Below are 44,521 nucleotides of genomic sequence, written 5' to 3'. Positions count from 1 at the left end.
CAGGGGGGACCCTGTGGGAGAGTAGGACGCCGCCGAACAATTTTTCCGGGAAAGCCCCGCACCTTATGGTGCGGGGCTTTTCTGCGTTCCGGACCCGTGCCGCGAGGAATGCGGCCGCCGCGCCCTACCAATCGGTGGGGTAGCTCTTGAGGCTGCTCGTGTCGAGGGTCCAGCGGCCGGCGGTGACGGTGTCCCCGAAGGCGTACGGAACCTTCTTGCGGTAGCGGATGCCGTCGGGGCCCTCCGAGCGGTCGCTGTGGTTGACCACCTTCGGGGTGTCGTCGGTGTCCTCTTCCGCGATGACCATGAGGTCGGGGACCTTGGTGAGGCCGGTCACCGGATCGCCCATGTTGGTGTCGTTGAGCGCGACGACCTCAGGTGTCTGGGCCTCGATCTGGCGGCGCAGCCGGACCACGTTGAGCCCGTGCGGAGCCGTGCGGCTCACCATGGTGAGGAAGATCTGACCGTCGGTGGTCTGCACCTTCCAGCTGTCTTCCTGCTGTTCGGCCAGCTCCGCGAGCTGCTCCGCGAAATCGTGCATGCGGCGCACCTGCTCGGGGGTGAGGTCGGCCACGTGTCCTCCCGGTGGGTGCCCCGCCAGCCTATCCAGCGGGACACCCGCTAGAGGCGGCCCGCGGCCTTCAGGGCGAGGTAGGCGTCGGCGAGGGCCGGGGCCAGGGTGTCGGGGGTGGCGTCGACGACATGGACGCCGTGCCGGGAGAGCTGGTCGGCGGTGCGGCGGCGCTGGGCGCGGGTCTGGGTGCCCGCGGCGGCCTCGTAGACCGCGTCGACCGTGCCGCGGGCGGTGGCCATCCGGGCGATGTGCGGATCCGCGACGGAGGCGAGCAGGACGGTGTGCCGCTGGGTGAGGGTGGGCAGCAGCGGGAGCAGGCCCTCCTCGATCGGAGCGGCGTCCAGGCTGGTCAGCAGCACGACCAGGGAGCGGCGCGGGGCGCCGCGCAGGATGCTGGAGACCAGGCCGCGCGAGTCCGTCTCGACGAGTTCGGGCTCCAGCGGGGCCATCGCGTTGACGAAGGCGGGCATGACGTCGCCGGGCGGGCGGCCCTGGACCTGGGCGCGGGTGCGCCGGTCGTGGGCCAGCAGGTCCACGCGGTCGCCCGCGCGGGTGGCCAGGGCCGCCAGCAGCAGGGCCGCGTCCATGGCGGAGTCCAGGCGCGGGGCGTCGCCGACGCGGCCGGCCGACGTACGGCCCGTGTCGAGGCAGATCAGGATGTGCCGGTCGCGTTCGGGACGCCAGGTGCGGACGGCGACCTTGTTCTGCCGGGCGGTGGCCCGCCAGTCGATGGAGCGGGTGTCGTCGCCGGGCACGTAGTCCCGCAGGCTGTCGAACTCGGTTCCCTCACCGCGCGTCAGCACGCTGGTGCGGCCGTCGAGTTCGCGCAGCCGGGCGAGCCGGGACGGCAGGTGCTTGCGGCTGGTGAAGGGGGGCAGGACGCGGACCGTCCAGGGGACGACGTGGGTGCCCTGGCGGGCCATCAGCCCGAGCGGGCCGTACGAGCGGACGGTGACGCGGTCGGCGCGGCGGTCCCCGCGGCGGGAGGGCCGCAGCCGGGTGGTGACCCGGCGGCGTTCGCCCGCGGGGACGGTCAGGGCGTGCCGCGAGGCGGCCGCCTCGGCGTCCGGGACCCAGCTGCTCGGGGGCCACGCGTCGCGGATGCGGGCGCGCAGGATCCGGCCGCCCGGGTTGGTGACGCTGAGGTGGACCTCGGCGCCCTCGCCCAGGCGCACCGCGGTGTCGCCGGAGCGGGCGAGCCGCAGGGTGCGCACCGGCGCGGCGAGGGCGTAGTCGACGGCGCAGGCCAGGGCCAGGGGTCCGTTGACGGCGAGGATCCCCGTCCAGCTCGGTTCGAGCAGGCCGACGGGGAGCGCGCCGAGGGCCGCGACCAGGGCGGCGCGTCCGGTGAGGGCCATCAGCGCGGGACGGGGACGTGGGAGAGGATCGCGGTGATGACCGCGTCCGCGGTGACGCCTTCCATCTCGGCCTCGGGGCGCAGCTGGACGCGGTGGCGCAGCGTGGGCAGGGCGAGGGCCTTGACGTCGTCGGGGGTGACGTAGTCGCGGCCGGTCAGCCAGGCCCAGGCGCGGGCGGTGGAGAGCAGGGCGGTGGCGCCGCGGGGGGAGACACCGAGGGTGAGCGACGGCGATTCGCGGGTGGCGCGGCAGATGTCGACGACGTAACCGGCGATCTCGGGGGAGACCGTGGTGGCGGCGACGGCGCGGCGGGCGGCTTCGAGGTCGGCGGGGCCGGCGACGGGGCGCACTCCGGCGGCGTCGAGGTCGCGGGGGTCGAAGCCGGCGGCGTGCCGGGACAGGACGGCGATCTCGTCCGTGCGGGAGGGCAGCGGCACGGTGAGCTTGAGCAGGAAGCGGTCGAGCTGGGCCTCGGGCAGCGGGTAGGTGCCCTCGTACTCGACGGGGTTCTGCGTCGCGGCGACGAGGAAGGGGTCGGGGAGCGGGCGCGGCGTGCCGTCGACGGTGACCTGGCGCTCCTCCATCGCTTCGAGCAGGGACGCCTGGGTCTTGGGGGGCGTCCGGTTGATCTCGTCCGCGAGGAGGAGGTTGGTGAAGACCGGGCCCTCCTGGAAGGAGAACTCGGCGGAGCGGGCGTCGTAGACCAGCGAGCCGGTGATGTCGCTCGGCATCAGGTCGGGGGTGAACTGGACGCGCTTGGTGCCGATGTCGAGGGAGGCGGCCAGGGCGCGGACCAGCAGGGTCTTGGCGACGCCGGGGACGCCTTCGAGCAGGACGTGGCCGCGGCACAGCAGGGCGACGACGAGGCCGGTGACGGCGGCGTCCTGGCCGACGACGGCCTTGCCGATCTCGGTGCGCAGCGCTTCGAGGGAGGCGCGTGCGCGGTCCGCGTCGGGGTGGGCGGGAGCGGCCTGGTAGGCGTCGGCGGGCGTGGCCGTCATGAGGTACGGACCTCTCTTTCGAGGGCGTCGAGGTGATCGACGAGCGCGACGAGTGCCGCGTCGTCGGAGGGAGCGGGGCCGAAGAGCAGCCCGGGGAGGTCGCCTTCGGCGTCGGTCAGCCGGTCGGCGACCGCGGGCAGCAGGGCGGCGGGGTCCTGGGCGTGCGCGGGCGGTACGCCGACCAGCGCGGCCAGGCGCTCACGGGTGGCTTCCCGCAGCACGGTGGCGGCCCGGTCGCGGGCCGCGGCCTTGCGGTAGAGGCGGGCGCGGCCTTCGGTGGCCTCGGAGGCGCGGACGACGACCGGGAGCCGCTCGGTGACCAGCGGGCCGAGACGCCGGGCCCGCCAGAGCGCGGCGAGCACGGCGGCGACGGTGAGTTGGAGCAGGGCCCAGCCCCAGCCGGCGGGGACGAGGTCGAAGAAGCTCTTGTCCTGCTCCCGCACGCCGTCGGCGCTGTCGGCGGGCGAGGGGATGAACCAGACGAGGTTCGGCCGGGAGCCGAGGAGTTGCAGGGCGAGGGCCGCGTTGCCCTCGTCGGCCAGGGTCTCGTTCTGGAGGATCAGCCCGGAGCCGAGGACGACGGTGTCCGCGCCGCCCGCTCCGGGGAGCCGGAGCACGGTGGCGGTGGCGCCGCTGGGGTAGCAGGACTGCGCGAGCGGGAGGTCGGTGGTGTAGCGCAGGCCGTCGCCGGTCGAGGCGCGCCCGGCCGCGGTGGCCGCGGGCAGGGTGCACCCGGGGGCGAGGTTCGTGTCGTGGGCGGTGCCCTTGACGCGGACGCCGGGGGTGAGCCCGGCCACGGCGCGGCCGGTGGGCGCGAGCAGGACCGTACGGCCGCCGGAGAGGTCCATCGCGGTGCGCAGGACCGCGCGGCGTTCCTCGCCGAGCAGGTCGGGTTCGGTGACCAGGAGGGTGGTGCCGGGGCCGGCGGCCGCGGTGGCTTCGGCGGTGGTGGTCACGACGCGGGTGGTGACGCCGCGCTGCTTCAGGAGCTCGGCGAGGGCCCGGCTGCCGGTGGGGTCGGCGGAGCGCGGGTCGAACTGGCCGTGGTGGCTGCCGGAGTGCAGGGAGGCCAGGGCTATGCCGGCGACGAGCAGGGCGGCGACGACGATGAGGAAGCCGCGGGCCCGGCGCCAGATCCTGGTGGGGCTCATGGCGGTGGAGGTGGCGGCGCGGGCGGCCGGGGTGGCCGGTGCGGGGGGCGGGGCGGTGCTCATGCGGCCGGTCCTCCCGCGGTGGTCAGGACGGGCTTGGCGCGTTCCAGGGCGAGGTCGAGGTCGCGCAGGCGGGCGTACGTACCGGAGTCGGCGGGGCGACCGCCGTAGGTCACGTCGTCGAACGTCCGGGCGGCGGCGTGCAGTTCCGCGCCGTGGGCGGGGAGGGAGCGCGCCGCTTCGGCGGCGGCCTCGTCGGCGGTGCGGCCGGGGCGCGGGTCGAGCAGGGTGCGCTCCTCCAGGGAGCGCACGACGGCGCGCATGCGTTCCTGGACGGCCTCGGTCCAGTGTCCGGCGGCGGCGTGGGCCTCGGCGCTCGTGCGGTGGTCGGCGGCGCTGCGGACGCCCTCGTCGAAGAGGAGCCCGGTGCTGGTGGCGGCCCGGCGGGGGGAGCCGAGCCGCCACCACAGGGCGCCGATGAGCAGGGCGACCACGACGACGATCACGAGGATCCCCACCAGGCCGCCGGGTGTGGCGTCGGACGCGGAGTTCATGAGGTCGCCGAGCCACTCCCAGAGGCGGTCGATGGCCCGCTGGATCGGGCTCGGGTCGTTCTGGTGGTAGAGCGGCTTGGACAGCTCGCGTTCGGCGGCTTCGCGGGCCGCGTCGCGCGGAGTCGTCAGCGGCGGTACTTCGTCGGTCTGCGGCAGCAGGGCTGCCGTGGTGCGCGTGATCGGTCCCCCCGTGGTGATCACCGCATCAGCCGCCGGCGCCGGGGTGCGGGGTGCCGTTGGCGCCGTAGTTCTCGACGCCGGCCGCGCGGGCCAGTTCCAGGTCGAGGGCCTCGCGCCGGATGCGCTGGTCGATGTAGAGCAGGACGGTGACGCCGGACTGCATCGGCATGGTGATGGCCATGGCGATGACCCCACCGATCGCCGAGATCAGCAGGTACGCCCAGCTGTCAGGGGTGTCACCGGCGATCATGGCGTCGAATCCGCCGCCGAAGACGATGGCGAGGACGGTGAACGGCACGGCGATGATCATCGAGATGACGCCGACGATGAGGCCGGTCAGGATCGAGATCCCGAAGATCCGCCACCAGGCGCCCTGGACCAGCTTGGCCGAGCGGGCCAGCGACTTCATGACGGTCGCCTTCTCCAGCATCAGCGCGGGCGAGGCCAGGCTGAAGCGGACCCACAGCCAGGCCAGCAGCACGAGGCCGCCGAGCCCGCCGAGGACGGTGAGGGCGGCGCTGTCCGCGAAGATGCCCGGGAGCATCAGGACGAGGAGCAGGACGGCGGAGGCGACGGTCAGCAGGAGCGTCAGCCCGGCGAGGCGCAGCAGCTGGGGGCGCGCGTCGCCCCAGGCGCCGGCGACCGTGGAGGACTGACCGAGCACCGCCCGGCTGAAGATCATGGTGAGCAGGGCGGTGGCGAGGATCCCGCCGATGACCTGGATGAAGATGGTCACCATCGAGAGGGTGAGGCTGCCGCCCATGGCGTCGAGGACCTCGCGGGGTCCGGCGATGGTGTCCGGGTCGGCCGTGAGGCGGTCCAGCGCGTAGCGCTGGAAGACCACGGTGGCGAGCTGGATGATCACGGCGACGACGGCGGTGACGGACAGCACCGAGCGCCAGTGGGTGCGCATGGTGGTGACCGCGCCGTCGAGGATCTCGCCGAGGCCCAGGGGCCGCAGCGGGATCACGCCGGGCTTGGCCGCCGGGGGCTTGCCCCAGCCGCCGGGAACGCCGGGGTAGCCGTACTGGCCACCGCCGCCGTGGGGGGCGCCGTACTGGCCGCCCTGGCCACCGCCGTACGAGCCCCAGCCGGCGCCGGGCTGCGGCTGCTGGGGGGCGCCGTCGGAGGGCGCGGAGGGGGCGCCGGCGGCCGGGGGCGCGCCGGGGCTGGACCACTGGCCGGGCGGCGGCTGCTGGGCGGACCATTTGGAGTCGGCCGGGGGCTGCGCGGGCTGTCCGGGCTGCTCGTTCGGGGCCGGGTTCTGGGGTGAAGGTGGTGAGGATGGCGGCTGCGCCCCCGTACCGTTCGCGTCGGGAGCGCCGTTGCGCTCACCTTCGGACGGAGAGGGTCCGGGCGTAGCCCAGCCCGGAGAGTCGTTCATCGTCGCTCCTTCACGTGTACCGCGCTGCCGGTGGCGCTGGATCGCTGCCATCGTGTCACGTGGGAACTCCGGACGGACCGGCTCCCTCCCCCCGGATATCGGGGTGGCCCGCACCTTCAATTGTCGTCCGGATCCGAGGCAGACTGGACGACTGGATCACGACGCAGGTCAGAGGGGCGATTTCCAGCCCTTTTGGCTGTGGGACAGCTCACCGCCAGGTAACGATTAGCTAATGGGATGATGTCAACCATGAAGGGACGCGTCCTTGTCGTCGACGACGACACCGCGCTGGCCGAGATGCTCGGCATTGTGCTGCGTGGAGAAGGTTTTGAGCCGTCGTTCGTAGCGGACGGCGACAAGGCACTTGCTGCTTTCCGGGAGGCCAAGCCTGACCTGGTACTGCTGGACCTCATGCTGCCCGGACGGGACGGCATAGAGGTCTGTCGGCTGATCCGCGCCGAATCAGGCGTGCCGATCGTGATGCTCACAGCGAAGAGCGACACGGTCGATGTGGTCGTGGGGCTGGAGTCCGGCGCCGACGACTACATGGTCAAGCCGTTCAAACCCAAGGAGCTGGTGGCCCGCATCCGGGCCCGCCTGCGCCGCTCGGAGGAGCCCGCGCCCGAGCAGCTCACCATCGGTGACCTGGTCATCGACGTGGCCGGGCACTCCGTGAAGCGGGACGGCGGCTCCATCGCGCTGACCCCGCTCGAATTCGACCTGCTGGTCGCCCTCGCCCGCAAGCCCTGGCAGGTCTTCACCCGTGAGGTGCTGCTGGAGCAGGTCTGGGGCTACCGGCACGCGGCGGACACCCGCCTGGTCAACGTGCATGTTCAGCGACTGCGCTCCAAGGTCGAGAAGGACCCGGAGCGCCCGGAGATCGTGGTGACCGTACGTGGCGTCGGCTACAAGGCCGGACCGAGCTGACATGAAGCCCGGCAAGCCGCTCCGCGGCCCCCGTCGGGGGGCCCTGCGGGGCGGTCGGCAGCTCCGTCAGATGACTGACGGGGCGGCCGGCGGTCCCGTGCTGCGGCTGTTCGTACGGCTCGTACGCAGGCCGCTGCTCCCGGCTGTCCGCCTCTGGCGGCGCAACCTCCAGCTCAGGGTGGTCGCCGGCACCCTGCTCATGTCGCTGGCCGTGGTCCTCAGCCTCGGCTTCGTCGTGATCGCCCAGGTCAGCAAGGGGCTGCTCGACGCCAAGGAAGAGGCTGCCCAGAGCCAGGCGGCGGGCGGCTTCGCGGTCGCACAGGAGAAGGCCAACGCGCCCTCCACGACCGACGGGCCGGATCCCACCGCGGTCGACACCAAGGTCGGCCGGGACGCCAGCACCTGGATGAGTTCCCTGGTCAAGCAGCTGGCCAGTGGCGGCCAGACCGCCTTCGAGGTGGTCGCGCTCGGCGCCGGAACCGGTGAGCTGGGGCCCGGGGTGCGCGGAGCGCGCGCTTCCGGAGACGTGGACCCGACCGCCAGCGTCCCGCTGTCGCTGCGCAAGGCCGTCAACCACGCGACCGGCACCTTCCTGACCTTCTCCAGCATCCGCTACAGCACGCCGGGCACCGACTCCGAGGCGGCGCTGGTCATCGGCAAGCGGCTCACCGACATCAACGGCGAGCCCTACGACCTGTACTACCTCTTCCCGCTCACCCAGGAGCAGGAGTCCCTGAACCTGGTCAAGACGACCATCGCCACGGCCGGGCTGTTCGTGGTCGTGCTGCTCGGCGCCATCGCGTGGTTCGTCGTGCGCCAGGTGGTCACGCCGGTCCGGATGGCGGCCGGCATCGCCGAGCGGCTCTCGGCCGGCCGGCTCCAGGAACGGATGAAGGTCACCGGCGAGGACGACATCGCCCGATTGGGCGAAGCCTTCAACAAGATGGCCCAGAACCTCTCGCACAAGATCCAGCAGCTGGAAGAGCTGTCCCGGATGCAGCGCCGCTTCGTCTCCGACGTCTCCCACGAGCTGCGCACCCCGCTGACCACCGTCCGGATGGCCGCCGACGTCATCCACGACGCCCGGGTCGACTTCGATCCGATCACCGCGCGCGCCGCGGAACTGCTCGCGGGCCAGCTCGACCGCTTCGAGTCGCTCCTCGCGGACCTGCTGGAGATCAGCCGGTTCGACGCGGGCGCCGCCGCGCTGGAGGCGGAGCCGATCGATCTGCGCGACGTCGTCCACCGGGTCATCGACGCCGCCGAGCCGCTGTCCGAGCGCAAGGGCAGCCGGGTGCGGGTGCTCGGGGACTCCCAGCCCGTCATCGCCGAGGCCGACGCACGGCGGGTGGAGCGGGTGCTGCGCAACCTCGTCGTCAACGCCGTCGAGCACGGCGAGGGCCGCGACGTGGTGGTCCGGCTCGCCTCCGCGGGCGGGGCCGTGGCCGTGGCCGTACGGGACTACGGGGTGGGCCTCAAGCCGGGCGAGGCCACCCGGGTCTTCAACCGCTTCTGGCGCGCCGACCCGGCGCGCGCCCGTACCACCGGCGGGACCGGCCTCGGCCTGTCCATCGCGGTGGAGGACGCCCGGCTGCACGGCGGCTGGCTCCAGGCCTGGGGCGAACCGGGCGGTGGCTCCCAGTTCCGCCTCACGCTGCCGCGGACCGCGGACGAACCGCTGCGCGGCTCCCCGATCCCCCTGGAGCCGGAGGACTCGCGCGGGAACCGGGCGCGGGCCGCGGCCGAGGGACGGCTCGCCGGTGCGGACGCCGCGCAGCCGCCCCCGACGGACCGGTCGCCGATCCCGCCGCGCTCGGCGGTCGCCGGGGCGGTGCCCGTACCCGCGGACCCGACGGCGCTGCCGGGGTCCGGGGCGCGGGTGGTGTCCCGCAGCCCGGAGCCGGGCGGCGGGGGCGCGGGCGGCAGCGCCGGGGCCGGTGGCGCTGCCGGGGCCGGTGGGGTGGCCGGTACGGATGGTGGAGCTGTGGATCACGCGCAGGAGGACGTAACCGGTGGACGCTGAGCCCGATCCCACGACACCCCCCGCCCGCGACGACCGGGGCGCGCGGCGGCTGACGGTCGCCCTCGGCAGCGCCCTGTGCGGCGCGCTGCTGGCGTCGGGCTGCGCCTCCATGCCCGACCACGGTGAGATCACCGAGGTGCAGGCGTCCCAGGGCGTCGACTCGCAGGTGCGGGTGTTCGGCGTACCGCCCTCGGACAAGGCCACCCCGCCCGAGATCGTCGACGGCTTCCTCGAAGCGATGACCAGCGACGACCCGCAGCTGGAGACCGCCCGCAAGTACCTCACGGAGGACGCGGCGAAGAGCTGGAAGCCCAGCTCGGCCACCACCGTGCTCTCCGGTGGCATCACGCGCATCTCGGTCCAGGGCGAGAAGGACCCCGAGGGGCCCCGGTTCAAGGTCACCGGCAAGCGCCTCGCGACGGTGGACGAGCGCAGCGCGTACCAGCCGGACGCCGGTGGCGGGCGCTACGAGGAGTTCATCCAGCTCGTCCAGGACAAGAACAAGCAGTGGCGGATCGCCGCGCCGCCCGGGGGCCTGGTCCTCAGCGAGTCCGACTTCCAGCGGATCTTCCGGCCCGTCAACAAGTACTACTTCGCGGACGGGACGCTCGTCGCCGACCCGGTGTACGTGCGCCAGCGCACCGATCCGGACACGCGCATGGACCCGATGACCCAGACTGTACGGTCCCTGCTGGCCGGCCCCTCCAAGTGGCTCGGCCCGGTCGTCGCCTCCAACTTCCCCACCGGCACGGAACTGCGCGAAGGCACCAAGTCCCTCTCGTACGACGGCCAGAACACGCTGCGGGTGCCGCTCAACGAGAAGGCGGACAACGTCGCGCACCCGCAGTGCCAGAAGATGGCGACCCAACTCTTCTACACCGTGCGGGACATGACGACCTCCCGGCTCGACCGGGTCGAACTGCTGCGCTCCGACGGCTCGTCGCTGTGCGCGGTGACCGAGGGCGCGGCGTCCACCATCGCCAACCGGGTGCCGTCGTCGCGCTTCCAGTACTACGTGGACAAGGACCGCCGACTGGTCCGGATGAGCCTGGCGGTCGAGAAGGAGGACCAGCAGGATCCGGCCGAACCGGTGCCGGGCCCGCTGTCCACCGCGGGGGCCGGTACCGCGTTCCGGGTGGGCTCGGCGGCCGTCACCTACGACGAGCGGCGCGCCGCGGTCGTCTCCGAGGACGGGCACGCCCTGCACGTCGTCTCGCTGACCACGGCCGGACCGATGCCGGCGGCGTTGCTGACCAGCAAGGCGAACAAGCTGACCGCCCCGAGCTGGGACGCGCGCGGTGACCTGTGGATCGCGGACCAGGACCCGCAGAACCCGGGGCTGTACCGGGTGCCGGGCGGGACCGGGACGCCCGCGCGGGTGGATGTCGCGGGGCTCGACAACGGGCAGATCAGCCAGCTGCGGGTGTCCTCCGACGGGGTCCGGATCGCGCTGCTGGTGACGAAGGACGGCCGCAAGAACCTGTACATCGGCCGGATCGAACGGCCCGAGGACAAGGCGGACGCGGCGACCGTCTCCGTGCGCGAACTGCGGCCGGCGGCGCCGCAGATGGCGAGCGTGACGGCGATGAGCTGGGCCCCGCGCGGGCGGTTGTTGGTCATCGGGCGCGAGAACGGCGGGGTGGTGCAGGCGCGCTACGTGCTGGCCGACGGGTCGATGGTCGCGGCGAGCCTGCCGGGGGCGACCGGGCTGACGGAGGTCGCGGCGTCGGAGGACGAGAAGAAGCCGGTGGTCGGGCGCTCCGAGGAGGACGGCATCGTGTGGCTGCCACCGGGGGCGCAGTGGCGCACGGCGGCGGCCGGGGGGAAGGGCCCGGTGTACCCGGGCTGAGGTCGGCCGGGTTGTCCACAGGGGGTGCGGGGTGGGCCGGGGGTGCGCGATGGTGGCGGGATGGGGTGGTGGGGGGAGGTCGCGGGGCTCGTCCTGCCCGCGCGGTGTGCGGGGTGCGGGGTGGCGCGCGAGGTGGTGTGCGCGGGGTGTCGGGAAGGGCTGAGCGGGGCCGGGGCGGGGGTCGTGCGGCCGCGTCCGGGGCCGCCGGGACTGCCCGTGGTGCACGCCGGCGCCGGGTACGCGGACGGCGTACGGGCGGTGCTGCTCGCGCACAAGGAGCGCGGGGCGCTCCAGCTGGCCGGGGTGCTCGGCGGGGCGCTGGCCGCGGCCGTCCGGTCGGGTGGTGGGGACGGGGACCGGGCGGGCCTGGTCCTGGTGCCGGCGCCCTCCTCCCGGTGGCAGGTGCGGGCGCGCGGGCACGATCCGGCGCGCAGGATCGCGCTGGCCGCTTCGGCCCGACTGCGCCGGGGCGGGATCCCGGCGCGCGTGGCGCCCGTACTGCGCCAGCGGCGGCCGGTGGCGGACCAGGCGGGCCTGGGGGCCCGGCAGCGGCGGGAGAACCTGGCCGGGGCCCTGGAGGTGCGGCCCGGCGGCGCGCGGCTGCTGGAGGGGGCACGGATCGTGCTGGTGGACGACCTGATCACCACCGGAGCCACCCTCGCGGAGGCGGCCCGCGCGCTGCGCGCGGTCGGCGGGTGTCCCGCGGGGCTGCGCGCGGCCGTGGTGGCCGCCCCGGTGGGGTCTTTCGACTCGAACAGAGCAAAAAATCGGTGAATAGATTTGGAACTGAGTGGGAAGGCGCATCGTTGCAGGTAGTACGAGGGAATGGCCACCTGAACGGAGGTACGTTCCGGTAGCGGGTGCCGTCAACCGGCGAACAGGGATATGTTCGGTTGAAGAGGAACTCGCGCTTCGGAGCTTCTCCGCATCGGGCAGGCGTGCCCCTCGACTCCGACGTCGGTGGGGTGGTGATCTTGCCGATGGGGGAGGAGGAGGTGAAAGTCGCCAAGTCCGAGGCTCCGGTGAACATCGGGGCCTGGTGCAAAAGGGAGACGCTTCGCCGCTGAGGCGGAGCTATCCGGGAACGGAGTTCTGCGTGGACATCGTCGTCAAGGGCCGCAAGACCGAAGTGCCCGAGCGGTTCCGCAAGCACGTGGCCGAGAAGCTGAATCCGGAGCGGATCCAGAGGCTCGACGCCAAGGTGATCAGCTTGGACGTCGAGGTGTCCAAGGAACACAACCCGCGTCAGGCCGACCGTTCCGACCGCGTGGAGATCACCCTTCGCTCGCGGGGTCCCGTGATCCGCGCCGAGGCGGCCGCCGCAGACCCCTACGCGGCGCTGGACCTGGCCCAGGACAAGCTCGAGGCCCGACTGCGCAAGCAGCACGACAAGCGCCACAACCGCCGCGGCAGCGGTCGACTCTCGGCGGCCGAGGTCGCCGATGTCGTACCGGGCGTCGCGCAGCTGAACGGGAACGGCGAGCCGGTCACCGAGGAGAAGGCGGACGCGGTTCCGACCACTCGGATCGGATCGCTCGAAGTACAGGGCGAAGGCCCGCTGATCGTGCGCGAGAAGACGCACTCGGCCTCGCCCATGTCGCTCGACCAGGCTCTGTACGAAATGGAACTGGTCGGCCACGACTTCTATCTGTTCGTCGACTCCGAAACGAAGTTGCCCAGTGTTGTCTACCGACGTCACGCATACGACTACGGCGTCATTCACGTGAACCCCGACGGTGCCTCCAGCTCGGAGGAATCGCCTGGTGGAGCGGGTGGAGCGCTCGGCGGCTGACGGTCCTTCGAGGTGCCCCCGGTGATGCTCGTTCGTCACCGGGGGCACCCGTATGCACCTGGGCAACCCCCGCCCGCAGGCCCGGGCATGGAATCATGTCGGGCAGTCAGCCGGCGTCCGACTGCGCCGGGTTGACGCCGGGCGCTGCGTGCGGCAGCGCCACACATGAATTCGGGCCACGGCCTTGCAGGGGGAGGAACGATGGCGGACAGCTTCGGACCGGCACGCGCTGACGACGGTGCGGACTGCCGGACCGGCCCGGGCGGTGAACCGATCCGTGTGCTCGTGGTCGACGACCACGCCCTCTTCCGGCGCGGGCTGGAGATCGTCCTCGCGCAGGAGGAGGACATCCAGGTCGTCGGCGAGGCCGGGGACGGCGCGGAGGCGGTGGACAAGGCCGCGGACCTGCTGCCGGACATCGTGCTGATGGACGTGCGGATGCCCCGGCGCGGCGGTATCGAGGCGTGCACCTCGATCAAGGAGGTGGCCCCCTCCACGAAGATCATCATGCTGACGATCAGCGACGAGGAGGCCGACCTCTACGACGCGATCAAGGCCGGGGCGACCGGCTACCTGCTCAAGGAGATCTCCACGGACGAGGTCGCCACCGCGATCCGCGCCGTGGCCGACGGGCAGTCGCAGATCAGCCCCTCCATGGCGTCGAAGCTGCTGACCGAGTTCAAGTCGATGATCCAGCGCACCGACGAGCGGCGGCTGGTGCCCGCGCCGCGGCTGACGGACCGCGAGCTGGAGGTGCTCAAGCTGGTGGCGACCGGGATGAACAACCGGGACATCGCCAAGGAGTTGTTCATCTCCGAGAACACCGTGAAGAACCACGTCCGCAACATCCTGGAGAAGCTCCAGCTGCACTCCCGGATGGAAGCCGTGGTCTACGCGATGCGCGAGAAGATCCTCGAAATCCGCTGATCGGCCGGTCCGCTCGTCGGCCTGCTGATCCGGGGTCTGCTGATCCGGTCGCCCCGGGTCACAGGGCGGCCAGCTCCGCCGTGACGGCGGCCGCCTCCGCGGGGCTCTGCGCCCGGTCCACCCGGACCTCGTCGCAGCCCACCCAGGACGCCGCCTCGCGCAGCGCCTCGGCCATCGGGCGGGCCGCGGCGGGGGTGGTCAGGGAGAGCTGGCGGGCCACCAGGGTCCCGCCCTCGCGGCCCGGGTCCACCCGGCCCTGGAGCAGGCCGCCGGCCAGCAGCGGCATGGCGAAGTACCCGTGGATCCGCCGGGGCTTGGGCACGTAGGCCTCCAGCCGGTGGGTGAAGCCGAAGATCCGCTCCGTCCGGGGACGCTCCCAGATCAGCGAGTCGAAGGGCGAGAGCAGCGTCGTGCGGTGGCGCCCGCGGGGGGTGGTGGCCAGGGCGGCCGGGTCGGCCCAGGCCGGCTTGTCCCAGCCCTCGACCGCGACCGGGACCAGTCCGGAGTCCGCGACCACCGCGTCGAACTGGTCGTTCTTGAGGCGGTGGTAGTCGGCGATGTCGCTGCGGGTGCCCACGCCCAGGGACTGCCCCGCGAGCGCGACCAGGCGGCGCAGGCACTCGGTGTCGTCCAAGTCGTCGTGGAGCAGGGCGTCCGGGACGGCCCGCTCGGGCAGGTCGTAGACCCGCTTCCAGCCGCGGCGCTCGGTGCAGACCACCTCGCCGATGTCGAGCAGCCACTCCACCGCGATCTTGCTCTCGGACCATTCGAACCACTCGCCGCCGTTCTTGGCGCCGCCCAGCTCGGTCGAGGTGAGCGGGCCGTCGGCGCGCAGCCGGTCCAGGACCGCCTTCGTCGAACGCTCCTTCTCCGCCAGGACGTGCCAGCGGTGGCCCCGGGCCCGGCGCGCCCGGCGGCGGAAGGCGAAGTGCGGCCACTCCTCGATCGGCAGGATGCAGGCCGCGTGGGACCAGTACTCGAAGGCGTGGTTCCCAGACCAGTACGCGGCCTCCACCGCGGACCGGTCCACCGCGCCCAGGCGCGCGTACGGGATCAGCTCATGCGAGCGGGCCAGCACCGAGATGGTGTCCAGCTGTACGGCGCCCAGGTGCCGCAGGACGCCGCGCACCCCGCCCCGGCGGTCGGGGGCGCCGAGGAACCCCTGCGCGCGCAGGGCGATCCGGCGGGCCTCGGCGGCGGACAGGGACACGGTGGCGGAGGTCATGCCTCGCAGCCTAGGGGGCACCACCGACAGGCCGGCCCGGTCGGCCGGTCGTGGGCCGCGGTCAGGCGTCGCGCCGGGGGTCGGGGAGGTACGGCAGGCGCGAGGGGAGACCCAGGTCGGAGGGGAGGAGCGCGCCGGTCCAGCAGTCCCGCAGGGTCTCGCGGTGCTCCATGCCCGCGCGCTGCACGCCCTCGACCACGAAGCCGCACTTCTCGGCGACGGCGCGGGAGGCGGCGTTGGCGATCCCGGCGCGCCAGATCAGGCGCACGCAGCCCGCCTCGGTGAAGGCCCAGCGGGCGACGGCGGTGACGGCTTCGGTCATGTAGCCGAGGCCGCGGTGCTCGGCCACCGACCAGTAGCCGATCTCGTGCGCGAAGGCGCCCCGGGCGTGGACGCCCAGGGTGGCGACGAGCGGGCCGTCCGCGCCGAGCCGGACGGCGAAGTTGTACTCGGTGTCCTCGCGCCAGCCGCGCGGCACGATCTCCGTCACGAAGGTCTCGGCGTCCTTGACCTCGTAGGGCACGGGCACCGGTATCCACTGCTGGATGGCGGGGTCCTGGCAGGCGGCGTACACCTCCGCGACGTCGGCGGGCAGGTGCGGGCGCAGCACAAGGCGCTCGGTGATCAGCGTGCTCGGTTCCATCCGGCGATTCTGTGCGGTCCGCCGTGCGCGGGCGAACAGTTTTCACCCCACACCGGCACCTTCCAGGCCCCCCGTCCGTTGTCCCTGCGGGTGCCAGCCGCCCTGCGGATACGGCGGACCTCCCGGCGTGACCACGTCCTCGCTTACGATGGCCGTTGCGGTGGGGTCCACCTGCCGTGCCCGTGTACGAACAGTGCCCAGGCCCGACCGGCAAGGAGACAAACCTCGGTGTCCGTCTTCAACAAGCTCATGCGTGCAGGCGAAGGCAAGATCCTGCGCAAACTGCACCGCATCGCGGACCAGGTCAACTCCATCGAAGAGGACTTCGTCAACCTCTCCGACGCCGAGTTGCGGGCGCTCACGGATGAGTACAAGCAGCGCTTCCAGGACGGCGAGAGCCTGGACGACCTGCTGCCCGAGGCCTTCGCGACGGTGCGCGAGGCCGCCAAGCGCGTCCTCGGCCAGCGGCACTACGACGTCCAGATCATGGGCGGTGCCGCACTCCACCTCGGCTACGTGGCGGAGATGAAGACCGGTGAGGGCAAGACCCTCGTCGGCACCCTGCCCGCGTACCTGAACGCGATGTCCGGCAAGGGCGTCCACCTGATCACGGTGAACGACTACCTGGCCGAGCGCGACTCCGAGATGATGGGCCGGGTCCACAAGTTCCTCGGCCTGGAGGTCGGCTGCATCCTGGCGAACATGTCGCCGGCGCAGCGCCGCGAACAGTACAGCTCGGACATCACCTACGGCACGAACAACGAGTTCGGCTTCGACTACCTGCGCGACAACATGGCGTGGTCGAAGGACGAGCTGGTCCAGCGCGGCCACAACTTCGCCGTGGTCGACGAGGTCGACTCGATCCTGGTCGACGAGGCCCGTACGCCGCTGATCATCTCCGGCCCCGCCGACCAGGCCACCAAGTGGTACGGCGACTTCGCGAAGCTGGTGACCCGCCTGAAGAAGGGCGAGCCCGGCCAGCCGCTGAAGGGCATCGAGGAGACCGGCGACTACGAGGTCGACGAGAAGAAGCGCACGGTCGCCATCCACGAGGCCGGTGTCGCCAAGGTCGAGGACTGGCTCGGCATCGACAACCTCTACGAGTCGGTGAACACCCCGCTCGTCGGGTACCTGAACAACGCCCTGAAGGCCAAGGAGCTGTTCAAGAACGACAAGGACTACGTCGTCATCGACGGCGAAGTCATGATCGTCGACGAGCACACCGGCCGCATCCTCGCGGGTCGCCGCTACAACGAGGGCATGCACCAGGCGATCGAGGCGAAGGAAGGGGTGGACATCAAGGACGAGAACCAGACCCTCGCCACGATCACCCTGCAGAACTTCTTCCGCCTGTACTCGAAGCTCTCGGGCATGACCGGTACGGCCATGACCGAGGCCGCCGAGTTCCACCAGATCTACAAGCTCGGCGTCGTCCCGATCCCGACCAACCGGGACATGGTCCGCAAGGACCAGGCCGACCTGATCTACCGCACCGAGGTCGCCAAGTTCGCCGCCGTCGTCGACGACATCGCGGAGAAGCACGAGAAGGGCCAGCCGATCCTGGTCGGCACCACCTCGGTCGAGAAGTCCGAGTACCTCTCGCAGCAGCTCTCCAAGCGCGGCATCCCGCACGAGGTGCTGAACGCGAAGCAGCACGAGCGCGAGGCCTCGATCGTCGCCCAGGCCGGCCGCCGCGGCGCCGTCACGGTCGCCACGAACATGGCCGGCCGCGGTACCGACATCAAGCTCGGCGGCAACCCGGACGACCTCGCCGAGGCCGAGCTGCGCCAGCAGGGCCTGGACCCGGAGGAGCACATCGAGGAGTGGGCGCACGCCCTGCCCTCGGCGCTCACCAAGGCGGAGGCGGCCGTCAAGGCCGAGTTCGAAGAGGTCAAGGAGCTCGGCGGGCTCTACGTCCTGGGCACCGAGCGGCACGAGTCGCGCCGCATCGACAACCAGCTGCGCGGCCGCTCCGGCCGTCAGGGCGACCCGGGCGAGTCCCGCTTCTACCTGTCGCTGGGCGATGACCTGATGCGCCTGTTCAAGGCGCAGATGGTCGAGCGCGTCATGGCGATGGCGAACGTGCCGGACGACGTGCCGATCGAGAACAAGATGGTGACCCGGGCGATCGCGTCCGCGCAGTCGCAGGTCGAGACCCAGAACTTCGAGACGCGCAAGAACGTCCTGAAGTACGACGAGGTCCTCAACAACCAGCGCGAGGTCATCTACCGCGAGCGCCGCCGCGTCCTGGAGGGCGAGGACCTCCAGGAGCAGGTCCGTCACATGATGGACGACACCATCGACGCCTACATCACGGCCGAGACGGTCGAGGGCTTCGCGGAGGAGTGGGACCTGGAGCGCCTGTGGGGCGCCTTCAAGCAGCTCTACCCGATCAAGGTGACGGTCGAGGAGCTGGAAGAGGCGGCGGGCGACCGGGCCGGGATCACGGCCGAGTTCATCGCGGAGTCCGTCAAGGACGACATCCACGAGCAGTACGAGGCGCGCGAGACGCAGCTCGGCTCCGACATCATGCGCGAGCTGGAGCGCCGCGTGGTGCTGTCGGTGCTGGACCGCAAGTGGCGCGAGCACCTGTACGAGATGGACTACCTGCAGGAGGGCATCGGCCTGCGGGCGATGGCCCAGAAGGACCCGCTGGTCGAGTACCAGCGCGAGGGCTTCGACATGTACAACGCCATGCAGGACGGCATCAAGGAAGAGTCCGTCGGCTACCTGTTCAACCTGGAGGTCCAGGTCGAGCAGCAGGTCGAGGAGGTTCCGGTGCAGGACGCGGGTCCGTCGCTGGCGAAGCCGGAGATCCGGGCCAAGGGTCTGGACGCGCCGCAGCGGCCCGACCGGCTGCACTTCTCCGCTCCCACGGTGGACGGGGAGGGTGGCGTGGTCGAGGGTGACTTCGACGCCGACGGGGCCGATGGTTCCGGCGACGGGATGACCCGGGCGGAGCGCCGCAAGGCGCAGAAGGCGTCCGGCGGGCGTCGGCGCAAGAAGTGACCCCGCTCCCCGTGTGAGCCACGGGGGCCCTGTCCGGGGCCGGACGACCGCATGCGGCGGCTGTCCGGCCCCGGACGCGTTTCCGCGCAGCGTGGCCCGGGGGGGTCACCTCCGGCCCCGGTCCGTGGGGTTCCCCTCCTCCCTTGGCCCGGCGGTCCCCACTCCGGCCTCGGTTCGTGGGGTTCAGCCCCGGTCTGGGGGCCCGGCTCCAGCCTCGGTCTGGGGCCCACTCCAGCCTCGCCGGCGTTTGAGGCGCCGCCGGAGGCACCGGTGGCTCTGTCTCCCGGCCCTGGGTGCGCCCCTCCTGCCTTGGCCCGGGGGGTCCCCCTCCCGCCTCGGTCCGGGGCCCTACTCCAGCCTCGGTTCGTGGGGTCCCCCCCCAGCCCCGGTCTGGGGGCCATTCCAGCCTCGCCGGCGTTTGAGGCGCGGGTCCGGGCGGAGCCCGGTCGGTTCGGGACGAGGCCCGGTGGGGTGGTGCGCCCCCGTGGCCCCTGGGTGCCTCCGGCGGCGCCTCAAACGCCGGCGGGGCTGGATGTGGCGGGGGCCGGGCCTGGCTGGGGCCCCCGTGGGCCCTGGGTGCCTCCGGCGGCGCCTCAAACGCCGGCGGGGCTGGGTTTGGCGGGGCCGAGCCTGGCTGGGGGTCCTGGGGGGTTCACGGGGCTTCGTGTGTCGGCGGGGCGGCGGCTTCATGGGCGGGGGCCGGTGATTTCTACTGCGGCGCAGCGCCAGCGGAGGTCGGGGCCCTGTTCCAGGCGGAAGGCCATGGCCGTGATGCGGTCGCCGGTGGCGATGCGGGCGAAGGCTTCGATCACGCCCGGGCCGGGGTGGAAGCGCCCGCACTGGCGCAGCACCGGGCGCAGCCGGCCCGGGAAGGGGCCCGCCGGGGCGGTCAGGGTGACCAGTTGTTCGTACGCCGGGCCGACGGTGTGCCCGAGCAGGCAGTGGACCGGCCGTTGGCCGCTGAGGACGGCCAGGAGCCGCTCCGCGAACCAGTGGTGGGGACCGGGCCGCGCCCCGCGGGGAGGGCTCGGCGGGCGGCGCTGGTCGTGGCGTCCCGCAGGGCGGGTGGTGCTCCGCGTGCTGGTCATGGCGCGTCCCCGATGAGGCCGGGCCCGGCGGTACCGGGCGGTAACTTGTCGGGTGACCTTCTACGGGCGCCCGCCCGGCTCCGCAACGGGCCCCCGCCCCGGGCCCCGCGGCGGCCCGGGTTCGCCTATCAGGGGCGCCGCGCCGCCGCCCGGTCCCGCGGGGCGCGCGGGCGCCCGTACCGCCGTGGACGCGGGGGCCGGCGCGGGCGGCACCCCGAAAGGGGACCGGGCGCTGGGCCGGACGCGGCCGTCGGGAACGGGCCGGGCGGTCGTATCCTGAGGGCGTTCCCGACTACCGAAAGCAGCCGGCCATGCGCGTGTACGTCCCCCTGACCCTCCCCGGGCTCGCCGAGGCGCACAAGGCGGGCGAGCTGGGCCCCGCTCCGCTGCGCGCGTACGCGGTCACGCCCGGCCTGCGCGAGTGGTACGTCTCGGACGACATCGAGGAGCTGGAGTACGCCGCCCTGAACCGGGCCGCGATCGCCTCCCTGCGCCTGCTCGCCGAGGACCCGACCGCCCCGCGCAAGCGGGTCGTCGTCGCCCTCGACGTCGACGACAAGGCCGCCACCGCGATCCCCGGCGCGGACGAGGCGAGCCTCGGTCAGGTGGCCCTGGCCGCCGCGGTGCGTCTGAAGGTGGCCGCCGCCGTGCACGTGGACGCCGAGGACGCGAAGGACGACGTGAGCGCCGCCGCGGCCGCCGTGGGCGCCGCCGATGCCGGTGACGGCGACGCGCAGGTCACGGTGGACGGCGCCGAGGACCACGACCTGCTGTGGTTCGGGGTGCAGGAGATCCCGGGGCTGCTCACGTGACCGGCGCGGGCGCGGGCGCGACCACGAGCGCGGGCGCCCACCTGGTGTGGGACTGGAACGGGACCCTGCTCCACGACATCGACGCCGTGATGGCCGCGACGAACGCCTCCTTCGCCGAGCTGGGCTTCGCGCCGATCACCCTGGAGCGCTACCGCGAGCTGTACGTCGTCCCCGTGCCGAAGTTCTACGAGCGGCTGATGGGGCGGCTGCCCACGGACGACGAGTGGCTGGTCATGGACGACACCTTCCACCGGCACTACTGGGCCGTGGCCGAGGACGCGGGGCTCGCCGAGGGCGCGCGCGAGCTGCTGGAGGGCTGGCGGACGGCCGGGCTCACCCAGTCCCTGCTGTCCCTCGCGCCCCACGACAAACTCGTGCCCCTGGTCCGGCGGCACGGGATCCACGACCACTTCCTGCGCGTCGACGGGCGCGTCGGGCCCTCGCACACCTCGAAGGCCGGCCACCTCGTACGCCATATGGCCGCCATGGAGGGGACGGGTGTGAGCGCCACCCGTACGGTCCTCATCGGGGACGCCGTCGACGACGCCCTGGCCGCCGCCCACGTGGGCGCGCTCGCGGTGCTCTACACCGGCGGTTCGCACAGTCGCCGCAGTCTGGAATCAGCCGGAGTCCCGGTCGTGGACAGCCTGGCGGAGGCGGTCCGGACAGCTCACGAATTGGCCGGATAACGGCGTTTAGATCCCCTGGAGCGGCCCCCCGCACGCCCAGGGGGCCCGCGTCGCTGTCCAGAGTGTCAAAGTTCCACCCCCGGATTTGTACACATACAGCTCATGACGGGTCGGGGGTGGGGCGAGATAGCCTTGTCCCGTGATCAGCGCGATAGTCCTCGGGGGCACTGAAGCCTCCGACCAGCGCCCGGCGCACCACCGTGCCCGGGCCATCGCTGATCCCCGCCTCCGGGGCCCCTGGCCGAGAATGGTCCATTCCGCCCCGGCCGGCTCATACGACGGCATAGCGTCGATTCCGAACGGACATCCCGCCTCGCGGCGCTATGTCATTCCTTCCTTCACCTACGTCACGCAATGGCGCGCGACAGGAGTCAGAGGACATGCAGACCAAGCTGGACGAAGCAAAGGCCGAGCTGCTCGCACGGGCGGCCCGGGTAGCTGAGAACAGCCCGGCCGGGGGGCTACTTCCGACTGGGTCCGAGCAAGGAGGGCGTCCGGATCCGGACACGATGCTCTCTTACCTCCAGCGCTACTACCTGCACACCGCACCCGAGGACCTCACCGACCGAGACCCGGTCGACGTCTTCGGCGCCGCGCTCTCCCACTACCGGCTCGCCGAGAACCGGCCGCAGGGCACGGCCCGCGTGCGCGTCCACACCCCCACGGTCGAGGAGAACGGCTGGACCTCCAGCCACTCGGTCGTCGAGGTGGTCACCGACGACATGCCCTTCCTCGTCGACAGCGTCACCAACGAACTGTCCCGCCAGGGCCGCGGCATCCACGTCGTGATCCACCCGCAGGTCGTCGTCCGCCGTGACGTCACCGGCAAGCTGATCGAGATCCTCGGTCCCGACTGCGACGCGCACGGCCCCGCCACCGCGCGCCCCCACGACTCCCTCGTCGAGTCCTGGATCCACGTCGAGATCGACCGCGAAACCGACCGCGACGACCTCACCCAGATCACCGCCGACCTGCTCCGCGTCCTGTCCGACGTCCGCGAGGCCGTCGAGGACTGGGAGAAGATGCGGGACGCCGCCCGCCGCATCGCCGAGGAGCTCCCCGCCGAGCACACCGCGAGCGACCTGCGCGAACACGAGCTGGACGAGGCCCGCGAGCTGCTGCGCTGGCTGGCCGGGGACAACTTCACCTTCCTCGGGTACCGCGAGTACAACCTGGTCGACGGGGACGCGCTGGCCGCCGTGCCCGGCACGGGCCTGGGCATCCTGCGCTCCGACCCGCACCACAGCGGCAAGGACGACGGCCACCCGGTCTCGCCGTCCTTCAACCGACTGCCCGCCGACGCCCGCGCCAAGGCGCGCGAGCACAAGCTGCTGGTGCTGACCAAGGCCAACAGCCGCTCCACCGTGCACCGCCCCTCCTACCTGGACTACGTCGGCGTCAAGAAGTTCGACGCCGAGGGCAACGTCATCGGTGAGCGCCGCTTCCTCGGCCTGTTCTCCTCGGCCGCCTACACCGAGTCCGTGCGCCGCGTCCCGGTGATCCGCCGCAAGGTCGTCGAGGTCCTCGAAGGCGCCGGTTTCGCACCGAGCAGCCACGACGGCCGCGACCTGCTCCAGATCCTGGAGACCTACCCGCGCGACGAGCTGTTCCAGACCCCGGTCGACCAGCTCCGCGCCATCGCCACCTCCGTCCTGTACCTCCAGGAACGCCGCCGGCTGCGGCTGTACCTGCGCCAGGACGAGTACGGGCGCTACTACTCGGCCCTCGTCTACCTGCCCCGCGACCGCTACACCACGGGCGTCCGGCTGCGGCTGATCGACATCCTCAAGGAGGAGCTCGGCGGCACCAGCGTCGACTTCACCGCCTGGAACACCGAGTCGATCCTCTCCCGCATCCACTTCGTCATCCGCGTCCCGCAGGGCACCGAGCTGCCCGCGCTCACCGACGCCGACGCCGAGCGCATCGAGGCCCGCCTGGTCGAGGCCGCCCGCTCCTGGGCCGACGGCTTCGCCGAGGCCCTGACCGCCGAATGCGGCGAGGAGCGCGCGGCCGAGCTGCTGCGCCGCTACGGCGGCTCCTTCCCCGAGGGCTACAAGGCCGACCACTCGCCGCGCGCCGCCGTCGCCGACCTGGTCCGGCTGGAGCGGCTGAGCGCGAGCGCCAGCGACTTCGACCTCTCGCTGTACGAGCCGGTCGGCGCGGGCCCCGGCGAGCGCCGCTTCAAGATCTACCGCCAGGGCGAGCAGGTCTCCCTGTCCGCCGTGCTCCCGGTCCTGCAGCGCCTCGGCGTCGAGGTCACCGACGAGCGGCCCTACGAGCTGCGCTGCGCCGACCGCACGCACGCCTGGGTCTACGACTTCGGCCTGCGGCTGCCCGCGTCCTCGGGCGCCGCCGAGCACCTCGGCGGCGACGCCCGCGAGCGCTTCCAGAACGCCTTCGCCGCGGTCTGGCAGGGCGACGCGGAGAACGACAACTTCAACACCCTGGTGCTGAGCGCCGGGCTCACCTGGCGCCAGGCCGTCGTGCTGCGCGCGTACGCGAAGTACATGCGCCAGGCCGGGTCCACCTTCAGCCAGGACTACATGGAGGACACCCTCCGCAACAACGTCCACACCACCCGGCTGCTGGTCTCGCTCTTCGAGGCACGGATGTCGCCCAGCCGCCAGGCCGCGGGCACCGAGCTGATCGACGCGATGCTGGAGGAGCTGGAAGGCGCCCTGGACCAGGTCGCCTCGCTGGACGAGGACCGCATCCTGCGGGCGTTCCTGACGCTCATCAAGGCCACCCTGCGGACCAACTTCTTCCAGGTCACCAAGACCGGCGAGCCGCACTCCTACGTGTCGGTCAAGTTCGACCCGCAGGCCATCCCGGACCTCCCCGCGCCCCGCCCGGCGTACGAGATCTGGGTCTACTCGCCCCGCGTCGAGGGCGTTCACCTGCGCTTCGGCAAGGTCGCCCGAGGCGGCCTGCGCTGGTCCGACCGGCGCGAGGACTTCCGTACGGAGATCCTCGGCCTGGTCAAGGCGCAGATGGTGAAGAACACCGTCATCGTGCCGGTCGGCGCCAAGGGCGGCTTCGTCGCCAAGAACCTGCCCGACCCGTCGGTGGACCGCGACGCGTGGCTCGCCGAGGGCATCGCCTCGTACAAGATCTTCATCTCGGCGCTGCTCGACATCACCGACAACCTCGTCGGCGGCGAGGTCGTGCCCCCCAAGGACGTGGTCCGCCACGACGAGGACGACACCTACCTCGTCGTCGCCGCCGACAAGGGCACCGCGACCTTCTCCGACATCGCCAACGCCGTCGCCGAGTCCTACGGCTTCTGGCTCGGCGACGCCTTCGCCTCGGGCGGCTCCGCCGGCTACGACCACAAGGGCATGGGCATCACCGCCCGTGGCGCGTGGGAGTCCGTCAAGCGGCACTTCCGCGAGCTGGGCCACGACACCCAGACCGAGGACTTCACCACGGTCGGCGTCGGCGACATGTCCGGTGACGTCTTCGGCAACGGCATGCTGCTCTCCGAGCATATCCGCCTGGTCGCCGCATTCGACCACCGGCACATCTTCATCGACCCGAACCCGGACGCGGCCACCTCGTACGCCGAGCGCCGCCGCCTGTTCGACCTGCCGCGCTCCTCCTGGGCCGACTACGACACCTCGCTGCTCTCCGCGGGCGGCGGCATCCACCCCCGCACGGCGAAGGCCATCGCGGTCACCCCGCAGATGCGCGCGGCCCTCGGCATCGAGGCCGGGACCGCCAAGATGACCCCGGCCGAGCTGATGCAGGCCGTCCTCAAGGCCCCGGTCGACCTGCTGTGGAACGGCGGCATCGGTACGTACGTCAAGGCGACGGCCGAGACGCACGCCCACGTCGGCGACAAGGCGAACGACGCCATCCGCGTCGACGGCCAGGACGTGCGCGCCCGGGTCATCGGCGAGGGCGGCAACCTCGGCCTGACCCAGCTGGGCCGGATCGAGTTCGCCCGCCTCGGCGCGGGCGGCGAGGGCGGCAAGATCAACACCGACGCCATCGACAACAGCGCGGGCGTGGACACCTCCGACCACGAGGTGAACATCAAGATCCTGCTGAACGCGGTCGTCTCCGACGGGGACATGACCGTCAAGCAGCGCAACACGCTCCTCGCCACGATGACCGACGAGGTCGGCCACCTGGTGCTGCGCAACAACTACGCGCAGAACGTGGCGCTCGCCAACGGCGCCGCCCAGGCGCCCAGCCTGCTCCACGCCCAGCAGCGCTTCATGCGGCGCCTGGGCCGCGACGGACGGCTCGACCGCAAGCTGGAGTTCCTGCCCGACGACCGGCAGATCCGCGAGCTGCTCAACAGCGGCAAGGGCCTGACCCAGCCGGAGCTGGCCGTCCTGTTCGCCTACACCAAGATCACGGTGGCGGACGAGCTGATCGGCACCGGGCTGCCGGACGACGCCTACCTGAACCGCCTGCTGCACGAGTACTTCCCGGGCGCCCTGCGCGAGAAGTTCCCCGAGCAGATCGAGGCGCACGCGCTGCGCCGCGAGATCATCACGACGATCCTGGTCAACGACACCGTCAACAGCGGTGGCTCGACCTTCCTGCACCGGCTCCGCGAGGAGACCGGCGCCTCCCTGGAGGAGATCGTCCGGGCGCAGCTCTCGGCCCGCGAGATCTTCGGCCTGGCCGAGGTGTGGGACGCGGTCGAGGCGCTGGACAACAAGGTCGCGGCCGACGTGCAGACCCGGATCCGGCTGCACTCGCGCCGGCTCGTCGAGCGCGGCACCCGCTGGCTGCTCAACAACCGGCCGCAGCCGCTCCAGATCAGCGAGACCATCGCCTTCTTCTCGGAGCGGGTCACCCAGGTCTGGTCCGAGCTGCCCAAGCTGGTGCGCGGCGCCGACCTGGAGTGGTACGGCTCGATCGTGGACGAGCTGACCGAGGCGGGCGTCCCGGCGGAACTGGCGGCCAAGGTCGCCGGGTTCTCCTCCGCCTTCCCGACGCTCGACGTCGTCGCGATCGCGGACCGCACCGGTGTCGACCCGCTGGGCGTGGCCGAGGTCTACTACGACCTCGCCGACCGCCTGGACATCACCCAGCTGATGGACCGGATCATCGAACTGCCGCGGTCCGACCGCTGGCAGTCCATGGCCCGCGCCTCCATCCGCGAGGACCTGTTCGCCGCGCACGCGGCGATGACCGCCGACGTGCTGGCGGTCGGCAACGGTTCCTCCACTCCCGAGGAGCGCTTCACGGCGTGGGAGGAGAAGAACGCGGCGATCATCGGGCGCGCCCGGACGACCCTGGACGAGATCAAGGGCTCGGACGCCTTCGACCTGGCGAACCTGTCGGTGGCGATGCGGACGATGCGCTCGCTGCTGCGGACGCACAGCTGAGCGGGGCGGGGCGCTCGTAACGCGCCCAGGAGCACGGGGAGGGCCCCGGGACCGGAATCCGGTCCCGGGGCCCTCCCCGTGCTGGTCGCGCGCGGCCGCTACTGCTTGCCGAACTCCTCGTACGCGTCGCAGACCTCCTGCGTCGGCCCGTCCATCCGCAGCACGCCGTGCTCCAGCCACAGGACGCGGTCGCAGGTCTCGCGGATGGTGCCGATGCCGTGGCTGACCAGGAAGACCGTGCCCGCCGTCTGGCGCAGCTCCTCGATCCGCTTCTGGCTGCGGCGCTGGAAGGAGGCGTCGCCGGTGGCGAGGGCCTCGTCGATCATCAGGACGTCGTGGTCCTTGGCGGCGGCGATGGAGAACCGCAGGCGCGCCCCCATGCCGGAGGAGTAGGTGCGCATCGGGAGCGAGATGAAGTCGCCCTTCTCGTTGATCCCGGAGAAGTCGACGATGCCCTGGTAGCGCTCCTGGACCTGCTGCTTGGACATGCCCATGGCCAGGCCGCCGAGGATGACGTTGCGCTCGCCGGTCAGGTCGTTCATCAGGGCGGCGTTCACGCCGAGCAGCGAGGGCTGGCCGTGCGAGAAGATCCGGCCGCGCTCCACCGGCTGCAGGCCCGCGATGGCCTGGAGCAAGGTGGACTTGCCGGAGCCGTTGGTGCCGATCAGGCCGATGGCCTCGCCCTTGTAGGCGATGAAGGACACCCCGCGCACGGCGCGCACCTCGCGGATGCCGGGCTTGGGCTTCTTGCGGTTGAAGATCCGGCTGAGCGCGGCGGTGGCGCTGCCGCGGCCGGCGCCGGTGCCGACGATCCGGTAGGTGATGTGGACGTCGTCCGCGATGACGGTGGGCACGCGGGTGTCGGCGGGGGTGCCGGCGCCCGCGGTGGTGCTGGTGGCGCTGTCGGCGCTGCTGGTCGTCGTCGTGTCAGCCACGTCCGTACTCCTCCTCGGCCTTCCAGAAGTAGATGAAGCCGCCGACGCCGGCGACGAGGGCCCAGCCGATGGCGATCAGCCAGACGTGGTGCGGGAGGGACGAGATCTTGGTGCTGTCGATCAGCGCGTACCGCATCAGGTCGATGTAGACGGCGGCCGGGTTCGTCTGGAGCACCGTGGTCACCCAGTGCGGCAGGTGATCCTTCTTGAGCATGTCGCTGATGCTCCACATGACGCCCGAGGAGTACATCCAGGTGCGCAGGACGAACGGCATCAGCTGGCTGACGTCCGGGTTCTTGCTGCCGAGCCGGGCCATGATCATGGCGCAGCCCGCGCAGAAGACGGCCATCAGGAAGAGCGTGGGGAAGACCAGGAACCAGTTCAAGGTGGGCAGCTGGCCGAAGCAGACCAGCAGGACGACCAGGGCGCCCATGGTGACGAGCAGCTGCTGGAAGAGCTGGATCACGCTCGACAGGGGCAGGCTCGCGCGGGGGAAGTGCAGGGCCCGGACCAGGCCGAGGTTGCTGTGGACGGCGCGGGTGCCGGCGTTGATGGAGCTGCCGATGAAGTCCCAGACGAAGACGCCCGTGATCAGGAACGGGAGGTAGTTCGGGACGCCATGGCTGGCCTTCATGATGATGCCGAAGATGAAGTAGTACACGGCCGCGTTCAGCAGCGGGGTGACCAGGTGCCAGACCTGGCCGAGCTTCGCGGTGCTGTACGTCGATGCCATCCGCGCCGTCGCGTACGACATCACGAAGTGGCGGCGCTGCCAGAGCTGGCCGATGTACGAGGGCAGGGAGGGACGGGCGCCGCTGAGGGTCAGGCCGTGGGCGGCCGCCAGTTCCTCGATGTCCGGCCGGGGGGCCGGGGACTTGGCCAGGGTGGTGGTCACGAAGGTCGCTTTCGACGGGGGCGGGACGTCGCTGGCGATGGGACGGGTCCGTATCGTCGCTACGGCGAGGTTAGGGCGGGACGCGTCGGAACGCAACCGTATCGTCGTGACGGGTGTGGGGCGGCGTCCGCGGTTATGCTCCCTGTATGACCCCGGACCCTGCCGCTCCCGCCGCCCCTGCCGCGCCCGCCCTTGCCGCGCCCGCCCCTGCCGCCGCTCGGCCCGAGCCCGCCGCCGCGCCCGCCGCGGCCGCCGCGGCCCGGCGCCGGGCGCCTGCCGGGGCCGCGGTGCTGCGCGAGGACGTGACCGAGGCGATCCGGGCGGCGGTGGTCGAGGAACTGGCCGCGGTCGGGTTCGCGCGGATGTCGATCGAGGGGATCGCGCGGCGGGCGGGCGTCGGCAAGACGGCCGTCTACCGGCGCTGGAAGTCCAAGCTGCACCTGGTGCTGGACCTGGTGGCCGCCTTCGCGGTGGACGGGCTGCCGGTGCCGGCCACGGGGTCGCTGTACGGGGACGTACGGGCCCTGCTGGAGGTCATGTCCCACGTCCTGCGGCACCCGGTGGCCTCGGCCGTCATCCCCGACCTGCTGGTCGAGGCGGCGCGGAACCCGGAGATCGCGGCGGCGGTGCGGGGGGCGCTGCTGGACGGGCAGCGGAGGCTCGCCGAGGGGATCGTGTCGGAAGCGATCGGGCGGGGGGAGTTGGCGGAGGGGGCCGATCCGGAGCGGGCGCTCGATCTGGCGATCGGGCCGTTGTACTGGCGGGTGGTGGTCGTCAGCGATGCCGTTTCGCGGGGGGACCTGGATGCGTTGGCCGCGTCTGTGGTGGCGGGGCTCAAGGTCTGACCCCGGCGGGTCCTCCGGGGCCCGGCCCGGTCCCGGGGCCTGGCCCCGGGACGCCCCCCCCGGTGGGGTGGCTGGTGCGGTGCGTCCCTGCGGGTGCGTTTGCCCTCCGGGGGCGCCTCAAACGCCGGCGGGGCTTGATTGGGCTGGGCCGGGTCGGGTTAGGGCCAGAGGGGGGTTGTCAGGGTGGGGGGTGGGGTCGGGAGGGACGGGGTGGGGTGGCGGTCTTCCAGGGGGGTGACCGGGGGGACGGGGGTGGTCTGGCCCAGGAAGACGTGGCGGACGACGCGCTCCGCCGCGTAGCCGTCGTCGTACGAGCAGAAGCGGGAGCGGAACGAGGCGCGCAGCTGGGCCGAGCGCGAGCCCTGCCAGTGGCCGGTGGCGAAGATGTCCACCAGCTCGTCCTCGGTCCGGGCGATCGCCCCCGGGGGGAAGGCGCGCAGGTCGAAGTACGTGCCGCGGGACGCCTCGTAGGCCTCCCAGTCGTCCGCGTGGATCACGATCGGCCGGTCCAGCGCCGCGTAGTCGAACATCAGGGACGAGTAGTCCGTCACCAGCGCGTCCGACGCCAGGCAGAGCTCCTCCACCGACGGGTGCCCGGTGACGTCCAGCAGCCGCGGGTGCCGGTCCCAGGACGGCGGGGTGTCCGCGTACGTCAGGTGCGTGCGCGCCAGGATCGTGAAGCGCGGGCCGAGATCGCGCAGTACCCGCTCGAAGTCGAGGTGTTCGGGACGGCTGCGCCGGTAGTCGCGGTGCGTGGGCGCGTACAGGATCACGGTCGAGCCCGCCGGGATGCCCAGGCGCTCGCGCAGCTCCAGCACGTCGCTCGGCGCGGCCCGGTGGAAGACGTCGTTGCGCGGGTAGCCGTACTCCAGCGTCGTGTAGGAGGACGGCAGCGCCTTCTCCCACACCAGCGTGGAGTGCCGGTTCCCGGACAGCAGGTAGTCCCACTGGTCGGCGCCCCGCAGCAGGCCCGCGAAATCGGTGGTCGGGGTCGCCGCCGGGCGGTCCTGGAGGTCCAGGCCGACGCGCTTGAGCGGAGTGCCGTGCTGGGTCTGGAGCAGGACCTGCCCGGGCCGCTTGACCAGCGCGCGCTCGAAGTTCACGTTCGTGACCAGGTACGTGGCCCGGGCCAGCGCGGTCCAGTAGGCCGGCGAGCCGGGCCGCAGCGCGGCCGTCTCCTTCGGCAGGGTCGCGGCGTGCGCCGGGTCGCAGATCCAGGCCGTGCGCGTGCCGGGCGCGAGCTCCCGCAGCTTCGCCTCGATCGCGGCCGGGTTGCAGGCGTACCCGCCGTGCCAGTACGCGCTGAAGACCGCCAGGTCGGGGCGGAGCGGCAGCAGCCGCTGGATCCGGTAGTGGCAGCGCAGCGCGGCTTCGCGCAGGCCCCGCAGGACGGCCCGCGCGCTGCGGCCCAGGCGGACGACGAGCGCCCGCAGCCCTGACAGCAGCCCGTACGTGCGCCGGAGGCCGAAGCGCATCAGGGTGTGCCGCAACCGGTCGGTGCGCGACAGGGACAGCGGCTGCGCGTCGGAGCGCACCGCGACCCGGTAGCGGCGCAGCGAGAGCGCCGCCCGCCGGAAGAACTCCGGCCGGGCGGCGCGCGGGAGGCGCTGCGGGTGGGAGTACACGGCGCAGAAGTGCTCGGCCATCCGCCGGTGCAGGACCGGCCGCCACCGGTCGAGTTCGGGGCGGGAGGCGAGGTGGGCGAACACCCGGTCGTACTGCTCGAAGACGTCGAGATGGGCCCGGCTGGGGGTGGTCCGGATCGAGCCGGTGCGGCGCTGGCGGTAGTGCACGCAGACCCGGTCCAGGACGGCGACGGACTCGGCGGCCAGCAGCGCCGGATAGGCCCAGGGGATGTCCTCGTAGAGCCCGGGCGGGAAGGCGAGGCCCTCGCGCTCCACGAACTCGCGCCGGTACGCCTTGTTCCACACCGCCATCAGCATGCCCAGCAGCGCGGGGCGGTCGGCGATCCGGAAGCTGGCCGGGCCGTCCTCGCAGAGGCGGTGCGCGAGCCGGTTGCGGGTGCTCTCGCCGGTCCAGAAGGTGCGCGCGTAGTCGTAGACCAGCACGTCGGGGGAGCCGGTCGCCTTCAGCCGGTCCGCGACGGCCTGCAGGGCGCCCGGTGCGAGGACGTCGTCGCCGTCCAGGAAGATCAGGTAGTCGCCCGTGGCCCGGGACAGGCCCGCGTTGCGCGCCGGACCCAGGCCCGCGTTGTGCGCCAGGTGCACCGGGGTGACCCGGGGGTCCCGGGCCGCGTACTCGTCGATGATCTGACCGCAGGCGTCCGGGGAGGCGTCGTCCACCACGATCAGTTCCAGATCCGGGTGCGACTGGCACAGGACCGAATCCAGCGCCTCCTGGAGGTACGCCTGGACCTTGTACGCGGGCACGATGACGCTGAACCGGGGCACGGCACATCCAGGGGTCGGCGCGGGCATATGGCCCAGCAACCCCCGGGGTGGCGATCGGGTTACGCGACCCGTGGCATTCGGGTTACTCAGCGTCAACACGGCACGTCAACGCGGCGGTTCGCCCTACGGAACGAGCCCCGGTGGTCCGGCGCTACTTGATCGCGCCCGCCATCACCCCCGACACGAACTGGCGCTGGAAGGCGAAGAACACGGCCAGCGGGATCACCATCGACAGGAACGCGCCGGGGGCCAGGACGTCGATGTTGTTGCCGAACTGCCGCACCTGCTGCTGGAGCGCCACCGTGATGGGCGGGTGCGCCGAGTCCGCGAAGACCAGCGCCACCAACATGTCGTTCCACACCCACAGGAACTGGAAGATGCCCAGCGAGGCGATCGCCGGACCGCCCAGCGGCAGCACCACCCGGGCGAACAGCCGCAGTTCGCCCGCCCCGTCCAGGCGCGCCGCCTCCAGCAGCTCCCGCGGGATCTCCGCGAAGAAGTTGCGCAGCAGGAACACCGCGAAGGGCAGCCCGAAGGCGGCGTGGAAGAGCACCACCCCGGCCGTGGTCTCGAACAGGCCGATGGAGCCGAAGAGTTCGGAGACCGGAATCAGCGCCACCTGCACGGGGACCACCAGCAGCGCGACCACCACCAGGAACAGCGCGTCGCGGCCCGGGAACTCCAGCCAGGCGAAGGCGTATCCGGCGAAGGCGCCCAGGACGAGCACCAGCAGGGTGGCCGGCACGGTGATCGCCATCGTGCTCAGCAGCGAGCCGGTGATGGTGTCGTTGGACAGCAGCCGCTCGTAGTTGGCGGTGGTCAGCCGGGACGGCGCGGTCAGCACCTGCCACCAGCCCGCCTTGTTCAGATCGGCGGGCGCCAGGAGCGAGGAGACCAGCAGCCCGAGGGTGGGCAGCAGCCAGAACGCGGCCGCGAGGACCAGGAGCACGCGCACGGCGCCGCCCGCGGCGCGCGCCGCGAGCCTGCTCGTGAGGGTCGGCGTCGGGGGCGTGGTCATCGGCGGGCCTCCCGGCGCATCCGGTGGATGTTGTAGAGCATGACCGGGAGGACGAGCACCAGCAGCAGCACCGCGATGGCACTGCCGAGGCCCGGGTTCGCGTCCGTGCCGAAGGAGGTCCGGTAGAGCTGGAGGGCGAGCACGTTCGCGTCGTCCTGCACCGAGCCCGGCGCGATCACGAAGACCAGGTCGAAGATCTTCATGACGTTGATGACCAGGGTGACCAGCACCACGCCCAGCACCGGCGCCAGCAGCGGCACGGTGATCCGCCGGAAGACCTGCCACTCGTTCGCCCCGTCCACCCGGGCCGCCTCCAGCAGCTCCCGCGGTACGGACGCCAGCCCGGCCCCGATCAGGACCATCGCGAAGCCGGCCCACATCCACACGTACGCGCCGATGACGGCCGGGGTGACCAGCGTCGGCCCCAGCCACTGCACGCCCGCGTACGGCGCCGCGAAGTTCGAGGCGGGCAACCGCAGCAGCGCCCCGTCGGCCTTCACGGACAGGGAGAAGGTGCCGTCGCCCGCCGCCGTGGTCGACTCCACCACCTTGCCGTCCTTGACCGCCTCGATCCGCATGCCCGCGTACCCCGACTCGGCCGGGTCGAGCGCGTTGGTGCGACCGCCTCCGCCGGGGCGGAAGTCCTGCCAGGCGGTCCCGGTCACCCGGCCCGGCACGGCCGCGGCCGCCCTGGCCGGACGGGTGCCCTTCGGGAGGTCGTCCGGCGCCACCCCGACCAGCGGGAGCAGTGCCGTCGTGCCCGCCCGTACCGGTTCGCGGGTGACGAGCGCGCCGCCGCCCGCGTCCACCAGCGGCGAGTCCCGGCCCGGCCGGGCCTTGGGGAAGGCCGAGGCGGGCGCGAAGGTGTCGTGGACCCCGACCCACACCGCGTTCGCCACCCCGCGGTCCGGGTCCGCCTCGTACACCAGCCGGAAGATGATGCCCGCCGCCAGCATCGAGATGGCCATCGGCATGAAGACCAGCAGCTTGAACGCCGTGCCCCAGCGCACCCGTTCGGTCAGCACCGCGAAGATCAGGCCGAGCACGGTCGCCGTCGTCGGCGCCAGCACCACCCACAGCGCGGTGTTGCCCAGCGCCGTGCGGATGGTGTCGTCGTGCAGGATCTCCCGGAAGTTCGCGGCGCCCACGAAGGAGTCGCCGGTGCGGTCGAAGAGGCTGCGGTAGAGCGAATAGCCGATCGGGTGCACGACGAGCGCGCCGAGCAGCACCAGGGCGGGCAGCAGGAACGCCCCCGCCACCAGCCGGTGCCGCCGGGCCGCGCGGGTGCGCGCCCCGGCGGGAGCAGCGGGGGGAGCCGTCTTGGGGGCCACCGGGATCAGTTCCCGAAGGCCTTGGCCGCGTCGGCCTCCAGTTTGGCCTGTGCGCCCGCGACGTCGGCCGGGTTCGCCAGGAAGTCCTGGAGGTCCTTCCACTCGCCCGCCCCCGGAGTCCCGCCGAAGGACGCCGGAGCCTGGTCGGACATGTCGAAGCGGAAGTCGTCGCCCGCCGCGAGCAGGTTCTTGGCGATGTCCCGCTGGATCTCGTTGGGGTAGGCACCCGGGTTCACCCCGCGGTTGGGCGAGACGAAGCCGCCCAGCTTCGCCTGGATCTCCGCCGCGTCCGCGGACGCCAGGAAGGTCAGCAGGGCCTGCGCGCCCTTCGAGGGCTTCAGCGCCACCGCCACGTCACCGCCCGAGACCACCGGGGCCTTCGCGCCGACCGCGGGGAAGGGGAACACCAGGGCGTCCGTGCCCACCTTGGCCTCCGTCTGCGCGATGTTCACCGCCACGAAGTCGCCCTCGAAGACCATCGCCGCGCCCGGCCGGTCCCCGCCGGTGAAGGTCTGGGTGACGGACTTGGGGAACTCGGTGGCCAGCGCGCCGGTCTGACCGCCCGCCAGGAAGTCCTTGCGGCCGAAGAGCTGGCCCAGGGTGGTCAGCGCCTGCTTGACGCTGTCGTCCGTCCACTTGATCTCGTGCTTGGCGAGCTGGTCGTACTTCTGCGGACCGGCCTGCGAGAGGTAGATGTTCTCGAACCAGTCGGTGAGGGTCCAGCCGTCCGCGCCGCCCACCGAGACCGCCGGGACGCCCGAGGCCGACAAGGTGTCCGCGGTCTCCAGGAACTGCGCCCAGGTCGTGGGGGGCTGCACGCCCGCCGCCTTGAACGCCTTCGCGTTGTACCAGACCAGCGACTTGTTGGCCGCCTTGTAGTAGACGCCGTACTGGGTCCCGCCGACCGCGCCCAGCGCCTTCCAGCCCGCCGAGTAGTTCTGGTCGAGCTGCTTCTGCGCCTCCGGGCCCACCGGCTGCGCCCACTTGTTCGTCACGGCCGAGACCAGCGCCCCCACCTGGGGCAGCAGGGCCACGTCCGGCGGCTGGCCGCCGGCGACCTTCGTACCGAGGAAGGTGACGATCGGGTCCTGCGCCGGAACGAAGGTGACGGTGGCGCCCGTCCGCTTCTCGAACTCCTTGAGGACCTTGGTGAAGTTCTCCTGCTCCGGACCCGTCCAGACCGCCGCGACCTCCAGCTTCTCCCCGGCCAGGGAGGGTAACTGGACCCGCGGACCGCTCTGCGTGCTCCCGCCGTCCGGACTCGCGGCCGTGTCCTTCTTCCCGTCGCCCCCGCCGCCGCAGGCGGTCAGTGCCAGCGCGCACCCGGCGGCCAGCGCCGTCCAGGTGCGCGTGCGTGTGGTGCGGCCCGTTCCGTGCGTGCGCATGGCTCTGCCCCCGATGTCCATGGTGTGTCCCGGACCACAAGGTCTACGCCGAGCCGTGCCACCCCGCAATACCGCGTCGGGCGCCCGTGCCCCGGCCCGCACCCGGGCCGGGCCCGGGGCAGGCGGGGCCTCAGGGGGCGGCCGGGAACAGCACGGGCACGGCCGAGACCAGGTGGGAGGCCCGGTCCAGGGCGCTGGCCAGCAGGGCGAGGTCGGTCGGGCCGTTGCCCAGCTCGCGCACCGGACGGCGGGCCGGAGGATCCCCCATCCGCTCCCACTCGACCGGAACCACAGTGGGTCTCTGGGTCGCGGTCCGCGGGATCCGACCGGTCACCCGGCCCGCCTGGAAGGGCAGCGTCCGTCCGTCGGCCCCCCGCAGCGACCCGCGGCCGGGGCCCGGCTGGTCGGGCGCGTCCAGCTCCACCCGCAGGGTCGAGGACCGGGCCAGCTCGGTGTCGGCCGTACGGTCGGGGCGCGCGCTGGTCGCCACGAGGTGGACGCCGAGCCGGGCGCCCTCCCGGGCCACCGCCTCCAGGGCCCGCACCACCGAACCGGCGGACGGGCGGCCCGTACTGCCCAGGGCGGGCGCGACGAGCGCGTCGAAGTCGTCCACCAGCACCACCAGGCGGGGCAGCGGAGCGGGTCCCGCGTCCGCGCGCGGACCGGCCGCCCGCAGCCGCAGGGTGCCCGAACGCTGCGGGTCCAGATCGCCGCGCAGCTCGCTGGGGCTGGGCCGGCGCGGCGCGACCAGCCGGTCGGCGACCTCGCGCCGGGCGTGCCACTCGGCGAACGGAACCCCCTCCAACAGCTCGTGCCGGCGCTTGAGTTCGGCGCCGAGGGCTTGGGCGAACTCGCGCATGCGCAGCGGATCGGAGGCCACCAGGTGCGCGGAGATGTGCGGCAGCTCGGTACAGGGCAGCAGCCCGTCCCCGCGCTCGCCGCCCGCCCCGTCGAGCAGTACCAGGCCGAGCCGGTCCGGGCGGGCGGCGGCCGCCAGGGAGGCGGCGACGGAACGGAGCAGCTCCGTGCGTCCGCTGCCCGCCGGCCCCTCGATCAGCAGGTGCGGGCCGTCGGTGACCAGCTCGGCCCCGACCGGACCGCCACGGCCGCTGCCCAGGACGACCTCCAGCTGCCCGCCGACGCCCTGCCCCTGGTCGGTGGCGGCCGCCCAACGGGCCATCAGGGAAGCCGGGGTGGCCCGGGCCAGCCCCAGCTCGTCGAGCAGTCGGGCGGTCGCGGGCAGGGCGGCGCTGGCCGGGCGCACCGGCTCGCCGCCGGCGCCCTCGGTGCGCAGCGGGGCCAGGGCGCGGGCGAACCGCTCGGCCCACGCGGCGGAGACGGCATCGGCGACGGAGCTCTCCCCGGGCGCCACCGGGCGGCCCCCGAGGACGCGGAAGCTGCGCACGACCGTGGCCACGTCACCGCTGAGCAGGGCGACGGCGCCGCAGTCCCGGAAGGCCGGGGCGCTCGCGCAGGCCTCCCGGTACGTCTCGTCGACGGGGGAGGCCGCGGTGGCGGCCGGCGCGTCGGCGAGGGCGAGGACGTGGATGCCGGCGGCCGGGCCGTGCGAGGCGAGCCGCCCGGTCACGTCGCGGAGCTGGCCGGGACCGGGATCGCCGTCGAGCAGGACGAGGGTGAGCGGGCCGTCGTACGCGCGGGCGGCGTCGGCCACGGCCTGGCGGTCGGCGGCGGCCCAGCTGGTCCCGAGCGGGGAGTCGTCGAGCCGCCGGGTCAGCTCGCCGGTCCGCGCGGTCGCCTGGTCCCGGTCGTAGGCGAGCAGCAGGCGGCAGTCCTGGCCGTGCGCGGGACGGGTGTGCGGGAGCCAGCCGAGCCAGCCCCAGTCCGCGCGCCGCTCGGTCAGCGGGCGGGCCCGGTCGGCGGCGATCAGCACGATCTCCAGCGCGGTGGGGGAGTGCAGGGCGGCGAGCTGGGCGACCACGGAGCGGGCCAGCCCGGTCAGCCGGGCGCGCGGACCGGCCAGGCCGAGCGCCCCGGCGGTGCGCAGCGGGACGCGGGCGCCCGCGCCGAGGTTGACGACGAGCCGTTCGGGGTGGCCCTGGCCGCGGCCCCAGAGTCGTTCGGTGGGCCCGAGCGCGGCCAGCAGCAGCGAGGCGGGGTCGTCCGCCGCCGGCTCCGCGCCGACCGCGACGGCGGCCACGGGGATCTCGACGGGGACCTCGACCTCCTCGTCCCGCCCGACCCACTTGCGGGCCCAGGCCCCGATCCCGCGCCGCCGGGCGGCCGCGGGGACGCCGGATCCCGTGCCCGCGGCGGTGCCGTCAGCGGCGCGGGCGCCGGGGCCGCTGTCGGTGTCGGAGCCGCCGGCGGGGGGCCAGGCCGTGGCCGGGTGGCCGGAGCGCGTGCCACCGGCCGGGGTGTCGGACCGGGAGTGCGGGGCGTGCTGCGCGTGCGGGGGGCGTCCGGCGCCGGTGGTGTCCTGGTGCCCGCCGGTCCTCCCGGGGGCGCCGTCGGGGGCGGGGTACGGGCCCGCGCCCGCGGTGGCGCTCCGCGGGCCGGCCGCGGGGGGCCGGGTCGGGGCGGGGGCGTACGCGGGGGCCGGGGCGTGTTCCGGGTGGTGCGCGGCGCCCGGGCCGTCGGGGCCGGTGTGCGGGTCGCCCGCGCCGGAGCCGGGGGCGGCCGGGGCCGGGAGGGCCAGGTGGCCCTGGAGGTCAGGGGTCAGCGGGAGCGGGGGCGCGGCCGGCCCCGCCAGCCGCAGGGTGGACTCGCCGACCCGCAGCAGCGCTCCCGGCGCCAGCCGGACCGGGGCGCCCGCCACCGGGATCCCGTCCAGGGCGGTGCCGTTCGTCGAGTCGAGGTCGGCGACGCTCACCCGGCCGTCCTCCGTGACCGTCACCGCGCAGTGCAGTCGGGACACGTCGGGGTCGTCGAGCGGTACGTCCGCGTCCGCGGAGCGGCCGATCCGCAGCGAGCCGGGGTGCAGCAGGTGCACGCCGCCCGCGTCCGGTCCCGCCACCACGTGCAGCTGGGGCGCGCCGAGGCCCTCGTCCGGACCGGGCAGCGCCTCCGCGACCGGGGTGTGCAGGGCCAGTACGGCCCCGTCGACCAGGGGCGGCTCGCCCAGCACCCGGCGCTGCGGATCGAGCCGCTCCGCGCCGGCGTAGAGGACCACCGTGCCCCCCGTGTCCGGGCCCGCCACGGTCGCCGCCAGCCCGGAGGCCACCGCGGCCAGCGGGGTGCCCACGGGCGCGGTGACGAGCACGTCACACGTCGAGGGCGCGATCTGGTGGCCGCTGCGCGGCCCGAGGACGGTCAGCCGGATCTGCATCGCCGTCAGCGGTCCCTTCTGCGCGGTGCGCGCTGCGTGCGCCCGGCAGGGGAACGGCGGGACATGACTGCCCGTTGGCCCCCCACCCGGCGCGGACGCGTCGTCCGGTCAGGTCATCCGGAGAGGAAGGCTCCCGACCCCCCACTCCGTACGGGTGCATCCTCGCACCTGTCACCGACAACACGCCCGACACCCACCCACAAGTGATCTTGATCGATCGGGAGTGCGTCCACACCCCGAACGGATACGGACAGCAACCCGCGGAAAATCGCCACGGGCATACCCCGCAAATGTCACTCTTCGTATATATGTACGGCAACCATCTCTGGACGCCCCGCGTCTTCCCTCGGGACACCGCCTAGAGTGGGTCGGAAAAACTCTGGGAATTGCACCAGTCGGAAGACGACAGCAGGACGACAGCAGGGGAGCGCGAGACGTGCGGCCAGTCGGCAGCAAATACCTGCTCGAGGAGCCGCTCGGACGCGGCGCCACGGGTACCGTCTGGCGCGCCCGCCAGCGCGAGGCCGCGGGCGCCGAGGCGGCGGTCGCCGGGCAGCCCGGCGAGACCGTGGCCATCAAGGTCCTCAAGGAGGAGCTGGCCCACGACCCGGACGTCGTCATGCGCTTCCTGCGCGAGCGCTCCGTCCTGCTGAGGCTGACCCATCCCAACATCGTCCGTACCCGCGACCTCGTCGTCGAGGGCGACCTGCTCGCGCTCGTCATGGACCTCATCGACGGCCCCGACCTGCACAAGTACCTGCGGGAGAACGGGCCGTTCACCCCGGTCGCCGCGAGCCTGCTGACCGCCCAGATCGCGGACGCGCTCGCCGCCAGCCACGCCGACGGGGTCGTGCACCGCGACCTCAAGCCCGCGAACGTCCTGGTCGACGAGCGCGACGGCCAGATGCGCCCGATGCTCACCGACTTCGGCATCGCGCGCCTGGCCGACTCCCCGGGCCTCACCCGCACCCACGAGTTCGTCGGCACGCCCGCCTACGTCGCCCCCGAGTCCGCCGAGGGCCGCCCGCAGACCTCCGCCGTCGACATCTACGGCGCGGGCATCTTGATGTACGAGCTGGTCACCGGCCGTCCGCCGTTCGCGGGCGGCACCGCGCTGGAGGTGCTGCACCGCCACCTCAGCGAGGACCCGCAGCGCCCCTCGACCCTGCCCGAGCCGCTGTGGACGGTCATCGAGCGCTGCCTGAGCAAGGAGCCGGACCTGCGGCCCAGCGCCGTCAGCCTGGCCCGCGCCCTGCGCGTGGTCGCCGCGGGCATCGGCGTGCACTCCTCCGCGGCCGAGGTCGAGGCCGCGCTCGGCGTCGGCGCGCTGCTCGCGCCCGACCCGGCGCCCGCGCCGGTCCCGCAGACCCCCGGCGCCGCCGACCCGACCCAGGTACTGCCGCCCGTCAACGGACCCATGGGCGCCTACGACCCGAACGCGGCCACCAGCGTCATGCAGTCGATGCCGCCGGCCCCGCAGCACGCGCCCGGGGCCGACCCGACCGCGGTGCTGCCGCCCGTACAGGCGCCGGACCAGCCGCACCCGTGGCAGTCGCAGATGCGGGCCGCCCGGGACCGCAACGAGCAGACCCAGATGCAGTACCTCGACCCGGCCGACGACCCGCTGCGCCGCAGGCCGCAGCGCCAGGCTCCGCCGCAGCAGCAGTACCAGCAGCCGCAGCAGCCCCAGCAGTACCAGCAGGGACCGCCGCAGCAGTACCAGCAGCCGCAGCAGCGCCAGCCCCAGCCCCAGCCCCAGCAGTACCGGCAGCAGCCGCCGCAGCAGCAGTACCAGCAGCCGCAGCAGCCCCAGTACCAGCAGCGGCCGCAACAGCCCCAGCAGCCGCAGTACCAGCAGCAGCCGCGCCAGCAGCAGCCGCAGCACCAGCCCCAGCCGTACGCCGGGGCGCCCGCTCAGCAGCCGCGCCGGCCCCAGCAGCCCGCCCCGCGCGAGCCCCGCGAGCCGCGTGAGCCGCGCCGGCGCGGTGCCAACCCGATGCGGATCCCCGGGCTCGGCTGCCTCAAGGGCTGCCTGTTCACCCTGGTCCTGCTCTTCGTCGCGGGCTGGCTGGTCTGGGAGTTGACCCCCCTCCAGGAATGGGTGGGCACCGGCAAGGGCTGGTGGGACCAGGTCTGGTCCTGGGGCACCGAGGTGAAGCACTGGGTCGGCGACCTCGGCGGCGGCGGCGGAGGCTCCACCGGCTGACGCCAGGACTGCTCCTTAGCGGTGAGTTCGTGGATTTGTCGACTTCCAGGACACGATTTCGCCCACAGAAGTGAAGGTCGTCGCGAATCGGGCCCCCTGCTGGCCTCCAACCCCCACGCGGCCGCGTAGCTTTGGTGTGTACGCCAGCCGCTGAGGGAGCAGTCGTGGCACGGAAGATCGGCAGCCGGTACACCGCGCACCAGATCCTTGGGCGCGGCAGCGCGGGCACGGTATGGCTCGGCGAGGGGCCCGAGGGCCCCGTCGCCGTCAAGCTGCTCCGTGAGGACCTCGCGTCCGACCAGGAGCTGGTGGGGCGGTTCGTCCAGGAGCGCAGCGCGCTGCTCGGCCTGGAGCATCCGCATGTCGTCTCGGTCCGCGACCTCGTCGTGGACGGCAACGACCTCGCGCTCGTGATGGACCTGGTCCGCGGTACGGACCTGCGGACCCGGCTCGACCGCGAACGGCGGCTCGCCCCCGAGGCGGCGGTCGCGATCGTGGCCGACGTCGCGGACGCGCTCGCCGCCGCGCACGCGGCCGGGGTGGTGCACCGCGACGTCAAGCCCGAGAACGTGCTGCTCGACATGCAGGGTCCGATCGGCCCGGGCGGGGCGCACCCGGCGCTGCTCACCGACTTCGGCGTCGCCAAGCTGATCGACTCCCCGCGCCGGGCCGCGCCGCCGCCGGGCGGCAGCCGGGCCGTGGCGCCGACCACCCGGATCATCGGGACGCCCGACTACCTCGCCCCCGAGATCGTCGAGGGCCTGCCGCCGCGCGCCGCGGTGGACATATACGCGCTCGCGACCGTCCTGTACGAACTGCTCGCCGGGTTCACGCCCTTCGGCGGCGGGCACCCGGGGGCGGTGCTGCGGCGGCACGTCACCGAGACGGTGGTGCCGCTGCCGGGGATCCCCGACGAGCTGTGGCAGCTGATGGTCCAGTGCCTGGCCAAGGCCCCCGCCTCGCGGCTCAGGGCCTCCGAGCTGTCCGCCCGGCTGCGGGACCTGCTGCCCCTGCTGAGCGGGATGCCGCCGCTGGACGTCGACGAGCCGGACGACCTGGAGGAGGAGCCCGAGGAGGCCGCGCCGGCCCCCGCCGATCCGGTGCGCAGGCGGGGCGTGGTGCCGCTGGTCCCCGGGTCGGCGACGGACTCGAACCGGGACACGCACACGTCGATGCGGGTGCCGGGGCCGGAGGAGTTGGCCGGGGGTGCGCTGGGGACGGCCCGGGTGCCGCGGCCCGCCGGCGGGCACCGGCCGGGGTCCGCGCGACACCGGGCCGACACCGTGCGCAAGCGGCGGCTGATGCTGTCCCTGGCGGGGGTGGTGCTGGTGGTGGCCGTGTCCGTCGGCGGCTGGCTCGCCGCGTCCGGTGAGGACCCGCCGCCCGCCCAGGACAGCAAACAGTCCGTCCCGTCCCGGCCTTAGTCCGTGGAGGGCCGTGCAAGCCGCACCCGGGCCCGATGGCAGTGCACGCGCACGCGCCCGGGTGCTGGCCCTCCTGGTCACGGCCCTGAAGAGTGCATTCGTCTTCCGCCCAGGCGTACGGAAGTGCCCCGCACCGGAGACCCGGGCACTTTCCTTCACCCGCTGTCAGGTGGCGGGTACCGTCCCAAGTAGGCAACTACACAGGACGGAGCACAGAAAGCATGCCCCAGACTGCCGCCGTCGGCACGGGTGCGCGCATCGCCGCCTACCGCCGACTTCACCGCCTGACACAGCAGCAGCTCGCCGCGAAAGCCGCCGTCTCTTACAGCCTCCTCGTCAAGGTCGAGCAGGGCCGACGCCCTGCCTCGGGCGCGCTGATCGCCGCGGTGGCCCGCGCAATGGGTGTAAGCGTCACGACATTCACCGGCCAGCCCTACTCCGCCGACCACGCCTACGACCGCCTCGACGGCCCCTTGGCCGACCTGCGCGCCTCCCTCGACAACTTCGATCTCCCGTTGGACGAACTCCCCGTACGGGTCCTCTCGGAGATCGCCACAGACGTGCACGCCGTCCTTGCCGCCCGGCGCGCATCCGGTTATGCCCACATCGCCACCATGGCACCGCCGCTCATCGACGAGCTGGTGCAGGTCTCACAGACGGCGACCGGCCACGCAGCCGAGCGCGCCCACGCCATGCTCGTGCACGTCTACCGGTCGGCGTACGACGTGGCCTACAACCTGGGCTTGTCCGACCTGGTGGCACTGCTGCTGTCCCGCATGGACTACGCCGCGACCCGGTCCGGAGACCCGTACCTGATGGCCCTGTACGGCTATATGCGGGCGTACAGCACGTTCACGACCGGCCGCCTGGAGGTGGGGCAGGCGATCATCAGCCGGGCCCGCGAGACGGTGGAGGCCGGCGTACGGGCCGGAGAAGTCCCCGCGCTCTGTTCGGCAGGAAACCTGCACCTCAGAGCCGCGATGCTGGCCACCCGGCAAGGGGACGGTGACGCAGCCCGCATCCAGCTCGCCGAGGCGCGCCGCCTGGCCGGTGATCTGGGGCGCGAGGTGACCGGCGCGGGCGGGGACGGGCCGCACGTCCAGTCATTCGGCCCGACCAACGTCGCAATTCACGCGGCGGCGATCGAGATGGAACTCGGCCACCACAGCCGCTCCCTCCAACTCGCCCGAGAAGTGCGTCCCCCCGTCGGCTACTTCCCTGACCGGCTCGGGCATTTCCACATCGACACAGCACGTGCACAGTTGTGGACCGGCCGCACGGATGCCGCGCTGGCCTCTCTCCTCAAAGCCCGCTCCGTCGCCCCCCAACAGGCCAAATACCACCCGTCTGTACGGGAGACGGTGGCTGGTCTCGTTCACACCGCCCGCCGTACCCCGGAAACGCTGATCGGCTACGCGACATGGTGCGGTGCCGAAATCTGACCCGCCGCCCCGGCCGTCACACAGAGCCCCCCGACTGTCACACACTGTGCCAGTTGGGGGGGCTCTCTCACGCGTTGACTAGTCATCAGCAGCGCAGCCGGCCCCGTCGACCGCTGTCAGTCAGGCACCCGTACGGCTCCGTACCCGGCACGCCACCATCCCCGGGACAGAGCACACGACCCGCGAGGTGACGATGACCAGCACTCAGGGCACCCCACAGCAGCTGCTCCCCCGGTGCACCCCCGGCAGCACCCGGTGATCCCGGCCTCCGAAGCCAATGTCACGATCGCCGAGGACATTGGACACCGGCTCCTCGGCCGGGACGTCGCGCACCCGGAGACGGGCCGCCGCGGAACTGTTGGCGTGGTCTTCGTCTACACGTCGAAGACCACCGGCCGGATCATCGGGCGGGTCGCGCACATGCGGCCCGCGGACACCTCGGGCCGGGAGTGGACCGCCGATCCCCGCAGCCTCCAGCCGCTGATACCGCTCGGGCACATCAGCCCGGCGGGTACGCGGTGAGCGGGGCGCGGGCGTGGATCGGTGACTGGGTGCAGGACGAAGACCTCCAAGAGGCGATCGTCACCGATGTGATCCGCGGGACAGTGTGGGTTCTGCGTCTGCCGGACGGCGTCCTGTCCGACCAGTGGATCACCACTGATCCGGACAGTCTGACCGTGATCCGGCGCCGCGCCGACGGGTTCACGACCCTATGAGTGCCCTGCGGCGGGGAACCCGGCGCCCGCCCCGGCTTCTCCCCGCTCCATCCCGTTCAAGCGAGAGGGGCACCATCATGACATCCCGGCTCATCC

At 72.9% G+C, this 44,521-nt stretch carries 33 protein-coding genes (1 of these 33 only partly in view); 17 read left to right on the top strand and 16 right to left on the bottom strand.

The window, feature by feature from the left end; all coding sequences use genetic code 11:
* Nucleotides 1-124: 124 nt before the first annotated feature.
* From ACIBEA_RS37365 to ACIBEA_RS37340, 6 genes are read right to left on the bottom strand one after another with little or no spacing between them, the layout of a single operon-like run.
* Entirely contained in the window at nucleotides 125-574 is a 450-nt protein-coding gene (locus ACIBEA_RS37365) for a hypothetical protein (protein ID WP_399267659.1), read from the bottom strand.
* Nucleotides 575-621: 47 nt separating this feature from the next.
* Nucleotides 622-1,932 carry a DUF58 domain-containing protein gene (locus ACIBEA_RS37360; RefSeq protein WP_399267658.1) on the bottom strand — a complete coding sequence of 437 codons (1,311 nt, stop codon included), beginning with the start codon at nucleotides 1,930-1,932 and terminating at the stop codon, nucleotides 622-624.
* Nucleotides 1,932-2,933, bottom strand: a complete 1,002-nt coding sequence (locus tag ACIBEA_RS37355; protein WP_399267657.1) for an AAA family ATPase — start codon at nucleotides 2,931-2,933, stop codon at nucleotides 1,932-1,934. The genes ACIBEA_RS37360 and ACIBEA_RS37355 overlap by 1 nt, the downstream gene beginning before the upstream one ends.
* Nucleotides 2,930-4,147, bottom strand: a complete 1,218-nt coding sequence (locus tag ACIBEA_RS37350; protein WP_399267656.1) for a DUF4350 domain-containing protein — start codon at nucleotides 4,145-4,147, stop codon at nucleotides 2,930-2,932. The genes ACIBEA_RS37355 and ACIBEA_RS37350 overlap by 4 nt, the downstream gene beginning before the upstream one ends.
* Nucleotides 4,144-4,839, bottom strand: coding sequence for a DUF4129 domain-containing protein (locus tag ACIBEA_RS37345; protein WP_399267655.1), 696 nt, complete (start codon nucleotides 4,837-4,839; stop codon nucleotides 4,144-4,146). The genes ACIBEA_RS37350 and ACIBEA_RS37345 overlap by 4 nt, the downstream gene beginning before the upstream one ends.
* 4 nt (nucleotides 4,840-4,843) lie before the next feature.
* Nucleotides 4,844-6,202, bottom strand: coding sequence for a hypothetical protein (locus tag ACIBEA_RS37340; RefSeq protein ID WP_399267654.1), 1,359 nt, complete (start codon nucleotides 6,200-6,202; stop codon nucleotides 4,844-4,846).
* Nucleotides 6,203-6,439: 237 nt separating this feature from the next.
* On the opposite strand from ACIBEA_RS37340, the gene mtrA reads away from it, so the two are divergent.
* The 6 genes from mtrA to ACIBEA_RS37310 all read left to right on the top strand — a co-directional run bounded on the left by mtrA (nucleotide 6,440) and on the right by ACIBEA_RS37310 (nucleotide 13,720).
* Nucleotides 6,440-7,129: a two-component system response regulator MtrA gene (gene mtrA / locus ACIBEA_RS37335; protein WP_354383973.1), complete on the top strand. Its 690-nt coding sequence runs from the start codon at nucleotides 6,440-6,442 to the stop codon at nucleotides 7,127-7,129.
* A gap of 70 nt (nucleotides 7,130-7,199) precedes the next feature.
* Nucleotides 7,200-9,152: an MtrAB system histidine kinase MtrB gene (gene mtrB / locus ACIBEA_RS37330; RefSeq protein ID WP_399267653.1), complete on the top strand. Its 1,953-nt coding sequence runs from the start codon at nucleotides 7,200-7,202 to the stop codon at nucleotides 9,150-9,152.
* A complete protein-coding gene (locus tag ACIBEA_RS37325) occupies nucleotides 9,142-11,001 on the top strand; it encodes an LpqB family beta-propeller domain-containing protein (RefSeq protein ID WP_399267652.1) in 1,860 nt (619 codons plus the stop codon). Before mtrB ends, ACIBEA_RS37325 begins: the two co-directional genes overlap by 11 nt.
* A 60-nt stretch (nucleotides 11,002-11,061) precedes the next feature.
* The gene (locus ACIBEA_RS37320) at nucleotides 11,062-11,775 is read left to right on the top strand and encodes a ComF family protein (protein ID WP_399267651.1); all 714 of its coding nucleotides are present in this window, start codon (nucleotides 11,062-11,064) and stop codon (nucleotides 11,773-11,775) included.
* Nucleotides 11,776-12,097: 322 nt separating this feature from the next.
* On the top strand, nucleotides 12,098-12,793 hold the full coding sequence (hpf, locus tag ACIBEA_RS37315) for a ribosome hibernation-promoting factor, HPF/YfiA family (RefSeq protein ID WP_399267650.1): 696 nt from the start codon (nucleotides 12,098-12,100) through the stop codon (nucleotides 12,791-12,793).
* Between the two features lie 201 nt (nucleotides 12,794-12,994).
* Nucleotides 12,995-13,720, top strand: coding sequence for a response regulator transcription factor (locus ACIBEA_RS37310; RefSeq protein ID WP_354383978.1), 726 nt, complete (start codon nucleotides 12,995-12,997; stop codon nucleotides 13,718-13,720).
* A 58-nt stretch (nucleotides 13,721-13,778) separates the two neighbouring features.
* On the opposite strand, the gene ACIBEA_RS37305 is transcribed toward ACIBEA_RS37310, so the two are convergent.
* Together ACIBEA_RS37305 and ACIBEA_RS37300 are read right to left on the bottom strand one after the other, a co-directional pair.
* On the bottom strand, nucleotides 13,779-14,945 hold the full coding sequence (locus ACIBEA_RS37305; RefSeq protein WP_399267649.1) for a winged helix-turn-helix domain-containing protein: 1,167 nt from the start codon (nucleotides 14,943-14,945) through the stop codon (nucleotides 13,779-13,781).
* A 61-nt stretch (nucleotides 14,946-15,006) separates the two neighbouring features.
* On the bottom strand, nucleotides 15,007-15,588 hold the full coding sequence (locus ACIBEA_RS37300) for a GNAT family N-acetyltransferase (RefSeq protein WP_399267648.1): 582 nt from the start codon (nucleotides 15,586-15,588) through the stop codon (nucleotides 15,007-15,009).
* A 228-nt stretch (nucleotides 15,589-15,816) separates the two neighbouring features.
* Between ACIBEA_RS37300 and secA the strand changes: the two genes are divergently transcribed.
* Nucleotides 15,817-18,597 carry a preprotein translocase subunit SecA gene (gene secA / locus ACIBEA_RS37295; protein ID WP_399267647.1) on the top strand — a complete coding sequence of 927 codons (2,781 nt, stop codon included), beginning with the start codon at nucleotides 15,817-15,819 and terminating at the stop codon, nucleotides 18,595-18,597.
* Nucleotides 18,598-19,283: 686 nt separating this feature from the next.
* Here the strand turns inward: secA and ACIBEA_RS37290 are convergent.
* A complete protein-coding gene (locus tag ACIBEA_RS37290) occupies nucleotides 19,284-19,685 on the bottom strand; it encodes an Rv3235 family protein (protein ID WP_399267646.1) in 402 nt (133 codons plus the stop codon).
* Between the two features lie 311 nt (nucleotides 19,686-19,996).
* Between ACIBEA_RS37290 and ACIBEA_RS37285 the strand changes: the two genes are divergently transcribed.
* The 3 genes from ACIBEA_RS37285 to ACIBEA_RS37275 all read left to right on the top strand — a co-directional run bounded on the left by ACIBEA_RS37285 (nucleotide 19,997) and on the right by ACIBEA_RS37275 (nucleotide 26,531).
* Entirely contained in the window at nucleotides 19,997-20,497 is a 501-nt protein-coding gene (locus ACIBEA_RS37285; protein WP_399267645.1) for a DUF6912 family protein, read from the top strand.
* A complete protein-coding gene (locus ACIBEA_RS37280) occupies nucleotides 20,494-21,186 on the top strand; it encodes an HAD family hydrolase (protein ID WP_399267644.1) in 693 nt (230 codons plus the stop codon). The genes ACIBEA_RS37285 and ACIBEA_RS37280 overlap by 4 nt, the downstream gene beginning before the upstream one ends.
* 380 nt (nucleotides 21,187-21,566) lie before the next feature.
* Complete coding sequence (locus ACIBEA_RS37275) at nucleotides 21,567-26,531, top strand: NAD-glutamate dehydrogenase (RefSeq protein ID WP_399267643.1); 4,965 nt, start codon at nucleotides 21,567-21,569, stop codon at nucleotides 26,529-26,531.
* A 98-nt stretch (nucleotides 26,532-26,629) separates the two neighbouring features.
* On the opposite strand, the gene ACIBEA_RS37270 is transcribed toward ACIBEA_RS37275, so the two are convergent.
* Both ACIBEA_RS37270 and ACIBEA_RS37265 read right to left on the bottom strand, forming a co-directional pair.
* Nucleotides 26,630-27,466: an ABC transporter ATP-binding protein gene (locus tag ACIBEA_RS37270; RefSeq protein ID WP_399267642.1), complete on the bottom strand. Its 837-nt coding sequence runs from the start codon at nucleotides 27,464-27,466 to the stop codon at nucleotides 26,630-26,632.
* A complete protein-coding gene (locus ACIBEA_RS37265; RefSeq protein ID WP_399267641.1) occupies nucleotides 27,459-28,361 on the bottom strand; it encodes an ABC transporter permease in 903 nt (300 codons plus the stop codon). Before ACIBEA_RS37265 ends, ACIBEA_RS37270 begins: the two co-directional genes overlap by 8 nt.
* Before the next feature lie 146 nt (nucleotides 28,362-28,507).
* Here ACIBEA_RS37265 and ACIBEA_RS37260 point away from each other — a divergent pair, with 146 nt between their 5' ends.
* Nucleotides 28,508-29,206, top strand: a complete 699-nt coding sequence (locus tag ACIBEA_RS37260; protein ID WP_399267640.1) for a TetR/AcrR family transcriptional regulator — start codon at nucleotides 28,508-28,510, stop codon at nucleotides 29,204-29,206.
* Between the two features lie 158 nt (nucleotides 29,207-29,364).
* Here ACIBEA_RS37260 and ACIBEA_RS37255 read toward each other — a convergent pair whose 3' ends face one another.
* The 5 genes from ACIBEA_RS37255 to ACIBEA_RS37235 all read right to left on the bottom strand — a co-directional run bounded on the left by ACIBEA_RS37255 (nucleotide 29,365) and on the right by ACIBEA_RS37235 (nucleotide 38,637).
* Nucleotides 29,365-31,617, bottom strand: coding sequence for a CDP-glycerol glycerophosphotransferase family protein (locus ACIBEA_RS37255; RefSeq protein ID WP_399267639.1), 2,253 nt, complete (start codon nucleotides 31,615-31,617; stop codon nucleotides 29,365-29,367).
* Between the two features lie 151 nt (nucleotides 31,618-31,768).
* Nucleotides 31,769-32,635, bottom strand: a complete 867-nt coding sequence (locus ACIBEA_RS37250; RefSeq protein ID WP_399267638.1) for a carbohydrate ABC transporter permease — start codon at nucleotides 32,633-32,635, stop codon at nucleotides 31,769-31,771.
* Nucleotides 32,632-33,972 carry a carbohydrate ABC transporter permease gene (locus ACIBEA_RS37245; RefSeq protein ID WP_399267665.1) on the bottom strand — a complete coding sequence of 447 codons (1,341 nt, stop codon included), beginning with the start codon at nucleotides 33,970-33,972 and terminating at the stop codon, nucleotides 32,632-32,634. Before ACIBEA_RS37245 ends, ACIBEA_RS37250 begins: the two co-directional genes overlap by 4 nt.
* Complete coding sequence (locus ACIBEA_RS37240; RefSeq protein WP_399267637.1) at nucleotides 33,972-35,351, bottom strand: ABC transporter substrate-binding protein; 1,380 nt, start codon at nucleotides 35,349-35,351, stop codon at nucleotides 33,972-33,974. The genes ACIBEA_RS37245 and ACIBEA_RS37240 overlap by 1 nt, the downstream gene beginning before the upstream one ends.
* A gap of 130 nt (nucleotides 35,352-35,481) precedes the next feature.
* Complete coding sequence (locus tag ACIBEA_RS37235) at nucleotides 35,482-38,637, bottom strand: FtsK/SpoIIIE domain-containing protein (protein ID WP_399267636.1); 3,156 nt, start codon at nucleotides 38,635-38,637, stop codon at nucleotides 35,482-35,484.
* A 436-nt stretch (nucleotides 38,638-39,073) separates the two neighbouring features.
* On the opposite strand from ACIBEA_RS37235, the gene ACIBEA_RS37230 reads away from it, so the two are divergent.
* The 6 genes from ACIBEA_RS37230 to ACIBEA_RS37205 all read left to right on the top strand — a co-directional run.
* A complete protein-coding gene (locus ACIBEA_RS37230; protein ID WP_399267635.1) occupies nucleotides 39,074-40,843 on the top strand; it encodes a serine/threonine-protein kinase in 1,770 nt (589 codons plus the stop codon).
* A gap of 164 nt (nucleotides 40,844-41,007) precedes the next feature.
* Entirely contained in the window at nucleotides 41,008-42,267 is a 1,260-nt protein-coding gene (locus tag ACIBEA_RS37225; protein ID WP_399267634.1) for a serine/threonine-protein kinase, read from the top strand.
* Nucleotides 42,268-42,488: 221 nt separating this feature from the next.
* Nucleotides 42,489-43,709: a helix-turn-helix domain-containing protein gene (locus ACIBEA_RS37220; protein WP_399267633.1), complete on the top strand. Its 1,221-nt coding sequence runs from the start codon at nucleotides 42,489-42,491 to the stop codon at nucleotides 43,707-43,709.
* 234 nt (nucleotides 43,710-43,943) lie between these two features.
* Complete coding sequence (locus ACIBEA_RS37215; RefSeq protein WP_399267632.1) at nucleotides 43,944-44,231, top strand: hypothetical protein; 288 nt, start codon at nucleotides 43,944-43,946, stop codon at nucleotides 44,229-44,231.
* 29 nt (nucleotides 44,232-44,260) lie between these two features.
* Complete coding sequence (locus tag ACIBEA_RS37210) at nucleotides 44,261-44,425, top strand: hypothetical protein (RefSeq protein ID WP_399267631.1); 165 nt, start codon at nucleotides 44,261-44,263, stop codon at nucleotides 44,423-44,425.
* A 77-nt stretch (nucleotides 44,426-44,502) separates the two neighbouring features.
* Nucleotides 44,503-44,521, top strand: partial view of a radical SAM protein gene (locus tag ACIBEA_RS37205; protein WP_399267630.1) — the 5' portion only. It continues 1,013 nt past the right edge of the window; only the first 19 of its 1,032 coding nucleotides appear in the window; the start codon lies at nucleotides 44,503-44,505; its stop codon lies off the right edge, out of view.

Source organism: Streptomyces sp. NPDC051555 (genome assembly GCF_044454405.1).
GTDB lineage: Bacteria > Actinomycetota > Actinomycetes > Streptomycetales > Streptomycetaceae > Streptomyces.
Note: the sequence above shows the minus strand (reverse complement) of the source record. Positions and strands in the feature narration are given on the sequence as shown.

Excerpts from the sequence above, each read along its gene's own strand:
- ACIBEA_RS37360 (WP_399267658.1), bottom strand. The coding sequence starts at position 1,932 with ATGGCCCTCACCGGACGCGCCGCCCTGGTCGCGGCCCTCGGCGCGCTC.
- ACIBEA_RS37355 (WP_399267657.1), bottom strand. The coding sequence starts at position 2,933 with ATGACGGCCACGCCCGCCGACGCCTACCAGGCCGCTCCCGCCCACCCC.
- ACIBEA_RS37350 (WP_399267656.1), bottom strand. The coding sequence starts at position 4,147 with ATGAGCACCGCCCCGCCCCCCGCACCGGCCACCCCGGCCGCCCGCGCC.
- ACIBEA_RS37340 (WP_399267654.1), bottom strand. The coding sequence starts at position 6,202 with ATGAACGACTCTCCGGGCTGGGCTACGCCCGGACCCTCTCCGTCCGAA.
- mtrA (WP_354383973.1), top strand. The coding sequence starts at position 6,440 with ATGATGTCAACCATGAAGGGACGCGTCCTTGTCGTCGACGACGACACC.
- mtrB (WP_399267653.1), top strand. The coding sequence starts at position 7,200 with ATGACTGACGGGGCGGCCGGCGGTCCCGTGCTGCGGCTGTTCGTACGG.
- ACIBEA_RS37320 (WP_399267651.1), top strand. The coding sequence starts at position 11,062 with ATGGGGTGGTGGGGGGAGGTCGCGGGGCTCGTCCTGCCCGCGCGGTGT.
- ACIBEA_RS37310 (WP_354383978.1), top strand. The coding sequence starts at position 12,995 with ATGGCGGACAGCTTCGGACCGGCACGCGCTGACGACGGTGCGGACTGC.
- ACIBEA_RS37305 (WP_399267649.1), bottom strand. The coding sequence starts at position 14,945 with ATGACCTCCGCCACCGTGTCCCTGTCCGCCGCCGAGGCCCGCCGGATC.
- ACIBEA_RS37300 (WP_399267648.1), bottom strand. The coding sequence starts at position 15,588 with ATGGAACCGAGCACGCTGATCACCGAGCGCCTTGTGCTGCGCCCGCAC.
- ACIBEA_RS37290 (WP_399267646.1), bottom strand. The coding sequence starts at position 19,685 with ATGACCAGCACGCGGAGCACCACCCGCCCTGCGGGACGCCACGACCAG.
- ACIBEA_RS37285 (WP_399267645.1), top strand. The coding sequence starts at position 19,997 with ATGCGCGTGTACGTCCCCCTGACCCTCCCCGGGCTCGCCGAGGCGCAC.
- ACIBEA_RS37275 (WP_399267643.1), top strand. The coding sequence starts at position 21,567 with ATGCAGACCAAGCTGGACGAAGCAAAGGCCGAGCTGCTCGCACGGGCG.
- ACIBEA_RS37260 (WP_399267640.1), top strand. The coding sequence starts at position 28,508 with ATGACCCCGGACCCTGCCGCTCCCGCCGCCCCTGCCGCGCCCGCCCTT.
- ACIBEA_RS37250 (WP_399267638.1), bottom strand. The coding sequence starts at position 32,635 with ATGACCACGCCCCCGACGCCGACCCTCACGAGCAGGCTCGCGGCGCGC.
- ACIBEA_RS37240 (WP_399267637.1), bottom strand. The coding sequence starts at position 35,351 with ATGCGCACGCACGGAACGGGCCGCACCACACGCACGCGCACCTGGACG.
- ACIBEA_RS37235 (WP_399267636.1), bottom strand. The coding sequence starts at position 38,637 with ATGCAGATCCGGCTGACCGTCCTCGGGCCGCGCAGCGGCCACCAGATC.
- ACIBEA_RS37220 (WP_399267633.1), top strand. The coding sequence starts at position 42,489 with ATGCCCCAGACTGCCGCCGTCGGCACGGGTGCGCGCATCGCCGCCTAC.